The organism is Pseudomonas sp. NPDC077649 (assembly GCF_044542855.1).
GTDB lineage: Bacteria > Pseudomonadota > Gammaproteobacteria > Pseudomonadales > Pseudomonadaceae > Aquipseudomonas.
Window position 1 is genome coordinate 224889 of sequence record NZ_JBITVF010000003.1, and the last position, 52429, is coordinate 277317.

At 64.5% G+C, this 52429-nt stretch carries 63 protein-coding genes, 1 tRNA gene and 1 pseudogene (2 of these 65 only partly in view); 36 read left to right on the top strand and 29 right to left on the bottom strand.

What is annotated here, in order from left to right; translation table 11 throughout:
- The 5 genes from ACIGFL_RS11315 to sdhC all read right to left on the bottom strand — a co-directional run.
- Positions 1-1538, bottom strand: partial view of a 2-oxoglutarate dehydrogenase E1 component gene (locus ACIGFL_RS11315; protein ID WP_397497246.1) — the 5' portion only. It extends 1294 nt beyond the left edge of the window; only the first 1538 of its 2832 coding nucleotides appear in the window; its start codon is at positions 1536-1538; the stop codon falls past the left edge of the window.
- Between the two features lie 248 nt (positions 1539-1786).
- Complete coding sequence (locus tag ACIGFL_RS11320) at positions 1787-2494, bottom strand: succinate dehydrogenase iron-sulfur subunit (protein WP_021442752.1); 708 nt, start codon at positions 2492-2494, stop codon at positions 1787-1789.
- Between the two features lie 11 nt (positions 2495-2505).
- Positions 2506-4278: a succinate dehydrogenase flavoprotein subunit gene (gene sdhA, locus ACIGFL_RS11325; protein WP_021442751.1), complete on the bottom strand. Its 1773-nt coding sequence runs from the start codon at positions 4276-4278 to the stop codon at positions 2506-2508.
- Between the two features lie 3 nt (positions 4279-4281).
- Positions 4282-4650, bottom strand: a complete 369-nt coding sequence (gene sdhD, locus ACIGFL_RS11330; protein WP_024308045.1) for a succinate dehydrogenase, hydrophobic membrane anchor protein — start codon at positions 4648-4650, stop codon at positions 4282-4284.
- Positions 4644-5030: a succinate dehydrogenase, cytochrome b556 subunit gene (sdhC, locus tag ACIGFL_RS11335; RefSeq protein ID WP_177342876.1), complete on the bottom strand. Its 387-nt coding sequence runs from the start codon at positions 5028-5030 to the stop codon at positions 4644-4646. Before sdhC ends, sdhD begins: the two co-directional genes overlap by 7 nt.
- 349 nt (positions 5031-5379) lie before the next feature.
- Between sdhC and gltA the strand changes: the two genes are divergently transcribed.
- The gene (gene gltA / locus ACIGFL_RS11340) at positions 5380-6660 is read left to right on the top strand and encodes a citrate synthase (protein ID WP_397497247.1); all 1281 of its coding nucleotides are present in this window, start codon (positions 5380-5382) and stop codon (positions 6658-6660) included.
- Positions 6661-6775: 115 nt separating this feature from the next.
- Here the strand turns inward: gltA and ACIGFL_RS11345 are convergent, their stop codons facing one another.
- From ACIGFL_RS11345 to ACIGFL_RS11355, 3 genes are all read right to left on the bottom strand, one after another.
- Positions 6776-7393: an START domain-containing protein gene (locus ACIGFL_RS11345; protein ID WP_397497248.1), complete on the bottom strand. Its 618-nt coding sequence runs from the start codon at positions 7391-7393 to the stop codon at positions 6776-6778.
- A gap of 15 nt (positions 7394-7408) precedes the next feature.
- A complete protein-coding gene (locus tag ACIGFL_RS11350) occupies positions 7409-7666 on the bottom strand; it encodes a YkgJ family cysteine cluster protein (protein WP_031303652.1) in 258 nt (85 codons plus the stop codon).
- Between the two features lie 74 nt (positions 7667-7740).
- Positions 7741-8613 carry an NAD(P)-dependent oxidoreductase gene (locus ACIGFL_RS11355; RefSeq protein WP_397497249.1) on the bottom strand — a complete coding sequence of 291 codons (873 nt, stop codon included), beginning with the start codon at positions 8611-8613 and terminating at the stop codon, positions 7741-7743.
- 96 nt (positions 8614-8709) lie between these two features.
- Here ACIGFL_RS11355 and ACIGFL_RS11360 point away from each other — a divergent pair, with 96 nt between their 5' ends.
- The 3 genes from ACIGFL_RS11360 (at position 8710) to rhtA (ending at position 10594) form a co-directional block, all read left to right on the top strand.
- A complete protein-coding gene (locus tag ACIGFL_RS11360) occupies positions 8710-9258 on the top strand; it encodes an exonuclease domain-containing protein (RefSeq protein ID WP_397497250.1) in 549 nt (182 codons plus the stop codon).
- A 64-nt stretch (positions 9259-9322) separates the two neighbouring features.
- The gene (locus ACIGFL_RS11365) at positions 9323-9604 is read left to right on the top strand and encodes a pyrimidine/purine nucleoside phosphorylase (protein ID WP_397497251.1); all 282 of its coding nucleotides are present in this window, start codon (positions 9323-9325) and stop codon (positions 9602-9604) included.
- A gap of 138 nt (positions 9605-9742) precedes the next feature.
- A complete protein-coding gene (gene rhtA, locus ACIGFL_RS11370) occupies positions 9743-10594 on the top strand; it encodes a threonine/homoserine exporter RhtA (RefSeq protein WP_397497252.1) in 852 nt (283 codons plus the stop codon).
- Here rhtA and ACIGFL_RS11375 read toward each other — a convergent pair.
- From ACIGFL_RS11375 to ACIGFL_RS11390, 4 genes are all read right to left on the bottom strand, one after another.
- Positions 10591-12357 (bottom strand): ABC transporter transmembrane domain-containing protein, encoded by a 1767-nt coding sequence (locus ACIGFL_RS11375; protein ID WP_397497253.1) that lies wholly within the window; start codon positions 12355-12357, stop codon positions 10591-10593. The two genes, rhtA and ACIGFL_RS11375, sit on opposite strands and share 4 nt — an antisense overlap.
- Positions 12358-12425: 68 nt before the next feature.
- Positions 12426-12860 carry a thiol-disulfide oxidoreductase DCC family protein gene (locus tag ACIGFL_RS11380; protein WP_397497254.1) on the bottom strand — a complete coding sequence of 145 codons (435 nt, stop codon included), beginning with the start codon at positions 12858-12860 and terminating at the stop codon, positions 12426-12428.
- Positions 12857-13447 (bottom strand): DUF1287 domain-containing protein, encoded by a 591-nt coding sequence (locus ACIGFL_RS11385; RefSeq protein ID WP_397497255.1) that lies wholly within the window; start codon positions 13445-13447, stop codon positions 12857-12859. Before ACIGFL_RS11385 ends, ACIGFL_RS11380 begins: the two co-directional genes overlap by 4 nt.
- Positions 13448-13456: 9 nt before the next feature.
- Positions 13457-14572 carry an ATP-NAD kinase family protein gene (locus ACIGFL_RS11390; RefSeq protein ID WP_397497256.1) on the bottom strand — a complete coding sequence of 372 codons (1116 nt, stop codon included), beginning with the start codon at positions 14570-14572 and terminating at the stop codon, positions 13457-13459.
- A gap of 147 nt (positions 14573-14719) precedes the next feature.
- On the opposite strand from ACIGFL_RS11390, the gene ACIGFL_RS11395 reads away from it, so the two are divergent.
- The gene (locus ACIGFL_RS11395) at positions 14720-14899 is read left to right on the top strand and encodes a PA1571 family protein (protein ID WP_397497257.1); all 180 of its coding nucleotides are present in this window, start codon (positions 14720-14722) and stop codon (positions 14897-14899) included.
- Positions 14900-14920: 21 nt separating this feature from the next.
- Here ACIGFL_RS11395 and msrB read toward each other — a convergent pair whose 3' ends face one another.
- Complete coding sequence (gene msrB, locus ACIGFL_RS11400) at positions 14921-15343, bottom strand: peptide-methionine (R)-S-oxide reductase MsrB (protein ID WP_397497258.1); 423 nt, start codon at positions 15341-15343, stop codon at positions 14921-14923.
- 279 nt (positions 15344-15622) lie between these two features.
- Between msrB and ACIGFL_RS11405 the strand changes: the two genes are divergently transcribed.
- From ACIGFL_RS11405 to htpX, 3 genes are all read left to right on the top strand, one after another.
- Positions 15623-16834 (top strand): pyridoxal phosphate-dependent aminotransferase, encoded by a 1212-nt coding sequence (locus ACIGFL_RS11405; RefSeq protein ID WP_397497259.1) that lies wholly within the window; start codon positions 15623-15625, stop codon positions 16832-16834.
- A 6-nt stretch (positions 16835-16840) separates the two neighbouring features.
- A complete protein-coding gene (locus tag ACIGFL_RS11410; RefSeq protein ID WP_397497260.1) occupies positions 16841-17293 on the top strand; it encodes a hypothetical protein in 453 nt (150 codons plus the stop codon).
- Between the two features lie 89 nt (positions 17294-17382).
- Positions 17383-18255 carry a protease HtpX gene (gene htpX / locus ACIGFL_RS11415; protein ID WP_021442895.1) on the top strand — a complete coding sequence of 291 codons (873 nt, stop codon included), beginning with the start codon at positions 17383-17385 and terminating at the stop codon, positions 18253-18255.
- Between the two features lie 91 nt (positions 18256-18346).
- Here htpX and ACIGFL_RS11420 read toward each other — a convergent pair whose 3' ends face one another.
- Positions 18347-19006, bottom strand: coding sequence for a thiopurine S-methyltransferase (locus ACIGFL_RS11420; RefSeq protein ID WP_397497261.1), 660 nt, complete (start codon positions 19004-19006; stop codon positions 18347-18349).
- Between the two features lie 103 nt (positions 19007-19109).
- Here ACIGFL_RS11420 and ACIGFL_RS11425 point away from each other — a divergent pair, with 103 nt between their 5' ends.
- Positions 19110-19877 carry a DODA-type extradiol aromatic ring-opening family dioxygenase gene (locus ACIGFL_RS11425; protein ID WP_397497262.1) on the top strand — a complete coding sequence of 256 codons (768 nt, stop codon included), beginning with the start codon at positions 19110-19112 and terminating at the stop codon, positions 19875-19877.
- Positions 19878-20026: 149 nt separating this feature from the next.
- Here ACIGFL_RS11425 and ACIGFL_RS11430 read toward each other — a convergent pair whose 3' ends face one another.
- Positions 20027-21742 carry a DEAD/DEAH box helicase gene (locus ACIGFL_RS11430; protein WP_177342902.1) on the bottom strand — a complete coding sequence of 572 codons (1716 nt, stop codon included), beginning with the start codon at positions 21740-21742 and terminating at the stop codon, positions 20027-20029.
- A gap of 326 nt (positions 21743-22068) precedes the next feature.
- On the opposite strand from ACIGFL_RS11430, the gene ACIGFL_RS11435 reads away from it, so the two are divergent.
- Complete coding sequence (locus ACIGFL_RS11435; RefSeq protein WP_397497263.1) at positions 22069-22860, top strand: crotonase/enoyl-CoA hydratase family protein; 792 nt, start codon at positions 22069-22071, stop codon at positions 22858-22860.
- Between the two features lie 116 nt (positions 22861-22976).
- Here the strand turns inward: ACIGFL_RS11435 and ACIGFL_RS11440 are convergent, their stop codons facing one another.
- Complete coding sequence (locus ACIGFL_RS11440) at positions 22977-23756, bottom strand: spermidine synthase (RefSeq protein ID WP_021444507.1); 780 nt, start codon at positions 23754-23756, stop codon at positions 22977-22979.
- 137 nt (positions 23757-23893) lie between these two features.
- Here ACIGFL_RS11440 and ACIGFL_RS11445 point away from each other — a divergent pair, with 137 nt between their 5' ends.
- The 6 genes from ACIGFL_RS11445 (at position 23894) to ACIGFL_RS11470 (ending at position 30924) form a co-directional block, all read left to right on the top strand.
- Positions 23894-25222 (top strand): flavin-containing monooxygenase, encoded by a 1329-nt coding sequence (locus tag ACIGFL_RS11445; protein WP_397497264.1) that lies wholly within the window; start codon positions 23894-23896, stop codon positions 25220-25222.
- 2 nt (positions 25223-25224) lie between these two features.
- Positions 25225-26151, top strand: a complete 927-nt coding sequence (locus tag ACIGFL_RS11450; protein ID WP_397497265.1) for a bile acid:sodium symporter family protein — start codon at positions 25225-25227, stop codon at positions 26149-26151.
- Positions 26151-26933 carry an SDR family NAD(P)-dependent oxidoreductase gene (locus tag ACIGFL_RS11455; RefSeq protein WP_397497266.1) on the top strand — a complete coding sequence of 261 codons (783 nt, stop codon included), beginning with the start codon at positions 26151-26153 and terminating at the stop codon, positions 26931-26933. Before ACIGFL_RS11450 ends, ACIGFL_RS11455 begins: the two co-directional genes overlap by 1 nt.
- A complete protein-coding gene (locus tag ACIGFL_RS11460) occupies positions 26933-27673 on the top strand; it encodes a sulfite exporter TauE/SafE family protein (protein ID WP_397497267.1) in 741 nt (246 codons plus the stop codon). The genes ACIGFL_RS11455 and ACIGFL_RS11460 overlap by 1 nt, the downstream gene beginning before the upstream one ends.
- Positions 27670-29457: an amidohydrolase family protein gene (locus tag ACIGFL_RS11465; protein WP_397497268.1), complete on the top strand. Its 1788-nt coding sequence runs from the start codon at positions 27670-27672 to the stop codon at positions 29455-29457. Before ACIGFL_RS11460 ends, ACIGFL_RS11465 begins: the two co-directional genes overlap by 4 nt.
- A gap of 120 nt (positions 29458-29577) precedes the next feature.
- Entirely contained in the window at positions 29578-30924 is a 1347-nt protein-coding gene (locus ACIGFL_RS11470; protein ID WP_397497269.1) for a class II 3-deoxy-7-phosphoheptulonate synthase, read from the top strand.
- A gap of 277 nt (positions 30925-31201) precedes the next feature.
- On the opposite strand, the gene ACIGFL_RS11475 is transcribed toward ACIGFL_RS11470, so the two are convergent.
- The 3 genes from ACIGFL_RS11475 to ACIGFL_RS11485 all read right to left on the bottom strand — a co-directional run bounded on the left by ACIGFL_RS11475 (position 31202) and on the right by ACIGFL_RS11485 (position 33414).
- Positions 31202-32413, bottom strand: coding sequence for a winged helix-turn-helix domain-containing protein (locus ACIGFL_RS11475; protein ID WP_397497270.1), 1212 nt, complete (start codon positions 32411-32413; stop codon positions 31202-31204).
- 32 nt (positions 32414-32445) lie between these two features.
- Positions 32446-32928, bottom strand: a complete 483-nt coding sequence (locus ACIGFL_RS11480; protein ID WP_397497271.1) for a DUF3291 domain-containing protein — start codon at positions 32926-32928, stop codon at positions 32446-32448.
- Positions 32929-33180: 252 nt separating this feature from the next.
- A complete protein-coding gene (locus ACIGFL_RS11485; protein WP_122107716.1) occupies positions 33181-33414 on the bottom strand; it encodes a DUF1127 domain-containing protein in 234 nt (77 codons plus the stop codon).
- A 97-nt stretch (positions 33415-33511) separates the two neighbouring features.
- On the opposite strand from ACIGFL_RS11485, the gene ACIGFL_RS11490 reads away from it, so the two are divergent.
- Entirely contained in the window at positions 33512-34366 is an 855-nt protein-coding gene (locus ACIGFL_RS11490) for a LysR substrate-binding domain-containing protein (protein WP_397497272.1), read from the top strand.
- A 30-nt stretch (positions 34367-34396) separates the two neighbouring features.
- Here ACIGFL_RS11490 and ACIGFL_RS11495 read toward each other — a convergent pair whose 3' ends face one another.
- Positions 34397-35149, bottom strand: coding sequence for a sulfite exporter TauE/SafE family protein (locus ACIGFL_RS11495; RefSeq protein ID WP_397497273.1), 753 nt, complete (start codon positions 35147-35149; stop codon positions 34397-34399).
- A 100-nt stretch (positions 35150-35249) separates the two neighbouring features.
- On the opposite strand from ACIGFL_RS11495, the gene ACIGFL_RS11500 reads away from it, so the two are divergent.
- Positions 35250-36212, top strand: coding sequence for a LysR family transcriptional regulator (locus tag ACIGFL_RS11500; protein WP_122107714.1), 963 nt, complete (start codon positions 35250-35252; stop codon positions 36210-36212).
- A 119-nt stretch (positions 36213-36331) separates the two neighbouring features.
- Here ACIGFL_RS11500 and efp read toward each other — a convergent pair whose 3' ends face one another.
- From efp to ACIGFL_RS11515, 3 genes are all read right to left on the bottom strand, one after another.
- Positions 36332-36907 (bottom strand): elongation factor P, encoded by a 576-nt coding sequence (efp, locus tag ACIGFL_RS11505; protein ID WP_031303472.1) that lies wholly within the window; start codon positions 36905-36907, stop codon positions 36332-36334.
- 34 nt (positions 36908-36941) lie between these two features.
- Positions 36942-38084, bottom strand: coding sequence for an elongation factor P maturation arginine rhamnosyltransferase EarP (gene earP, locus ACIGFL_RS11510; RefSeq protein WP_397497274.1), 1143 nt, complete (start codon positions 38082-38084; stop codon positions 36942-36944).
- Positions 38085-38191: 107 nt separating this feature from the next.
- On the bottom strand, positions 38192-38398 hold the full coding sequence (locus ACIGFL_RS11515; protein WP_122107712.1) for a hypothetical protein: 207 nt from the start codon (positions 38396-38398) through the stop codon (positions 38192-38194).
- A gap of 799 nt (positions 38399-39197) precedes the next feature.
- On the opposite strand from ACIGFL_RS11515, the gene ACIGFL_RS11520 reads away from it, so the two are divergent.
- Entirely contained in the window at positions 39198-39434 is a 237-nt protein-coding gene (locus tag ACIGFL_RS11520) for a type II toxin-antitoxin system ParD family antitoxin (RefSeq protein WP_397497275.1), read from the top strand.
- The gene (locus tag ACIGFL_RS11525) at positions 39431-39751 is read left to right on the top strand and encodes a type II toxin-antitoxin system RelE/ParE family toxin (protein ID WP_397497276.1); all 321 of its coding nucleotides are present in this window, start codon (positions 39431-39433) and stop codon (positions 39749-39751) included. The genes ACIGFL_RS11520 and ACIGFL_RS11525 overlap by 4 nt, the downstream gene beginning before the upstream one ends.
- A 9-nt stretch (positions 39752-39760) precedes the next feature.
- On the opposite strand, the gene ACIGFL_RS11530 is transcribed toward ACIGFL_RS11525, so the two are convergent.
- From ACIGFL_RS11530 to ACIGFL_RS11545, 4 genes are all read right to left on the bottom strand, one after another.
- Positions 39761-40489, bottom strand: a complete 729-nt coding sequence (locus ACIGFL_RS11530) for a hypothetical protein (RefSeq protein ID WP_397497277.1) — start codon at positions 40487-40489, stop codon at positions 39761-39763.
- A 19-nt stretch (positions 40490-40508) separates the two neighbouring features.
- Positions 40509-41279: a hypothetical protein gene (locus tag ACIGFL_RS11535; RefSeq protein ID WP_397497278.1), complete on the bottom strand. Its 771-nt coding sequence runs from the start codon at positions 41277-41279 to the stop codon at positions 40509-40511.
- Positions 41280-41322: 43 nt separating this feature from the next.
- Positions 41323-42417 (bottom strand): hypothetical protein, encoded by a 1095-nt coding sequence (locus tag ACIGFL_RS11540; RefSeq protein WP_397497279.1) that lies wholly within the window; start codon positions 42415-42417, stop codon positions 41323-41325.
- Positions 42418-42480: 63 nt separating this feature from the next.
- Entirely contained in the window at positions 42481-42756 is a 276-nt protein-coding gene (locus tag ACIGFL_RS11545) for a helix-turn-helix transcriptional regulator (RefSeq protein WP_071557459.1), read from the bottom strand.
- 127 nt (positions 42757-42883) lie between these two features.
- Here ACIGFL_RS11545 and ACIGFL_RS11550 point away from each other — a divergent pair, with 127 nt between their 5' ends.
- The 16 genes and pseudogenes from ACIGFL_RS11550 to ACIGFL_RS11625 all read left to right on the top strand — a co-directional run bounded on the left by ACIGFL_RS11550 (position 42884) and on the right by ACIGFL_RS11625 (position 51933).
- Positions 42884-43099, top strand: a complete 216-nt coding sequence (locus ACIGFL_RS11550) for a DNA-binding protein (protein ID WP_397497280.1) — start codon at positions 42884-42886, stop codon at positions 43097-43099.
- Positions 43096-43245: a hypothetical protein gene (locus ACIGFL_RS11555; RefSeq protein ID WP_397497281.1), complete on the top strand. Its 150-nt coding sequence runs from the start codon at positions 43096-43098 to the stop codon at positions 43243-43245. Before ACIGFL_RS11550 ends, ACIGFL_RS11555 begins: the two co-directional genes overlap by 4 nt.
- A pseudogene (locus ACIGFL_RS11560) lies at positions 43242-43364 on the top strand (Arc family DNA-binding protein); the annotation flags it as partial. The gene ACIGFL_RS11555 and the pseudogene ACIGFL_RS11560, both read left to right, overlap by 4 nt.
- Positions 43365-43485: 121 nt before the next feature.
- Positions 43486-43785: a DUF5447 family protein gene (locus ACIGFL_RS11565; protein WP_397497512.1), complete on the top strand. Its 300-nt coding sequence runs from the start codon at positions 43486-43488 to the stop codon at positions 43783-43785.
- Positions 43786-43789: 4 nt separating this feature from the next.
- Positions 43790-44113 carry a hypothetical protein gene (locus ACIGFL_RS11570; protein WP_397497282.1) on the top strand — a complete coding sequence of 108 codons (324 nt, stop codon included), beginning with the start codon at positions 43790-43792 and terminating at the stop codon, positions 44111-44113.
- Between the two features lie 362 nt (positions 44114-44475).
- The gene (locus ACIGFL_RS11575; RefSeq protein WP_397497283.1) at positions 44476-44844 is read left to right on the top strand and encodes a hypothetical protein; all 369 of its coding nucleotides are present in this window, start codon (positions 44476-44478) and stop codon (positions 44842-44844) included.
- Between the two features lie 15 nt (positions 44845-44859).
- Positions 44860-45039 (top strand): hypothetical protein, encoded by a 180-nt coding sequence (locus ACIGFL_RS11580; RefSeq protein ID WP_397497284.1) that lies wholly within the window; start codon positions 44860-44862, stop codon positions 45037-45039.
- Positions 45040-45051: 12 nt separating this feature from the next.
- Positions 45052-45300, top strand: a complete 249-nt coding sequence (locus tag ACIGFL_RS11585) for a hypothetical protein (RefSeq protein ID WP_397497285.1) — start codon at positions 45052-45054, stop codon at positions 45298-45300.
- A 5-nt stretch (positions 45301-45305) separates the two neighbouring features.
- Complete coding sequence (locus ACIGFL_RS11590; RefSeq protein WP_397497286.1) at positions 45306-45566, top strand: capsid protein; 261 nt, start codon at positions 45306-45308, stop codon at positions 45564-45566.
- 148 nt (positions 45567-45714) lie between these two features.
- Positions 45715-47316 carry a hypothetical protein gene (locus tag ACIGFL_RS11595; RefSeq protein ID WP_397497287.1) on the top strand — a complete coding sequence of 534 codons (1602 nt, stop codon included), beginning with the start codon at positions 45715-45717 and terminating at the stop codon, positions 47314-47316.
- Positions 47317-47321: 5 nt separating this feature from the next.
- A complete protein-coding gene (locus ACIGFL_RS11600; RefSeq protein WP_397497288.1) occupies positions 47322-47681 on the top strand; it encodes a DUF2523 family protein in 360 nt (119 codons plus the stop codon).
- A gap of 2 nt (positions 47682-47683) precedes the next feature.
- A complete protein-coding gene (locus ACIGFL_RS11605; protein ID WP_397497289.1) occupies positions 47684-48982 on the top strand; it encodes a zonular occludens toxin domain-containing protein in 1299 nt (432 codons plus the stop codon).
- A gap of 126 nt (positions 48983-49108) precedes the next feature.
- Positions 49109-50386 (top strand): hypothetical protein, encoded by a 1278-nt coding sequence (locus tag ACIGFL_RS11610; RefSeq protein WP_397497290.1) that lies wholly within the window; start codon positions 49109-49111, stop codon positions 50384-50386.
- Positions 50386-51378 (top strand): tyrosine-type recombinase/integrase, encoded by a 993-nt coding sequence (locus tag ACIGFL_RS11615; protein ID WP_397497291.1) that lies wholly within the window; start codon positions 50386-50388, stop codon positions 51376-51378. Before ACIGFL_RS11610 ends, ACIGFL_RS11615 begins: the two co-directional genes overlap by 1 nt.
- A 52-nt stretch (positions 51379-51430) precedes the next feature.
- Positions 51431-51673 (top strand): type II toxin-antitoxin system Phd/YefM family antitoxin, encoded by a 243-nt coding sequence (locus tag ACIGFL_RS11620; RefSeq protein WP_021444922.1) that lies wholly within the window; start codon positions 51431-51433, stop codon positions 51671-51673.
- Positions 51670-51933 (top strand): Txe/YoeB family addiction module toxin, encoded by a 264-nt coding sequence (locus ACIGFL_RS11625; protein WP_021444923.1) that lies wholly within the window; start codon positions 51670-51672, stop codon positions 51931-51933. The genes ACIGFL_RS11620 and ACIGFL_RS11625 overlap by 4 nt, the downstream gene beginning before the upstream one ends.
- Before the next feature lie 96 nt (positions 51934-52029).
- On the opposite strand, the gene ACIGFL_RS11630 is transcribed toward ACIGFL_RS11625, so the two are convergent.
- Positions 52030-52119: transfer RNA gene (locus ACIGFL_RS11630), tRNA-Ser, on the bottom strand.
- A 94-nt stretch (positions 52120-52213) separates the two neighbouring features.
- Positions 52214-52429, bottom strand: the 3' portion of a protein-coding gene (locus ACIGFL_RS11635) for a hypothetical protein (RefSeq protein ID WP_021444924.1). It continues 3 nt past the right edge of the window; 216 of the gene's 219 nt are visible here — the last part of the coding sequence; its start codon lies off the right edge, out of view; its stop codon occupies positions 52214-52216.

Genomic DNA, 52429 nt, shown 5'->3' on the forward strand with positions numbered 1-52429 from the left:
TCGATCTTGGCCTGCACCTCGTCGCTGCTCTGCACGCCGGCGGCAACCAGGGCGTCGGCGTAGAGCTCGCGGGTGGTGCGCTGCTTGGCGATCTGCTGGTACATCAGCGGCTGGGTGCCGTTCGGCTCGTCGGCCTCGTTGTGGCCACGACGACGGTAGCAGACCAGGTCGATGACCACGTCGCGCTTGTACTGCATGCGGTAGTCGACGGCCAGCTGGGTGACGAACAGCACGGCTTCCGGATCGTCGCCGTTCACGTGGAAGATCGGCGCCTGGATCATCTTCGCCACGTCGGTGGCGTATTCGGTCGAGCGCGAGTCTTCCGGACGGCTGGTGGTGAAGCCGACCTGGTTGTTGATCACGATGTGGATGGTGCCGCCCGTCTTGTAGCCACGGGTCTGCGACATCTGGAAGGTTTCCATGACCACGCCCTGACCGGCGAAGGCCGCGTCGCCGTGGATGGAGATCGGCAGCACCTTGTCGCCAGCGGCGTCGTTGCGACGATCCTGACGGGCACGCACCGAGCCCTCGACCACCGGGGAGACGATCTCCAGGTGCGAGGGGTTGAACGCCAGCGCCAGGTGCACTTCACCGCCGGCGGTCATGACGTTGGAGGAGAAGCCCTGGTGGTACTTCACGTCGCCGGAAGACAGCCCCTCGGTCTTCTTGCCCTCGAACTCGTCGAACAGGTCGCGCGGGTTCTTGCCGAAGGTGTTGACCAGCACGTTGAGGCGGCCGCGGTGGGCCATGCCGATGACGATTTCCTTGGTGCCGTAGGAACCCGAGCGCTGGATGATCTCGTCCAGCATGGGGATCAGGCTTTCGCCGCCTTCCAGGCCGAAACGCTTGGTGCCCGGGTATTTGGTGCCCAGGTATTTTTCCAGGCCTTCGGCAGCGGTGACGCGCTCGAGCACGTGTGCCCGCACCTCGGCGGAGAACTGCGGACGACCGCGCACGCTTTCCAGGCGCTGGGCGAACCAGTGGCGCTGACCGGAGTCGACGATGTGCATGAACTCGGCGCCGATGGTGCGACAATATGTCTGCTGCAGCGCATCGCGAATTTCGCGTAGCGTTGCTTCTTCCTTGCCGATGTACAGTTCGCCGGTGCGGAAGGTGGTGTCCAGATCGGCGTCGGTCAGACCGTAGTGGTTGATCGACAGGTCGGACGGCGCAGTGCGCACCCACAGCCCCAGCGGATCGAGCTGGGCGGCCTGATGGCCACGCACGCGATAGGCCTGGATCAGACGCAGCACTTCCACCTGCTTCTTCTCGTGCTCGCTGCTCACGGTTCCCGCGGAAACCGGCTGGGCACGACGCGAATTCTTGGCGAGCAGGACGAAGTGGTCGCGAATGGTCGAATGCGACACGTCCATTGCAGCGCTGCCGTCGGTCGGCAACTTCTGGAAGTAAGTGCGCCACTCTTCTGGCACAGCGTTGGGATCGTGCAGGTAGAGCTCGTAGAGCTCTTCCACGTAGGCAGCGTTGCCACCGGATAGGTGGGCACTGTCCCACATGCGCTGCATCACGCTTTCTTGCATGCTTGGTCACCCTCGGTAAGGGGACACCACCGGCGTGGACACCGCATGGTCGTACCCGAGCCCTGGTGCTGCGACTCGGATAAAGCCACTTCGGTTCCCGCAGATAGTCCGGGTACCAGCCCGGATGCCCCTGCTGGTCGTCATATTTTTCGAGTAGGAACCGCGGCTTTGTGGGCTGCGGTTCTGGCTTTACTGCGAGACCGACCGAAGCCGGGCTCGCAGGTGTTACGGGTACAGCAACTTGCGAATCAGGTACCGCTCTGCAGCAGCATGTTGCGTACGTGACCGATGGCCTTGGTCGGGTTCAGACCCTTGGGGCACACGTTCACGCAGTTCATGATGCCGCGGCAGCGGAACACGCTGAACGGATCGTCCAGCGAGGCCAGACGCTCGGCGGTCTTGGTGTCGCGGCTGTCGGCCAGGAAGCGATAGGCCTGCAGCAGCGCGGCCGGACCGAGGAACTTGTCCGGGTTCCACCAGAACGACGGGCAGCTGGTCGAGCAGCAGGCGCACAGGATGCACTCGTACAGGCCATCCAGCTTCTCGCGCTCTTCCGGACTCTGCAGACGCTCGATGGCCGGAGCCGGGGTATCGTTCTGCAGGAACGGCTGCACCTTCTCGTACTGCTTGTAGAAGATGCTCATGTCGACGACCAGGTCACGAATGACCGGCAGACCCGGCAGCGGACGAATCACCAGTTTGCCGCCTTTCAGCCCCGCCGCGGACAGCGGGGTGATGCAGGCCAGGCCGTTCTTGCCGTTGATGTTCATGCCGTCGGAACCGCATACGCCTTCACGGCAGGAGCGACGGTAGGAGAAGCCTTCGTCCTGCTCCTTGATCAGCGCCAGCACGTCGAGAACCATGACGTCCTTGCCGCCGGTGTCGACCTGGAAGTCCTGCATGAACGGAGCGGCGTCTTTCTCCGGGTTGTAGCGATAAACACTGACTTGCAACATATCAGTCACCCTTAATAAGTCCGAACCTTGGGTTCAAATGCCGGAACGGTCTTCGGCGCGAAGTTGACCGCACGCTTGGCCACGCGCTTCTCACCCGGGAAGTACAGGGAGTGGCACAGCCAGTTCTGGTCATCGCGCTCCTCGAAGTCTTCGCGAGCGTGGGCGCCACGGGACTCTTTGCGAGCCTCGGCCGCCACCGCGGTCGCTTCGGCGACTTCGAGCAGGTTTTGCAGTTCCAGCGCTTCGATACGCGCAGTGTTGAACGCCTGGCTCTTGTCCGCGATCTTGACGTTCGCGATGCGCTCACGCAGGTCGGCCAGTTGTTGGATGCCCTTCTGCATGTATTCGCCGGTACGGAATACACCGAAGTAGTTCTGCATGCACTGTTGCAGCTCTTTGCGCAGCGGGGCGACGTCTTCGCCGGTGCTGCGCTGGTTGACGCCGGACAGGCGCGCCAGCGACTGCTCGATGTCGGTCTCGCTGGCACCGCGGACTTCCACGCCTTCTTTCAGCGCTTTTTCCAGGTGCAGGCCGGCAGCACGGCCGAATACCACCAGATCGAGCAGCGAGTTGCCGCCCAGACGGTTGGCACCGTGCACCGATACGCAGGCCACTTCGCCCACGGCGAACAGACCTTCGATGATCTTGTCGTTGCCGTTGGCGTCCTGGGTGATGGCCTGGCCATGGATGTTGGTGGCCACGCCGCCCATCATGTAGTGGCAGGTCGGAATCACCGGAACCGGCGCGACCACCGGATCGACGTGAGCGAAGGTCTTGGACAGTTCGCAGATGCCCGGCAGGCGGCTGTGCAGCACTTCTTCGCCGAGGTGATCGAGCTTGAGCAGTACGTGGTCCTTGTCCGGGCCACAGCCGTTGCCGGCGATCACTTCCTTGACCATGGAACGGGCGACCACGTCGCGACCGGCCAGGTCCTTGGCGTTCGGCGCATAGCGCTCCATGAAACGCTCGCCATGGGCGTTGATCAGGTAACCACCCTCGCCACGGCAGCCTTCGGTGACCAGTACACCGGCGCCGGCGATGCCGGTCGGGTGGAACTGCCACATCTCGATGTCCTGCACCGGCACGCCGGCACGCAGGGCCATGCCCACGCCGTCGCCGGTGTTGATCAGGGCGTTGGTGGTGGAGGCGTAGATACGACCGGCACCGCCGGTGGCCAGGACCACGGCCTTGGAGCGGATGTAGACGGTTTCGCCGGTCTCGATGCAGATGGCGATGATGCCGACGATGGCGCCGTCCTGGTTCTTCACCAGGTCGACGGCGTACCACTCGTTGAGGAACGAGGTGCCGGCCTTCAGGTTGGCCTGGTACAGGGTGTGCAGCAGGGCGTGACCGGTACGGTCGGCCGCGGCGCAGGTACGGGCTGCCTGGGTCGGATTGTCCGGACCCTTGGACTGACCACCGAACGGACGCTGGTAGATGCGGCCCTGCTCGGTACGGGAGAACGGCAGGCCCATGTGCTCGAGCTCGAACACCGCTTCCGGACCGACGGAGCACATGTATTCGATAGCGTCCTGGTCACCGATGTAGTCGGAACCCTTGACGGTATCGTACATGTGCCAGCGCCAATCATCGTTCGGGTCGGCCGAAGCGATGGCGCAGGTGATGCCACCCTGAGCGGAAACGGTGTGCGAACGAGTCGGGAACACTTTGGTGACCACGGCAGTCTTGTGACCGCCCTGGGCCAGTTGCAGCGCAGCACGCATGCCGGCGCCGCCGCCACCCACGATGATGGCGTCATAGGAGAGAGTACGGATGCTAGCCATGAATCAGAAACCCCACAGAATCTGCACGCCCCAGACGAACATCGCGAACATGGCGATGCCGCACACGGCCTGGAACAGGAAACGCACACCGGTCGCCCACTTGCCCAGCGCCATCGGCGTCAGGTAGTCGGTGGAGATGGTCCACATGCCGACCCAGGCGTGCACGCTCAGTGCAACCAGGGCTAGCAGGCTGAAGATGCGCATTGCGGTATGCGAGAACAGGCCGTGCCATTCGGCGTAGCCCATGCCCGGATTGCAGATCACATAGCCCAGCAGAAACAGCGTGTAAGCCGCGAGAACGACCGCAGACACGCGTTGCGCCATCCAGTCATAGAGGCCCGAACGCGAGAAATTCGTGACATTAGTTACCATATCCACACCCCCAGCAGCACGATCACGACCGCCGAGACGGCGATGACGATTTGCGAGCCCAGCTTGCCGCCTTCCAGCGTCTCGCCGATGCCCATGTCCATGATCAAGTGGCGTACACCGGCCACCAGGTGGTACAGCAGAGCGGACAGCAGACCCCAGATCACGAACTTGGCCAGCGGGCTGGCCAGACATTCTTTCACCTGGGCGAAGCCCTCTTCGGAGGTCAGCGACTTGTCGAGGCCGAACAGCAGGATGGCGATACCGACAAAGAGGATGACACCGGAGATGCGGTGCAGAATGGACGTGTAAGCGGTGATTGGGAGCTTGATAGTCCTAAGGTCTAGGTTTACAGGTCGTTGGCTATTCACGGCTTTTATCACACTGAGAGCCCCTAACTATCAGGGCAAAGTTGTTGGGAAGTGCACTGGTCAGGTACCCATCACCCAAGGAGTGACGACCGCCATGATATGGCCGCAAAGCCCCTGGCGGTCGGGCGCAGAGTATAGACAGTTAGCAGACTAATGACAATGCAATGGCCTACCCCAAAAAGCGCATTGCAGGCGCTGAACAAATGGCGTAAATAGCGGCCTTTTTTCGCGGAAAAACCCGCCGAAACCCTTCTGCCGCCTGGGTTTTCGCAAATTGACTTTCGGATTTATCCCACTATAGTGGTGCGGGCCCTGCGTGGGGGGCTGTCTGATGATTTCAAGCATAACTAGGAGGCCACATATGGCTGACAAAAAAGCGCAGTTGATCATCGAGGGCAATGCCCCCGTCGAACTGCCCGTTCTGACCGGCACCATGGGTCCCGATGTAATCGATGTGCGGAGCCTGACCGCCACGGGTCGGTTCACCTTTGATCCTGGCTTTATGTCGACCGCCTCTTGCGAGTCGAAGATCACCTACATCGACGGCGACAAGGGCATCCTGCTGCACCGCGGCTACCCCATCGAGCAACTCGCCGAGCAATCCGACTACCTGGAAACCTGCTACCTGCTGCTCAATGGCGAACTGCCGAGCAAGGAAGAGAAGGCCAAGTTCGTCAGCACCATCAAGAACCACACCATGGTTCACGAGCAGCTGAAGACCTTCTTCAACGGTTTCCGCCGCGATGCCCACCCGATGGCCATCATGTGCGGCGTGGTCGGCGCCCTGTCCGCCTTCTATCACGACTCGCTGGACATCAATAACCCGCAGCACCGCGAAGTCTCGGCCATGCGCCTGGTGGCCAAGATGCCGACCATCGCCGCCATGACCTACAAGTACTCCATGGGCCAGCCCATGATGTACCCGCGTAACGACCTGAACTACGCGGAAAACTTCCTGCACATGATGTTCAACACCCCGTGCGAGATCAAACCGATCAGCCCGGTGCTGGCCAAGGCGATGGACAAGATCTTCATCCTCCACGCCGACCACGAGCAGAACGCCTCCACCTCCACCGTACGCCTGGCCGGCTCTTCCGGCGCCAACCCCTTCGCCTGTATCGCCGCCGGCATCGCCGCGCTGTGGGGCCCGGCGCACGGCGGCGCCAACGAGGCGGTGCTGAGCATGCTGGACGAGATCGGCAGCGTCGAGAACATCGACAAGTTCATCGCCAAGGCCAAGGACAAGAACGACCCGTTCAAGCTGATGGGCTTCGGCCACCGCGTGTACAAGAACTTCGACCCGCGCGCCAAGGTGATGAAGCAGACCTGCGACGAAGTGCTGGCCGAGCTGGGCATCAACGACCCGCAGCTGGAACTGGCGATGAAGCTCGACGAGATCGCGCGCAACGATCCGTACTTCAAGGAACGCAACCTCTACCCGAACGTCGACTTCTACTCGGGCATCATCCTCAAGGCCATCGGCATCCCGACTTCCATGTTCACCGTGATCTTCGCCCTGGCGCGTACCGTCGGCTGGATCTCGCACTGGAAGGAAATGCTCTCCAGCCCGTACAAGATCGGCCGTCCGCGCCAGCTGTACACCGGCTACGAGCAGCGCGACCTGCCGAGCGGCCGCGACTGATCGCCAGCGCGACGCAAAAAAGGCTGCCCGATGGCAGCCTTTTTATTGGCTCGCAGTACATGCGGCGATCTTTCTCCACCAGGGCATTTTTATCCGCGAACTTCGCGGATACACCCTACTTCAGCCCAGAACCCTCGACCAGCGCCTTGAGCGCTTTCAGCGTCTGCAGCGGTGCATCGACGACGAAGCTGCTGGCCAGCCAGGACGGCACGCTGCCGCCCGGCTCGGTATGCGCCTGGTAGACCACCTCCACCCGACCCTCGCCCAGCGGCCGCAAGCGCCAGATGCCCTCCAGCTTGCGCACCCGCACATAGCCGCGCTGCTCCGGCAAGCGCGTCGGCGCCGCCGTGAGCCGACGGGTGACGCTGCCGTCGGCGCCGACCTCGGTGGCGACCTGCAGCACCGAATCGCGCGGCGTCACCGGCCAGGGCGTGGCGTAACGGCTGTAGATCCAGCTCAGCGCGCCTTCGCTGCCGAGCAGGCGCTGCTCGCTGCAGGCGTAGATCCAGGCGCAGGAGGCGGCGACGTCCTCCTGCAGGGCGAGCAGGGTCGGCATATCCGTGCGCAGGGTGACCACGCCGCGATAGGCCTGGTAGCGCGAACCCGACACCTCGGCCAGGTACACGCGCACACCGCCCTCCTCCCGGGCCAACCGCCATTGCAGCTCCGCGGCCGGCGCGCTCGCGACCAACAGCAGCAGGCCCAGCAGAGCGCCTCGCACGCCTCCTTTCATCGACACTCCCAGCGTTCAGGGCACCGCCGTGGCCTGTTCCAGCCACCCCAGCAGACGGATGGCGGCCTCGCGGCTATCGCCGCAGACCTGTTCGTCGGCGCTGAAGCCGACGCACACCGCCGGCCGCTCCGGGCGTCCGAACAGGGCACAGAGATGCTCGGCGGACAGATGGATGCAACGCACGCCGGCCGGCTTGCCCTGGGGCATTCCGGGAATCGGCGAGCTGATGGAAGGCGCGATGCAACAGGCACCGCAGCCTGCACGACAGTCCATGACAAACCTCGACATGCGGATAGAACGGCGGCGATGCTAATTTCGCGCGCGCCGCCAGTCGAGGCCTTTTGCGATCAGCGGCCGCGCTGCAAGCGCGCCAGCAGGCTGGACGTATCCCAGCGCCCGCCGCCCATGGCCTGCACCTCGGCGTAGAACTGGTCGACCAGTGCGGTCACCGGCAACTGCGCGCCATTGCGCCGCGCCTCGTCGAGCAGAATCGACAGGTCCTTGCGCATCCAGTCCACGGCGAAGCCGAAGTCGAATTCGCCGGCCAGCATGGTCTTGTGGCGATTTTCCAGCTGCCAGGACTGCGCCGCGCCCTTGCTGATCACCTCCATCGCGCCGTGCGCGTCGAGACCGGCGCGCTGGGCGAAATGCAGCGCCTCGGACAGCCCCTGCACCAGGCCGGCGATGCAGATCTGGTTGACCATCTTGGTCAGCTGGCCGCTGCCGGCAGCGCCCATCAGACGGATCATCCGCGCGTAGCTCTGGATCACCGGCTCGGCGCTGGCATAGGCCTCGGCCTCGCCGCCGACCATCACCGTCAGCACGCCGTTGACCGCGCCGGCCTGGCCGCCGGACACCGGCGCATCGAGAAAGCCCAGGCCGCGCTCGGCGGCGAGCGCCGCCAGCTCGCGGGCGACATCGGCCGACGCCGTGGTGTGATCGACCAGGATGGCGCCCGGCGCCATGCCGGCGAAGGCGCCCTGCTCGCCCAGCACCACACCGCGCAGGTCATCGTCGTTGCCCACGCAGCACATCACCAGCTCGGCGCCCTGGGCCGCCTCGCGCGGCGTCGGCGCGCTGCTACCGGCGTATTCGGCCATCCATTGTTCGGCCTTGCCCGGCGAGCGGTTGTACACCGTCACCTGATGGCCGTTGCGGGCCAGGTGCCCGGCCATCGGATAGCCCATCACCCCCAAGCCGATAAACGCGACCTTCGCCATAGCTACCTCCTCCAGACATAGACGGCAGAGCCTAACACGGGGTTTGCCCTGGCCGGAAAGCCCTTCCATACTGCCTGCGCACGCAAGGGAGGGCCTATGGGACATTGGTTGATCATCGACCTGGAAGCCACCACCGACGAGGGCGGCTGGCCAGTAGAGGAAATGGAAATCATCGAGATCGGCGCCAGCCTGGTCGGCGCCGACGGTCATGAGCGCGATCACTTCCAGCGTTTCGTCAAACCGCAACGACGCCCCTGCCTGACCGCCTTCTGCCGCGAGCTGACCCATATCAGCCAGGACGAGGTCGACGCCGCGGCGCCCCTGCCGCAGGTCTGGGCGCAGTTCGAGCGCTGGCTCGGCCAACACGCGCCGCGGCTGGTGGGCTGGAGCAGCTGGGGCGACTACGACCGCCGCCAGCTGGAGCAGGAATGGCGCCGGCACCAGCTCGCCAGCCTGCTCGCCGCGGTGCCGCACCTGAACCTCAAGCAGGCCTTCGCCAAGGCCCGTCAGCTGCCGCGGCCGATCGGCCTGCACAGCGCCCTGCAACTGGCCGGCCTGCAGTTCCAAGGGGCGCAGCATCGCGCGCTGACCGACGCGCGCAACACCGCTCGCCTGTTGCCGCTGGTGCTGCCGCTCAAAGACTGATGACGAAGAAAAGGCGCTTGGGCATACTGGCGGCCCCTTTTTAAACCCTCCCGAGGAATCGCAGATGTTCAAGGTCAACGAGTACTTCGACGGCACCGTCAAATCCATCGGTTTCGCCATGGCCGAAGGTCCTGCCACCATCGGCGTGATGGCCCCGGGCGAGTACGAATTCGGCACCAGCCAGCTGGAAGTGATGCACGTGGTCGCCGGCGCCCTGACCGTGAAGCTGCCGGGCAGCGACAGCTGGAGCACCTTCGAGGCCGGCAGCAACTTCACCGTACCGGCCAACAGCAAGTTCCAGCTGAAGGTGGCAGTGGACACCGCCTACCTCTGCGAATACCTCTAAGCTGCCGCAGCGCCTCGAAGAACCGGCCCTCGCGGCCGGTTTTTTCTTGCTCCCGCAGAAGTTCGGAACCCTCGGTGCGCACGGCGCACCTACGCTCAGATGCACCTGAAAGCCGATTAGCCCGCCAAGGACCGCCCCATGCCCCGTACCGCCCTTCTCGCACCTATCGGCCTGCTGCTGGTGGCGATGATCTCGATCCAGAGCGGTGCCTCGCTGGCCAAGAGCCTGTTCCCGCTGGTCGGCGCCGAGGGCTCCACGGCGCTGCGTCTGGTGCTCGGCGCGATCATCCTGTCGCTGGTGATGCAGCCCTGGCGCACCCGCCCGAACCTGGCCGCCTACCGCCCGCTGCTGGCTTACGGCCTGGCCCTGGGCGGGATGAACCTGCTGTTCTACATGTCGCTGCAGAGCATTCCGCTGGGCGTCGCCGTGGCCCTGGAGTTCACCGGGCCACTGGGCCTGGCGCTGCTGTCGTCGCGGCGCTTGCTGGATTTCGCCTGGATCGTCCTGGCGGTCTTCGGCCTGTGGCTGCTGCTGCCCAGCGATCTGGCGCAGACCCAGCTCGACCCGCTGGGCATGGCCCTGGCCCTCGGCGCCGGGCTGTGCTGGGCGCTGTATATCGTCTTCGGGCAGAAGGCCGGCGCCGCCCACGGCCGCCAGACCGTGGCCCTGGGCACCTGGGTCGCCGCCCTGCTGGTGCTGCCCATCGGCCTGTGGCAGGCCGGCGGCAGCCTGTTCTCGGTGGATCTGCTGCCCATCGCCCTGGGCGTGGCGGTGCTGTCCTCGGCGCTGCCCTACAGCCTGGAGATGGTCGCCCTGACCCGCCTGCCGGCGCGCACCTTCAGCATCCTGATGAGCCTGGAGCCGGCCATCGCCGCGCTTTCCGGGCTGCTGTTCCTCAGCGAGCAACTGAGCTGGAACCAGTGGCTGGCGATTGGCGCCATCATCCTCGCCTCGGCCGGCGCGGCCGCGACGATCAAACCCAAGGGCTAGCCGGCCTCACCGAACTGCAACTCGGCCAGGCGCGCATAGAGCGGGCTGCCGGCCAGCAGTTGCGCGTGGCTGCCGATGGCCGCCAGGCGCCCCTGCTCGATCACCGCGATGCGTTCGGCCTGCTTCACCGTGGCCAGGCGGTGCGCGATCACCAGGGTGGTGCGCCCGGCCATCAGGCGCGGCAGGGCCTGCTGGATCAGGTGCTCGCTCTCGGCGTCCAGCGCGCTGGTGGCCTCGTCGAGCAGCAGGATCGGCGCATCGGCGAGCAAGGCGCGAGCGATGGCCAGGCGCTGGCGCTGACCGCCGGAAAGCCCCAGGCCGGCGTCGCCCAGGTGGGTCTGGTAGCCCTGCGGCAGGCGCTGAATGAACTCGTGGGCATGCGCCGCGCGCGCAGCCGCTTCCACCTCGGCCTGGCTGGCATCGAGGCGGCCGTAGCGGATGTTGTCCTCCACCGTGCCGTAGAACAGCGCCGGATTCTGCGACACCAGGGCGAAGCAGGCACGCAGCTCGCGCGGGTCGAGCCGCTCGATCGGCACGCCGTCGATCAGGATGCGCCCGGCCTGCGGGTCGAAGAAGCGCAGCAGCAGGTCGAACAGGGTCGACTTGCCGGCGCCGGACGGCCCGACCAGCGCCAGGGTCTCGCCAGCGCGCACCTGCAGGCTGATGCCATCGACCGCGTAGTGCTCCGGACGCCCCGGATAGGCGAAGCGCAGATGCTGCAGCTCGATCTCGCCGCGCACCGGCTGCGCCAAATGCTGCAGCCCCTGTTGCGGCGCAGCGATCTCGTTGCGCGCGCGCAGCAGTTCGGCGATGCGTTCGGCCGCACCGGCGGCGCGCTGCAGCTCGCCGATCACCTCGCTCAGGGTGCCGAACGAGGAGCCGACGATCAGGCTGTAGAACACGAAGGCCGCCAGCTCGCCGCCGGAAATGCGCCCGGCGATCACGTCCATGCCGCCGACCCAGAGCATTACCCCGACGGCGCCGAGCACCAGCACGATGACCAGGGTGATCAGCCAGGCGCGCTGGGCGATGCGCTTGCGCGCCACCGCGAACGCCGCCTCGGCGGACAGGCCGAAGCGGCGTTTGTCCTCGTCCTGGTGGTTGTAGGCCTGTACCGTCTTGATCTGCCCCAGCACCTCGCCGACGTAGCTGCCGACGTCGGCCACGCGGTCCTGCGACAGGCGCGACAGCGCGCGCACGCGACGGCCGAAGATCAGGATCGGCGCCACCACCAGCGGCAGCGCCGCCAGCACGATGCCGCTGAGCTTGGGGTTGGTCACCACCAGCAGCACGCTGCCGCCGACCAGCATGATCAGGTTGCGCAGCGCCATCGACAGCGACGAGCCGATCACCGATTGCAGCAAGGTGGTGTCGGCGGTCAGGCGCGACTGGATCTCCGAGCTGCGGTTGCTCTCATAGAAGCCCGGGTGCAGCTCGATCAGGTGATCGAACACGCGCCGGCGAATATCGGCCACCACCCGTTCGCCCAGCCAGGACACCAGGTAGAAGCGCGTGTAGGTGCCCAGCGCCAGGGCCAGCACCAGGACGAAGAACAGCCCCAGCGACTGGCGCAACGCCGCCGGCGACTGGGTGGCCAGGCCCTGATCCACCAGCAGCTTGATGCCCTGGCCCATGGACAGGGTGATCGCCGCGGTGAACAGCAGCGCCAGCAAGGCGCCCAGCACCCGCCCGCGATAGGGCGCGATAAAGCGCCAGGCCAGGCGCAAGGCGCCGCGCTGACGGGAGGAAAGCAGCGATGTCATGGGGTTTCGGGTCGCCTCAGCAATAGATAGAAACCAGCGCCAGCCAGGCCATCCGCACCAGCGGCCGCTCAGTCATGCAGAAAGCGCTCGGCGTGGTCGGCGCTGGGCAGCAGGCATACGTCATGCCGCCCGAACAGGCGGTAGCGGTTCAGCGCGATGCGGTCGTAGCACCAGTCGCGCAGCGGTCGCGGGATCAGCCGCAACCCGGCCAGCCCCCGCCAGGGCCAGGGCAATTGGGCGAGGATGCCCAGCACGGCGTCGGAACGCAGCAGCAGGCGACCATTTTCGATCAGCGCCATGCTGTCGAAACGCTCGCTGGGCAACCCGTACCAGGCCAGCAATGCCTGCCCCTGGGCGGACTGCGCCGAGGCCAGGCGAAATTGCCGCGCACGGTCGTGGCGGATGAGGAATTTCGCCCAGCCGTTGCACAGCTTGCAGACGCCGTCGAACAGCACGACGCGCTCACCAGCGACGAGACCGGGCGGCAGTACAGGTTCAGTCATGGTGCGGCACTCGCCTGTCGAGCGAGCGGGCGGTAGTGGCCGGTGATGCGGAAGGCGAAGAGGATGTCTTCCTCCTGAGCGCCACGGCCGATGTTGTGCAGGATCAGCGGCGTCCCCGTGAGAGCCTGGCGATCGCTGACGATGCCGATATGGGTGAGGCCGCGCCCCAGATCCCAGGTGACGATATCGCCAGCCCGGTAGGTGGAAGCGTCCTGACTGACCGGCAACGACCAACCCTGGCGCTTGAACCAGGTCATCAGGTTGGGCACGCGGCGGTGGTCGATATTGGCGTCGGGACGGCTCAGCCCCCAGCTCTTCGGATAGACGGCGAAATTGCCGCGCATGTCGCGGTGCACCGCCTCCTGCAGATCCAGCCCCTGCTGGCGCAGCGCGCGGATCACCACGTCGGTGCACACCCCGGTCGCCATGGGCACATCGCCGCCCGGATAGTTCAACTGGCGGTAAGCCGGGTCATAGCTCAGGGTCACGCCGACCTGCTGGCGCGCATCCAGCACCAACCTGTCAGCCTCGATGGCCTGCGCGGCCAGCGCCAGCGCCCAGGCCGACAGTAGAACCAGCATGCGCATCGCGATCTCCTATCGAGCCAAGGGATACAGCAGTTCTTCCTTATACCCGGCCCAGACCCGCACGGCATCGGGAAAGGCGTCGTCCAGGGTCACCTCGCCGCTGTCCACCAGCAGCGGGCGGCCTTCCAGCGTGGCCAACTTGCGCTTGGTGGCCACCACGCGCAGGCGCTCCAGGCCGATGGCGCGCAGCACGCGCGGGCTGATCTGCTGGTTGCCGCGGCCGAGGATATGGCCCTGGCCGCCGATGGCGGTGACCAGCAGATAGGCCGGATGTCCGTCGACCAGGGCCAGCAGCTCGGCCTCGTTGACGTCACGGGCGATCACCCGGCCGTCTTCGATCACATCGACGCCCAGCAGCGTGGTGTCCAGCCCCAGGTTCTGCGCCAGGCCGTGCAGGGTCGAGCCGGGGCCGAACACATAGCGCACGCCCGGCTCCCACTGCGCCTCCAGCCAGGCGGCGAGATCGGCCAGCACCAGCTCCTCGGACTCCACCCCGCCCTGCTTGACCGCCTGCACATAACCGCCCTCCTGCGGCACGCACAGTTCGCCGTACCAGCGCGCGGTGACCCGGCCCTCGCGCAGGGCATTTTCGTCGATATCGCGCACCTCGCCGCTGGTCAGGCGCACCAGACCACCCTCGACCAGGCGCGCGGTCAGCTCGCCGGCGGCACGCGGGCTGATGGCGTAGACGCCGGACTGGATCTTCACCCCGGCCGGAATGCCCAGCACCGGTTGCCCTTGCCTGACCGCGGCGCAGACGTCCCGCGCCGTGCCATCGCCACCGGCGAACAGGATCAACGCCACCCCCGCGTCCTGCAGCTGCCGCACGGCGCGGCGGGTGTCTGCGGCGGTGGTGGCGCCTGCGCCCAACTTGCCCAGCAGGCGATGGGCGAAGCCCAGCTGCGCCAATAGATCGCCGCCCATGGCGCCCGGGTAGCTGACGAACTCGATGCGTTCGCGCAATCCCAGCAACTGCTCCAACGCGGTGCGGGTGCGCTGCGCCGCCTTCGGCTCGATACCCAGGGCCAGCGCCTGTCCGGCCACGCCGTCGCTGCCCTTGAGCGCCGCCGGGCCGCCGAGGCCGGCCAGCGGATTGATGATCAGACCTATATGGAAACGCGACATGAATTCCTCGTTCGAGACAGGCTGGCACGCCGCCTGCAATACGACCTTTGCTATGTGTTTTGTGACGGAGCAGCGCCGTCGCAATTGTCACCGCGCCTTCATCTAGCCGCTCTAGACTGGCGCGCATCACTGATGAGGAGACAGGCCATGAGCTTGCACGACACTGCCGCCCAACGCCCCGCCACCCCGGTCAAGCATCCGCAGATGCCGGTGGGCGGTTTTATCATCGATGGCCAGGGCCGCGAAGTGCCGATCACCGAAGGCATGATCCAGCAGGCCTGCGCCGAGCTGGAAAAGGCTCAGCAGCAGCCCCGGCGGCAGGGCTGAGGCGACCAGGCGCCTGGCAGATCAGGCGCCTGGCGCTCCCCCCCCCCCCCAAGCGCGCGGCAGCAGTTTCAGCGACAGCGAATTGATGCAGTAGCGCAACCCGGTCGGCCGCGGCCCGTCGGGGAACACGTGGCCGAGATGGGCGTCGCACTTGGCGCATTTCACCTCGATGCGGTGCATGCCATGGCTGAAGTCGTCGAGCCGGGCGATCGCCTCGTCGCTGACCGGCTGGAAGTAGCTCGGCCAGCCGCTGCCGGAGTCGTACTTGGCGTCGGAGTCGAACAGCGCCTCGCCGCAGCAGGCGCAGTGATAGATCCCCGGCGTCTTGCTGTCGTGATACTCGCCGGTAAAGGGCCGCTCCGTGCCGCCCAGGCGACAGACATGAAACTGCTCCTGCGACAGTTCCTCGCGCCAGGCCTCCAGGGGTTTGTCGAGTTTGTCCACGGGCAAGGTTCCTCCTCGATAAAAGCCAGGCGATGCGTGACAGCGCTGGCCTTGGTTGTACGCGGGGCGCGTTGAGTTCGCGGCGGAAGCCGCTGCTACCTGGCCGCGACCTGGGCGCATCCTCGCTTAAAAAAGCCGGACTGGCACCTTTGCCGCGCTCAGGCCGCCACGTATGATTCGACGCCAGTCTGTCACCCGCGTTACAGGCTGCCAAGATTCTCCGTCGCGAGACTTTTGCAGCGTGCTTCGGCGGGTTATCCATCGCTCGGGATCCCTTACATGCAGGTCAGCAAATCGAACAAGCTCGCCAACGTCTGCTACGACATCCGCGGGCCGGTGCTCAAGCACGCCAAACGTCTGGAAGAGGAAGGCCAGCGCATCCTCAAGCTGAATATCGGCAACCCGGCGCCGTTCGGTTTCGAGGCGCCGGAGGAAATCCTCCAGGACGTCATCCGCAACCTGCCAACCGCACAGGGCTACAGCGACTCCAAGGGCCTGTTCAGCGCGCGCAAGGCGGTGATGCAGTACTACCAGCAGAAGCAGGTGGAAGGCGTCGGCATCGAGGACATCTATCTCGGCAACGGCGTCTCCGAGCTGATCGTGATGGCCATGCAGGCGCTGCTCAACAACGGCGACGAGGTGCTGATCCCGGCGCCCGACTACCCGCTGTGGACCGCCGCGGTGGCGCTGTCCGGCGGCAAGCCGGTGCACTACCTGTGCGACGAGCAGGCCGGCTGGTTCCCCGATGTCGCCGACATGCGCGCCAAGATCACCCCCAACACCAAGGCCCTGGTGCTGATCAACCCGAACAACCCCACCGGCGCGGTGTATTCGCGCGAGGTGCTGCTGGATATCGTCGAGCTGGCGCGCCAGCACAATCTGGTGCTGTTCTCCGACGAGATCTACGACAAGATCCTCTACGACGAGGCCGTGCACATCAGCACCGCCTCGCTGGCGCCGGACGTGCTGTGCCTGACCTTCAACGGCCTGTCCAAGAGCTACCGGGTGGCGGGTTTCCGTTCCGGCTGGGTGGCCATTTCCGGGCCCAAGCACAAGGCACAGAGCTATATCGAGGGCCTGGACATCCTGGCCAATATGCGCCTGTGCGCCAACGTGCCGAGCCAGCATGCGATCCAGACCGCGCTCGGCGGCTACCAGAGCATCAACGACCTGGTGCTGCCCAACGGCCGCCTGCTCGAGCAGCGCAACCGCGCCTGGGAACTGCTCAACGACATTCCCGGGGTCAGCTGCGTCAAGCCGATGGGCGCGCTGTACGCCTTCCCGCGGATCGATCCCAAGGTCTGCCCGATCCACAACGACGAGAAGTTCGTCCTCGACCTGCTGCTGTCGGAGAAACTCTTGATCGTCCAGGGCACCGCCTTCAACTGGCCCTGGCCGGATCACTTCCGCGTGGTCACCTTACCAAGGGTCGACGACCTGGAGCAGGCCATCGGCCGCATCGGCAACTTCCTCAAGGGCTACCGCCAGTAGGCCGGCATGGATCTGCAGATCGACGACTTCTATAAGGACGCCGCCGGCGGCCTGCTGCTGCTCTATCAGGCCTTCCCGCGCAAGCTGGCGCTGTACGTCGAGGACCTGATCGGCCGCGAGGAGCCCGACGAGTTCGGCCTGCCGAGCAAGCGCCACCAGGCCTGCCTCGGCGCCCTGCTGTGGCTGGCCGAGGAAGGCTATCTGCGCTTCGAGTCGACCATCGCCTACGACGCGCTGGACCAGGCGGTGCTGACCGAGAAGGGTTTCCTGCGCCTGTCGCGGGCCATTCCCCACGCCGTGGGCGAGGGCCAGGCGCTACCGCCCAGCGTGCGCCGGGTGCATGCTACCCTGGCCTTCCAACTGCGCGAGGCGCTGGCCCAGCAACACGGCGAACGTACCGCGCGCCTGACCCGCCTGCTGTTCGAGAGCAACCTGCAGGGTTCAGGCGACATAGTTTGAAATAGTCGCTGGTTGAAACCCTGGGGGGCGCGCCCTTATATAGCCCGCATTACTCGTACGTCTTTCCCCGTGAGGAGTCCGTTCACACCATGATGCGCATTATGTTGTTCCTGGCCACCAACCTGGCGGTGCTGATCATCGCCAGCATCACCCTCAAACTGCTGGGGGTCGATCGCTTCACCGGCCAGAACCATGGCAGCCTGCTGATCTTCTGCGCCGTGTTCGGTTTCGCCGGCTCGCTGGTGTCGCTGTTCATCTCCAAGTGGATGGCGAAGATGAGCACCGGCACCCAGATCATCACCCAGCCGCGTACCCGCCACGAACAGTGGCTGCTGCAGACCGTCGAGGAGCTGTCGCGCGAAGCCGGGATCAAGATGCCGGAAGTCGGTATCTTCCCCGCCTACGAGTCCAATGCCTTCGCCACCGGCTGGAACAAGAACGACGCGCTGGTCGCCGTCAGCCAGGGCCTGCTCGAGCGCTTCTCCCCGGATGAAGTGCGCGCGGTGCTGGCCCACGAGATCGGCCACGTGGCCAACGGCGACATGGTCACCCTGGCGCTGATCCAGGGCGTGGTGAACACCTTCGTGATGTTCTTCGCGCGCATCTTCGGCAACTTCGTCGACAAGGCCATCCTCAAGAACGAGGACGGCCATGGCATCGGCTACTTCGTCGCGACCATCTTCGCCGAGCTGGTACTGGGCATCCTGGCCAGCATCATCGTCATGTGGTTCTCGCGCAAACGCGAGTTCAAGGCCGACGAAGCCGGCGCCCGCCTGGCCGGCACCGGCGCCATGATCGCCGCGCTGCAGCGCCTGCGCGCCGAACAGGGCGTGCCGGTGAACATGCCGGACAGCCTGACCGCCTTCGGCATCAACGGCGGCCTGAAGAACGGCCTGGCCGGCCTGCTGATGAGCCACCCGCCGCTGGAAGATCGCATCGAGGCGCTGCGCCGCCTGGGTTGATCGCAAGCAACAAAGAAAAGGCGACCTGCGGGTCGCCTTTTTTGCTTCATAGGGCCGCGTGCAGCATCCCTGGCGGCGCGCGTGGCGCAGCCTACACAAGCTTCTCCAGCCGATAGACCACCTCGTCCAGCGCCTTGAGTTCGTGACGGATGAACTTCCAGTTGCCCGCCAGCACGTCCTCGCGCTGCAACTCTTGCACCTGCCAGGCGGCGGCGAAGTGCCGTTGCACCTCGTCGTCGCCGACGGCGAAGGGCGGCCCGTCCATCTGGCTCTGGGCGTAATCCAGGGTGATCAGCAGGCCGCGGCAACCGCGCGGCAAAATCGCCGTCAGGTGCGCCGCATAGCGCTCGCGCATCTGCGGCGGCAGGGCGATCAGCGCGGCGCGATCGAACAGCGCCTGGCAATCGGCGACGTCCTCGGCGCGCAGGGCGAAGAAATCGCCGCACCACAGCTCCAGCGCGCCGGCGCGGTAGAGCTTGAACGCCCCGTGCCGGACGACCTCGGCCTGCAGGCCCTGCTCGGCGAAGAAGTCCTGCACGGCCTTTTCCGCCAGCTCCACGCCCAGCACGCGATAGCCCTGGCCGGCCAGCCAGGCCAAGTCCAGGCTCTTGCCGCACAGCGGCACCAGCACTCGCGCGCCCACAGGCACCGCCAGCGCCGGCCAGTGCCGTTGCAGGTAGGGATTGACCTGATCCAGGTGAAAACCGATCTGATCGCGCGCCCAGCGCTCCTGCCAAAAACTTTCGTGCACGCAAAACCTCCAGGTAAATCGATGATAAGGCTCAAGAATTTATGCTGGTATCGGATAGGTCCAACCACCAAGATGGCAGCATCCTACTCCAGGAGTTAGCACCATGCTGCCTTCGCTGTTCATCTCCCACGGCTCCCCCATGCTCGCCCTCGAACCGGGCGCCAGCGGCCCGGCCCTGGCCCGCCTGGCGGCCGAGTTGCCGCGCCCGCGCGCCGTGCTGGTGGTCTCGGCGCACTGGGAAAGCGATCGCCTGCAACTGACCAGTGCCGAACGCCCGCAAACCTGGCACGACTTCGGCGGCTTTCCGCCCGCCCTGTATGCCGTGCAGTACCCGTCCCCCGGCGCGCCTGCGCTGGCGGCAGAGATTGCCCAGCGCCTGAGCGATGCCGGCTTGCCCGCCGCGCTCGACCCGCAGCGCCCCTTCGATCACGGCGCCTGGGTGCCGCTGTCGTTGCTGTACCCGGCCGCCGATATCCCCGTGCTGCAACTGTCGCTACCCAGCCAGCTCGGCCCCGAGCTGCAGACCCGCGTCGGCCGCGCCCTGGCCGGTTTGCGCGCCGAAGGCGTGCTGCTGATCGGCTCCGGCAGCATCACCCACAACCTCAGCGAGCTCGACTGGCGCGCCGGCCCCGGGGTGGTCACCCCCTGGGCCAGGGAGTTTCGCGACTGGATGGTGGCCCAACTCGAAGCCGACGACGAAGACGCCCTGCACCGCTACCGCCAGCTGGCGCCGCACGCCGCGCGCAACCACCCCACGGACGAGCACCTGCTGCCGCTGTTCTTCGCCCGCGGCGCCGGCGGCGCCTTCAAGCTGGAGCACGCCGGCTTCACCTACGGGGCGCTGGGCATGGATATCTACCGCTTCGGCTGAACCGGCGCACAGGGCCTTGCCCGGGTATCGGCGCGCTCAACCCGGGCTACGCGCCTGGCAAGCCCATCGGCCCCGGACTGCATCCGGCTACAGGCCAGAAACGAAAAAGCCCCGCACTTGGCGGGGCTTTTTCGTTTATCGCTGCGCGATCAATCCTCGCGGTAGCGGCGCAGCTTCAGGGCCTTGCCGGCAACGCGGGTGTCCTTGAGCTTGCCGAGCAGGCGATCGAGGCCGTCTTCCGGCAGCTCGACCAGGCTGAAGGTCTCGCGGATCTGGATACGGCCGATGGCTTCGCGAGCCAGGCCGCCCTCGTTGAGGATGGCGCCGAGCAGGTTCTTCGCGGCGATACCGTCGCGCGTGCCCAGCGCGGTACGGCAGCGCACGCGACCTTCGGTCAACGGCAGCGGCGCGCGACGTTCGCGGTACTCACCGCGCTCAGTGCTGCGCTCGCCATCACGCTCACGACGCTCGCGCGGCGCACCACCGGCGCCCGGCACCAGCGGCTGCTCGCGCTCGACGCTGGCCAGATCCAGGGCCTGGCCGTTGGTCGCCTTGCGCAACAGGGCGGCGGCCAGGGCGCGCGGGCTGCAGCCGATTTCGGCGGTCAGGCGGTCGAGCAGCTCGCCATGACTGGCTTCGGCATCGGCCACCAGCGGCGCCAGGCTGCTGGTGAGCTTCTTGATCCGCGCATCCAGCACCTGCTGGGCGTTCGGCAGCTTGACTTCGCCGACCTTCTGCCCGGTGACGCGCTCGATCACCTGCAACATGCGGCGCTCGCGCGGGGTCACCAGCAGCAGCGCGCGACCGGTACGGCCGGCACGACCGGTCCGGCCGATACGGTGCACGTAGGATTCCGGGTCATAGGGCATGTCGACGTTCATCACGTGAGTGATGCGCGGCACGTCGAGGCCGCGGGCGGCCACGTCGGTGGCGATGACGATATCCAGGCGGCCGTCCTTGAGCGAGTCGATCACCCGCTCACGCTGGTTCTGGGCGATGTCACCGTTCAGCGCGGCGGCCTTGTAGCCCTTGGCTTCCAGCGCGGCGGCGAGGTCCAGGGTGGCCTGCTTGGTACGCACGAAACCGATCAGCGCATCGAACTCCTCGACCTCCAGCAGGCGCAGTACGGCGGCGTGCTTCTGGTCGGCGTGGACCATCAGGTGCGCCTGCTCGATGGCAGTCACGGTCTGGGTCTTGGAGGCGATCTTGATGTGCTGCGGGTTACGCAGGTGCTTCTCGGCGATGGCGCGGATCGAGTGCGGCAGGGTCGCGGAGAACAGCACGCTCTGGCGGCTTTCCGGCATGGCTTCGAAGATCACTTCGAGGTCGTCCATGAAGCCCAGCTTGAGCATCTCGTCAGCCTCGTCGAGCACCAGGTACTGGATGGTCGACAGCACTTTCTCGTCGCGACGCAGGTGGTCGACCAGACGGCCCGGGGTGGCCACGATGACCTGCGCGCCCTGGCGGATGGCCTTGAGCTGCGGGCCCATGGGTGCGCCGCCGTAAACGGCGACCACGTTCAGGCCGGGCATCTGCTTGGAGTAGGTTTCGAAGGCGGTGGCCACCTGCAGGGCCAGCTCGCGGGTCGGGGCGAGGATCAGCACCTGCGGCTCGCGCTTGGCCGGGTCGACCTTCGACAGCAGCGGGAGGGCGAAGGCGGCGGTCTTGCCGGTGCCGGTCTGCGCCTGGCCGATCATGTCGTGGCCGGCGAGGATCACCGGAATCGCCTGCGCCTGGATCGGCGAGGGCTCTTCGTAACCGACGGCGGTCAGAGCGGCGAGAATATTGGGGTGAAGTCCGAGCGCGGCGAAGCCGCCGATTTCCTGGGTCATGGGTCTGCCTCTAGTGCATCCGCAAAGACCCATGTTCCAAAGCTGCGCATGCCGTGTAAGACCTTGTGGGTCACCCTGGCAGCCTGGTTCGGCGGGGATTTGCGAAGACGTGATGAAAAGTGAATCGTCAAGGATAGTCCGCTGCGGGACTGGCTGCCGAAGTCGGGCTTCGGGCGAATTGCGCTACCTGAACGTGGCCAGAGAATTGGCCGGCGCGCACTATACCGGAAATTCCTGACGCGGGTGGCGGTTTTTGCAGTTTTCCCGGCCGTGCGCTGCCAAACGGTCGCCGCCATGGACAAGCGCGCGGCGGCCGGCTATATCCCTGCGACCTCCTCCACGAGCCAAGGATCATCCTCATGACCTCCTCCGACCGCGGCCGCGTCAGCCGCGAAAAACGCGGCCACATCCTGCTGCTCGGCCTCGACCGGGTGGCCAAGCGCAATGCCTTCGACCTCGACATGCTCGACGACCTGTGCCTGGCCTACGGCGAGTTCGAGCGCGACGACGAGGCGCGCGTGGCGCTGGTGTTCGCCCATGGCGAGCACTTCACCGCCGGTCTCGACCTGGCCAAGGTGGCCGCCCAGTTCGCCGCCGGCTGGCAGATTCCCGCGGGCGGCTGCGACCCCTGGGGCGTGTTCGGCGGACCGCGGGTGAGCAAGCCGGTGCTGCTCGCGGTGCAGGGCTACTGCTACACCATCGGCATCGAGCTGATGCTGGCCGCGGACATCAACCTGTGCGCCAGCAACACCCGCTTCGCCCAGATGGAGGTGCAGCGCGGCATCTTCCCCTTCGGCGGCGCCACCCTGCGCCTGCACCAGCAGGCCGGCTGGGGCAACGCCATGCGCTGGCTGCTCACCGGCGACGAGTTCGACGCTCACGAGGCCTATCGCCTGGGGCTGGTGCAGGAGGTGCTGGCCAGCGAGGAACTGCTGCCCAAAGCGTTGCGCCTGGCCGAACGCATCGCCGCGCAGGCGCCGCTGGGCGTGCGCGCCACCCTGGCCTCGGCGCGCCAGGCGGTGCGCGAGGGCGAAGCCGCGGCGGCGGCCGCGCTGCACGGCACGGTCAAGCAGCTGATGGCGAGCGAGGACGCCGCCGAGGGCGTGCGCGCCATGCTCGAACGGCGCCCGGGGAATTTTCAGGGGCGCTGAGCGGAACCAGTCGATGCATGACGGCCTGCAAGCCAGGCTTGCGTAGGGTGGATCGCGCGTCATCGATCCACCGCTTCTGGTGGCTGCAGACAGCGACATCCACCCTGCCCTGCGCCTCAGGTGGCCGGGCGCAACGCCTCGATCAAGGGCTGCAGCGAGTAGCCCAGGCGCGGCGCCAGCTCGCCGGCGCGCGCCTGCAGGCGGCCGCGATCCAGTTGCTGATCGAGGTCGGCGGGGATCAGCAGCACCACGTTGCCCTCCTTCACCGGGCATTCCCAGTAATGGCGGTGGTAGAGCCCGCGCAGCAGCGCGGCGCCGAGCGGCTTGCCGTCGTTGCCGGCCCACTGGTTGATGATCAGCCAGCCACCGGGGTTGAGCTTTTCCCGGCAGCGTTCGAGAAAGCGCCAGGCCAGGTGGCCGGCGCCCGGGCCCTGGTCGGTGTACAGATCGAGGAAGATCAGGTCGGCGGTCTCGGCGCTGCCCAGCAGCTCGGTGGCGTCGCCGATGCGGATGGTCAGCCGCGGGTCGTCGTCCAGGCCGAGAAACTCCATGGCCAGGCGCGGCACGTCCGGGCGCAGCTCGATGGCCTCGACATCCTCCAAGGCTAGAAACTTGAGGCAGGCCTGGGTCAGGTTGCCGGCGCCCAGACCGAGAAACAGCGCGGTCTCCGGCGCATCGTGGCACAACGCGCCGAGCAGCATGGCGCGGGTGTAGTCGTACTCCAGCCAGCTCGGGTCGCCGGCGAACACGCAGCTCTGCTCGATGGCCTCGCCGAACTCGAGGAAGCGGTAGGCGCCGATCTGCACCACGCGGATCACCCCGAAGGCATCGCGCACCTCGGCCAGCAGCACCTCGTCCTGCATCTGCAACTCGTCGCTCGGCGGCAATCCCGGCATGGCTCTCCCTCCAGCAGTGACATCCCGCACCAGAAGCGACGGGGCAAAGGCGCCGATTGTCATTGAAGCGGCCGCCCCCGGTCACGCGATAATTCCAGCACTTGCGCTGCTCACTCATAACAATAACGAGGTTCGCCATGTACGCCATCATCGGCGCCGGTCCCATGGGCCTGTGCACGGCCCGGCAATTGAAGAAGCACGGCATCGACTTCGTCGGTTTCGAGCTGCACAGCGATGTCGGCGGCCTGTGGGACATCGACAACCCGCACAGCACCATGTACCACTCGGCCCACCTGATTTCCTCCAAGGGCACCACCGAGTTCAGCGAATTCCCCATGCGCGCCGAGGTGGCGCCCTACCCGCACCACAGCGAGATGCGCCGCTATTTCCGCGACTACGCGCGGCAGTTCGGCCTGTACCCGCACTACCAGTTCGACACCCGAGTGGTGCAGCTGCAGCGCCTGGACCAAGGCTGGCAGCTGATCAGCGAGCGCCATGGCGAGCGCCGCGAATGGCGCTTCGACGGCGTGCTGATCGCCAATGGCACCTTGCATACGCCGAACCTGGCGGCGCTGCCGGGCGAGTTCAGCGGCGAGCTGCTGCATTCTTCCGCCTACAAGAGCGCCGAGCTCTTCGCCGGCAAGCGCGTGCTGGTGGTCGGCTGCGGCAATTCGGCCTGCGACATCGCGGTGGATGCCGTGCACCGCGCCGCCTCGGTGGACCTGTCGGTGCGCCGCGGCTACTACTTCCTGCCCAAGTTCATTCTCGGCAAGCCCACCGACACCTTCGGCGGCGCGATCAAGCTGCCGCGCCGGCTCAAGCAGCTGGTCGACGGCCTGCTGGTGCGCGCCCTGGTCGGCAAGCCGTCGCAGTACGGCCTGCCGGATCCGGACTACCGCCTGTACGAGTCGCACCCGGTGATGAACTCGCTGGTGCTGCACCACCTCGGCCACGGCGATATCCGCGCCCGCGGCGATATCGTCGCGGTGGACGGCCACAGCGTGCGCTTCGCCAACGGCGAACAGGGCGAGTACGACCTGATCCTGATGGCCACCGGCTACAAGCTCGACTATCCCTTTATCGAACGCGGCGAGCTGAACTGGCCGCAGGGCGCCGGCGCGCCGCAGCTGTACCTCAACGTCTTCCACCCCGAGCGCGACGACCTGTTCATGCTCGGCATGGTCGAGGCCTCCGGTCTCGGCTGGCAGGGCCGCGACGAGCAGGCCGAGCTGGTGGCCCTGTACATCCGCCAGCTGCAGGCCGGCAGTCCGGCGGCCGAAGCCTTGCGCCGGCTCAAGCGCGAACGCGCCGGGCAGCGCCTGGACGGCGGCTACCGGTACCTGGATCTGGAGCGCATGGCCTACTACGTGCACAAGGACAGCTATCGTCAGCGCATCGCCACCCACAGCGCGGCGCTGCGCCGCGAGCTGGCCGCCGGCGCCGTGCCGGCCGCCCAGGGAGCCTGAACGTGGAAGCCGTCACTATCGCCTTCGACCCCAGCAGCCTGGTGCTGATCAACCTGATCGTCGCCCTGATGATGTTCGGCGTGTCGCTCGACCTGCGCGCCGAGGACTTCCGCCGCATCGCCCGCGCGCCCAAGGCGCCGCTGATCGGCCTGCTGGCGCAGTTCGTGCTGCTGCCGGCGCTGACCTGCCTGGCCTGCTGGGCGCTGCGCATCCAGCCGGAGCTGGCCCTGGGCATGGCGCTGATCGCCGCCTGCCCCGGCGGCAGCTTCTCCAACATCATGACCTGGATGGCGCGCGGCAGCGTCGCCGTGTCGGTAAGCATGACCGCGGTGTCCAGCCTCGCCGCCAGCCTGCTGACGCCGCTGAACTTCGCCCTGTACGCCTGGCTCAACCCCTACACCCGGCCGCTGCTGACGCAGATCGCCCTCGACCCGCTCGGCCTGCTCCTGCTGGTGCTGCTGGTGCTGGGTCTGCCATTGGTGGCCGGCATGTGGGTCGGCCGGCGCTTTCCGCAGCTGACCCTCAAGGTGGAAAAACCGCTGCGCCTGTTCGCCCTGCTGGTGATGCTCGGTTTCGTCGCCCTGGCCTTCAGCCGCAACCTGGAGCAGTTCGCCACGCACTTCCACCTGTTCTTCTGGCTGGTGGTGGCGCACAACGCCCTGGCCCTGAGCATCGGCTACCTCAGCGCGCGGCTGAGCGGCCTGGCGGCCGCCGAACGCCGCGCCATCACCCTGGAGGTGGGCATCCAGAACTCGGCGCTGGGCCTGGTGATCATCTTCACCTTCTTCCCCCAGGCCGGCGGCATGCTGCTGATCGCCGCCTTCTGGGGCTGCTGGCACCTGGTCTCGGGCCTGGCCCTGGCCTGGTTCTGGTCGCGCCGCCCGCCGCCGCCACTCACAGCCCCGCTGATCGCTCTCGGAGAAAAATGATGCGAGTCGTCCTGATCACCGGCGCCGCCAGCGGCCTCGGCTGGCAACTGGCGCGCGCCTGCCACGCCCACGGCGACGCCCTGCTGCTCACCGATATCGACGCGAGCGGCCTGGCCGCGCGCGCCAGGGAACTGGGCCAAGCGCGCGTGCTCGGCGTGGCCGGCGATATCACCGATCCGGCGCTGCACCAGCAGCTGCTGGCGACTTGCCGCGCGCGCTTCGGCCGCCTCGACGTGCTGCTCAACAACGCCGGCATCACCCACCGTTCGCCCACCGTGTGCACCGCCCCGGCGGTGCTGCGCAAGGTCATGGCGGTGGACTACCACGCGCCGCTGGAGCTGACCCTCGCCGCCCTGCCGCTGCTGCGCCAGAGCCGCGGCCAGGTCGTCGCCATCGGTTCCATGGCCGGCTGGATGCCGGTGCTCGGCCGCGCCGGCTACTGCGCGGCGAAAAGCGCCCTGGGCCAGGCCTTCGAGGTGCTGCGTGCGGAGATCGGCCGCGACGGCATCGGCCTGCTGATGGTCTACCCGAGCTTTCTCGACACCCCCATCGAGCGCAACGCCCTGGGCGGCGACGGCCAGCCGGCCGGCCATGCGCGCTCGACTGTAGGCCGCATTCGCGGCGCCGACTGGATGGCCGGGGAAATCCTCAAGGCCCTGGCCGCGCGCCGCGAGCGCCTGTTTCCGGATCGCGGCAGCTGGCTGGCCAGCCTGCTCTGGCGCGTCGCCCCGGCCCTCTACTACCGGCAGATGAGCCGGCGCTTCGCCGGGGAGCTGGGTTGATGGCCTTCGCCCCCTACGCCCTCGGCGCCTTTATCCTGCTGGCCTACACCCTGGAGGCAGTCACCGGTTTCGGCAGCATAGTGATCGCCCTGTCGCTGGGTGCGTTGCTGCTGCCCATCGACCAGCTGCTGCCGGTGCTGGTGCCGCTGAACATCGGCATGACCGGCTACCTGGTGTGGCGCCACCGCGCGCAGATCGACCGCCCGCTGCTGCTCGGCACCATACTGCCGGGCATGCTCGCCGGCACAGCGCTGGGCTACCTGCTGCTGCCCTATCTCGACGCGGCGCTGCTCAAGCGCGGCTTCGGCCTGCTGATCCTGTGGTTCGCCGGGCGCGAACTGTGGCGCCTGCGCCATGCCGCGGCGCTACCGCTGCGCCCGGCCTGGCTGACCCGCCTGCTCACCCTCGGCGCCGGCCTCAGCCACGGTCTGTTCGCCTCCGGCGGGCCGCTGCTGGTCTACGGCCTGGCCGGCACGGCGCTGGACAAGGCACGCTTTCGCGCCACCCTGGTGACGGTCTGGTTCAGCCTCAACAGCCTGCTGACCGCCGCCTTCCTGCTCGACGGCCGCCTGCAGCCGGCCCTGCCCCAGGTGCTCGCCTACGCCCCGCTGCTGCTGCTCGGCCTATGGCTGGGCGAACGCCTGCACCGGCGCTTCGACGAGCGCCATTTCCGCCTCGTCATCTACTGCCTGCTGTTGGTCACCGGCGTTCTGCTGCTGGCCCCCTGGAGCCTCGCATGAGTTTCGACATCGTCATCAACAACGGCCTGTATTTCGACGGTAGCGGCGCCCCCGGCGCGCTGCGCCATATCGGCATCAAGCATGGCCGCATCGACACCCTCAGCCTCAGCCCGCTGGATGAGCGCGGCGCCGAGGTGATCGACGCCGCCGGCAAGTGGGTCACCCCGGGCTTTCTGGAAATCCACTCGCACTACGACGCCGAAGTGATCGCCGCGCCGGCGCTCAAGGAGTCGGTGCGCCACGGCGTGACCAGCGTGACCATCGGCTCCTGCTCGATCAGCATGGTGCTGGCCGACGCCGAGGACTGCTCGGACCTGTTCACCCGCGTCGAGGCGGTGCCGCGCGAATACGTGCTGCCGATCCTCAAGGAGAAGAAGAGCTGGCGCGACGCCGCCGGCTACCGCGCCTTCTACGACCAGCATGCACTGGGCCCGAACGTCAGCTCCTTCCTCGGCCACTCCGAGCTGCGCGTAGCGGTAATGGGCCTCACGCGCGCCACCAGCAAGGTGGCGCCGAGCGAGGCCGAGCTGCAGCGCATGGAGCAGTTGCTGGAGGAGGCGCTGGACGCCGGCTGCATCGGCCTGTCGGTGATGACCACGCGCCTGGACAAGATGGATGGCGAGCGCGCCTGGTCCAGCCCGCTGCCCTCGACTTTCGCCAGCTGGAAGGAGTTCTCGCGCCTGTTCGCCATCCTCCGCCGCCGCGGCGCGGTGCTGCAGGGCGCGCCGAACGCGGTGACCAAGGTCAATGTGTTCGCCTTCCTCTGGCAGGCCCACGGCTGGTTCAGACAGCCGCTCAAGTGCACCATGCTCACGGCGCTGGACCTCAAGTCGCAGCCGCTGCTGCACCGCTTCACCCGCCTCTCCGGCTGGCTGGCGAACAAGGTGCTGCGCGGCCACTTCCGCTGGCAGACCCTGCCCGCGCCCTTCACCCTGCGCCTGGAAGGGCTCAACGTGAACGCCTTCGAGGAGTTCGGCGCCGGCGAGATCCTGCGCAACATCAAGGACCCGGACGAGCTCTACGCCAAGGTCAAGGAACCGGCGTTCCGCGCCCTGTTCAAGCAGCAGGTCAAGGCGGTGCTGACCAAGGGCCTGTGGCACCGCGACTTCTCCGACTGCTGGGTGACCGAGTGCCCGGACGCCTCCCTGGTCGGCAAGAACTTCAAGCAACTGGGCGAGGCGCGTGGCCTGGACGCGGTGGACGCCTACTTCGAGCTGGCCTGCCAGTACCGTGAAGCGCTGAAGTGGAGCACCTGCTACGGCAACGATCGCGAGCCGATCATGCGCAAGCTGCTGGCCAGCCCCTGGACCCATCCCGGGTTTGCCGACTCCGGCGCGCACCTGCGTTCCATCGCCCAGTACAACTTCCCGCTGCGCTTTCTCAAGTACGTGCGCGATGCGCAGCTGGCCGGCACGCCCTTCATGGAACTGGGCCAGGCGGTGCGCCGTTGCAGCGGCGAGCTGGCCGACTTTATCGGCGTGGACGCCGGCTATATCCGCGTCGGCGACCGCGCCGACCTGGTGATCATCAACCCCGAGGGGCTCACCGAGGAGCTGGACGCCATCGCCGAGGCGCCGATGGAAGTGCTCGGCCTGACGCGGCTGGTCAAGCGCAACGATGCGGCGGTGGAGGCCACCCTGATCAATGGCCGCATCGCCTACCGCCGCGGCCTGGAATACCCCGAGGAGCTGGGCAAGACGCAGGATTACGGGCGCTTCCTGCCGGGCCGCGAGGTGCTGCCGCGCCGCCAGCCGGCGGCGGACCTGCAGCCGACCACCGCCTAGGCTGCGCGCGCACCGCACCCGGCCCTCGGTGCGCACGGCCTGGCGGGCCCACACACCCTACGGCCAGCGGGCTTATCGGTTACCATGCAGGTCTGTCCGATTAGCCGATAGAGACGCCGCATGTCGCACGCCTGGAGCCCCGCAAGCTGGAGAGCCAAACCCATCCAGCAGCAACCCGAATACCCCGACGCCGCCCACCTCGACCGGGTCGAGCAGACCCTGGCCGGCTACCCGCCGCTGGTGTTCGCCGGCGAGGCGCGCGAGCTGCGCCGGCAGTTCGCCGAGGTCACCCAGGGCCGCGCCTTCCTCCTGCAGGGCGGCGACTGCGCCGAAAGCTTCGCCGAGTTTTCCGCAGCGAAGATTCGCGATACCTTCAAGGTGCTGCTGCAGATGGCCATCGTCATGACCTTCGCCGCCGGCTGCCCGGTGGTGAAAGTCGGGCGCATGGCCGGCCAGTTCGCCAAGCCGCGCTCCTCCGGCAGCGAGACCATCGACGGCGTCACCCTGCCGGCCTACCGCGGCGATATCGTCAACGCCATCGAGTTCGACGCCGCCAGCCGCGTGCCGGATCCGGAGCGCCTGCTGCAGGCCTACCACCAGGCCACCGCCAGCCTCAACCTGCTGCGCGCCTTCGCCCAGGGCGGCTTCGCCGACCTGCACCAGGTGCACCAGTGGAACCTGGACTTCATCGCCAACTCGGCCCTCTCCGAGAAGTACCACCAGTTGGCCAACCGCATCGACGAGACCCTGGCCTTCATGCGCGCGGTCGGCATGGACAGCGCGCCGCAGCTGCGCGAAGCCAGCTTCTTCACCGCCCACGAGGCGCTGCTGCTGAACTACGAGCAGGCCTTCGTGCGCCAGGACAGCCTCACCGGGCGCTGGTACGACTGTTCGGCGCACATGCTGTGGATCGGCGACCGCACCCGCCAGCTGGACGGTGCCCACGTCGAGTTCATGCGCGGCATCGAGAACCCCATCGGGGTCAAGGTCGGCCCGAGCATGGACCCGGACGAGTTGATCCGCCTGATCGACGTGCTCAACCCGGACAACGACCCGGGCCGCCTCAACCTGATCGTGCGCATGGGCGCCGACAAGGTCGAGCAGCACTTCCCGCGCCTGCTGCGCAAGGTGCAGGGCGAAGGCCGCCAGGTGCTGTGGAGCTCCGACCCGATGCACGGCAACACCATCAAGGCCTCGAGCGGCTACAAGACCCGCGACTTCGCGCAGATCCTCGCCGAGGTCAAACAGTTCTTCGCCGTGCACCAGGCCGAAGGCAGCCACGCCGGCGGCATCCATATCGAGATGACCGGGCAGAACGTCACCGAATGCATCGGCGGCGCCCGCCCGGTCACCGAGGACAGCCTGTCGGACCGTTACCACACCCACTGCGACCCGCGGATGAACGCCGACCAGTCGCTGGAACTGGCCTTTATGATCGCCGAGACGCTCAAGCAGGTGCGCCGCTAGGGAAGTGCCTGCCCTAGGACCTGTTGATGTTTCAGCATAAGAAATTGATTCATAAAGGAAAGTTGTTATTTTCGGTACCGTCATGGGGCAGCTGAGCCAGGGGCTGGTCGGATACCCTAGGGTGGGTTAGCCGCTTATCACCTCTACCGGCCGATTCGCTGTACCTGGCGCGGCGTAACCCACCATCGGCGCAACGCGAGCCATCGCCTGGTGGGTTACGCGGCGCGCCGCTCTCATCCGCGCCTGCAAGATTGGCGCTCAGCGCCGCTAACCCACCCTACGGTTTCGCCAGTAGCGGCCGCAAGCGCTGCGCCGGCTGCGAGCGGCAGTGCAGCGCCACCCCGTCCAGCCCCAGCCACTGCGCCAGCGCTCGCAGCGCGCCGGCCAGCGCCGGCAGCGCGTCCTCGCTCGGCGACGCCGCCTCCAGATGCACGGCATGCACCGCCAGGCGACCCTGCGCCCGTTCGCTGCGCAGGTCGACGCGGGCCAGCAGGCGCTCCTGGTACAGGAACGGCAGCACGTAGTAGCCGTGCACGCGCTTGTGCGCCGGGGTGTAGATTTCCAGGCGGTAGCGAAAGCCGAACAGGCGCTCGGTGCGCTCGCGGGCCCAGATCAGCGAGTCGAACGGCGACAGCCGCGCGCTGACCTCGATCCTGCGCGGGATGCTCGGCTCGCCGAGGCAGTAGCCCGGCGCCTTCCAGCCCTCGACGCGCAGCGGCCGCAGCGCGCCGGCCTCGACCAGCTCGGCCAGACGCGCCTTGCAGTCGGCGGCGTCGAGCCGGTAGTAGTCGCGCAGATCCGGTTCCGTGGCCAGTCCCAGCGCCGCGGCCGAGCGCAGCAGCAGGCGGCGCTGCGCCTCGGCCTCGTCCGGCTCAGCCTGCGCGAGGATGGCGGCGGGAATCACCCGCTCGGGCAGGTCGTACAGGCGCTCGAAACCGCGGCGTCCGGCCACCGTCACTTCGCCTGCGGCGAACAGCCATTCCAGCGCGTGCTTCTCCTCGCTCCAGTCCCACCAGGGGCCGGCGCGCTGCTGGCGGCTCGACAGGCTGCCGGCGCCCAGCGCGCCCTGCTCGCGCACCGCCTGCAGCACCCGAGCGATCACCTCGCCGCGTTGTGCGCCGAATTCCGCCAATTGCCGGTAGATGCCGCGTCCCTGCGCCGCGCGGCGCATGCGCCAGCGCAGCAGGGGATGGATCTCCAGCGGCAACAGCGAGGCCTCGTGGCCCCAGTACTCGAACAGCGCGCGCTGACGCGGCTTGCCCCAGGCCAACTGGTCGAGCAGCTCGGGCGCGTAGTGGCCGAGACGGGAAAAGGCCGGCAGGTAGTGCGAGCGCACCAGCGCGTTGACCGAATCGAGCTGCAGCACGCCGAGGCGCTCGACCTGGCTCAGCAACTGACGCCGGCCGACGGCGCCGCGCGGGGTACGACCGAAGCCCTGGGCAGCCAGTACCAGGCGCCGGGCTTCGGCGAGGGAAAGTGAATCGGGCATGGGGCCGTCCCTGGTGTGGCGATGCGCCCAGACTAGTCGCGCGCCAGCTCCAGTGGCAACGACGGCTGCGCGTCGGGCGCCAGGAAGCGCTGGCGAAAGCTGAAGGCCGCAGGCGTCGGCCCCTCGCGGCGCAGGCGCTGCAGACGTTCGGCCGCCTCCTCGAGGCTCGGCCGCTGTCCGGCCGCCACCCACCAGAGCACCAGATGCGCCTGCGCCACCGGCTCGAACCATTCGCGGCGGCGCTTGAGCATCTCGGTGTGGGCCGATTTGTAGACGTAGTCGCTCAGGCTCTCGACGTCGCGCCAGAGCGACAGATTGACCAGCACGTCCTCACCGAACGGGCGCAACGCGGTGGCGTCGCCACCCTCGTCCGCGAGGCGCCAGACGAAGCCCGGCGAGGCCTCGGCCAGGGCGTTGATGCGCTGTAGATTGGCGACGAAATCGGCCAGCGGCGGCGAATCCAGCGGCGCCGCCAGGTTGGCGATATTCAGCTGGGCCAGGTGGTAACCGGGCATGGGCACTCCTTGTCTATCCATTGCATGATGCGGGTATCGGGCCGCGCTGCCGGGCCGGCGAGCCCCACAGCGCCAGGGCCTCAGAACCGCTTCAAAGTCTGCTGCGCGTCGGCACTGCTGCGTTAAAAACAGGCTCGGGCTGCTCATTTACAGCTCGTAAAGTCGAGCGCGACTCCGACCGGCCCTCGCCTGTTTTGGCGGGGCCGCCATCGGTATTGCATTGCTCTAGCTCGCGAGCCTTTGAACAGGCTCTCAGCGCTTGAGCGGATCGTCCCAGAACGGCCGCTCGCTCTCCTGCAGCGCATCGGCGCGGCTCAGGCCGATGTCCTTGAGCGCGGCATCGTCGAGCATGCCCAGACGGCGGCGCTGCTCGGCCAGCTGCCACCAGCGGCGCAACTGACGCGCCATCGACAGCAAGCGGGCGCCCAGGCGCGGAGCGGCGAAGTGCAGCGGCTGAGCGACGGCATAACCTTTTTGACCTTTCATCTCTTTGCCCTCCCTGTGGGGTTGGCGCCAGTCTCGCGCCGGGCTTAAGATCAATCCAACGAATGTTTCTTATGCACTGCATCTGGGAGATTGATGGATGGCCCTGTACCCCAGCATCGACAGCGAACTGCTGCGCACCTTCGTCGCCATCGTCGACCAGGGCGGCTTCACCCGCGCCGCCGAGGCGGTCAACCGCACCCAATCGGCGGTGAGCATGCAGATGAAGCGCCTCGAGGAAGACGTGATGCAGCGCCCGCTGTTCCAGCGCGACGGCCGCCAGGTCAGCCTGACCGCCGAGGGCCAGCTGCTGCTCGGTTACGCCCGACGCATCCTCAAGCTACACGGCGAGCTGCTGACCACCCTGCGCGAGCCGCACATGGTCGGCACCGTGCGCATCGGCACGCCGGACGACTACGTGATGCGCTTCATGCCCGGCATCCTCTCGCGCTTCGCCCAGGCCTACCCCATGGTGCAGGTCGAGCTGCACTGCGAACCCTCGTTCCAGCTGCTGCAGCGCCAGGACCTGGACCTGACCATCGTCACCCGCGAACCGGGCAAGGAAATCGGCCAGTTGCTGCGCCAGGAGCGCATCGTCTGGGCCGAGGCCCAAGGCTTCAGCCCGCATGAGCAGGAGCCGCTGCCGCTGGCGATGTTCAACTCGCAATGCTTCTGCCGCTCTTGGGCGTGCAATGCGCTGGACGCCATGGAGCGCGAGTACCGCATCGCCTACACCAGCCCCAGCCTGTCGGCGATCATGGCGGTGGTCAGCGCCGGCCTGGCGATCACCGCGCAGCTGCAGAGCCTGATCACCCCGGACATGCGCATCATCGGCGAGGCCGAGGGGCTGCCGACCATGCCCTCGGCGAGCATCGTGCTGCTGCGCAACGAGGCCAGCCAGTCGCCGGTCACCGAGTGCCTGGCCAAACATATAGTCGAGGGCTTTCGCCTGTAGCCGGAGGCAGTCCCGCAGCGCCCGCCGCCGCTACTCCAGGGCCAGCAGCGCCGCACAGACCAGCAGAAAACCGCAGAACAGGCTGCGCAGCAGGCGCTCCGGCAACGCGTGGGCCATGCGCACGCCCCAGCTGATGCTGAGCAGCCCGCCCACCGCCAGGGGCACGCCCATCCACCAGTTGACGTGCTGGTGCAGCGCGTAGGTCAGCAGGGTCACCCCGGTGCTGGGCAAGGCCAGCGACAGCGACAATCCCTGGGCCACCACCTGGCTGGTACCGAACAGGCTGGTCAGCACCGGCGTGGCCACCACCGCACCACCGACGCCGAACAACCCGCCCATGGCGCCGGAGACTCCGCCCAGCGCGCCGAACCAGCCCCAGGGATGACGCAGCTCGGCGCTGGCCGGCGCCTGGCGCATCGACATGCGCAGCAGGTTGTAGGCGGCCAGGGCCAGCAGGAAGCCGACGAAGGCCCAGCGCATGGTGCGCGCCTCCAGCCCCACCGCGTAGAGCGAAGCCAGCCAGGCGCAGAGCAGGCTGGAGCCGCCGAGCAGCAGCGCGTGGCGCGGATCGATGCGGTTGCGCTGGTGGTAGCGCCACAGCGCCAGCATCACGTTGGGCACCACCATCACCAGGGCTGTGCCCTGGGCCAGTTGCTGATCCAGGCCGAACAGCACGCCGAGCACCGGAATGGCGATCAGCCCGCCGCCGATGCCGAACAGCCCGCCCAGGGTGCCCAGACTCAGGCCCAGCAACAGATTCAGCGATAGATCGAGCAGATTCATGGCACCTCCAGGCAATGGGCGCATGCTAATCAGGGGCGGCTGGCGCGGAAACGCATAGCCGCGCACAATGGCTGCGCTTATCACGCACAACAGAGTCGCCATGAACCCCGATGCCCTGACCGACCAGCTGCAACTCTTTCTCGACGTGCTGGAGGCCGGCAGCTTCTCCGCCGCCGCGCGCCGCCACCCGCTGACGCCCTCGGCGGTGGCGCGGCGCATCGACGCCCTGGAGCGCGGCCTCGGCAGCAGCCTGTTCAGCCGCAGCACCCACGCGGTACGCGTCACTCCGGCCGGCCTGGCCTTCGCCGAACGCGCCCGGCGCATCCTCGCCGAACTGCACCTGGCGCGCGCCGAGGCGGTGTCGCTGAGCAGCGCGCCGGAGGGGCTGATCCGCATCGACGCGCCCTCGCCCTTCGGCCGCCGCCACCTGGCCCCGGCCATCGCCGAGTTTCTCGGCGCCAACCCCGGGCTGGACGTGCAGCTGCGCCTGATCGACAGCTTCACCGACCTGCACGGCGAACACCTCGGCGAAGTGGACATAGTCGTGCGCATCGGCCCGCTGCCGGACAGCCGCCTGGTCGCCACGCCGCTGGCCTCGATGACCCGCATCCTCTGCGCCAGCCCGGACTACCTGCGCCGCCGCGGCATTCCGCGCAGCCCGTTGGAGCTGGAGCAGCACGACGGCCTCGACTGGGACAGCCTGGCGCCGCCCTACGCCTGGCGCTTCGAGGCGGACGGCAAGCTGCAGCTGTGCAAGCCCAAACGCCTGCGCCTGACCACCAACAACGCCGAAACCCTGCTGTTCAGCGCCCTCGCCGGCCTGGGCATCGCCCACCTGCCGACCTGGCTGAGCAGCGAGCACCTGCAGCGCGGCGAACTGCTGCCGCTGTTCTGCGAGACCGGCCTGCCGCCGGCAGAGCCGGTGAGCATCTACGCCCTGCGCCTGGAACGCGAAGCCAGCCCGCGCACGCGCCTGCTGCTGAGCTTTCTCAAGCAGCGCTTCGGCTTCCCACCGCCCTGGGACCAGGCCCTGCAGGCCGGCCTGGCGACGCCGCAGCAATAGCACGGGAAACCGTGGGAGGAGCTTTGGCCACGACAAAGCCGGAGCCTTGCCGGCGGCAGAGCCCGAATTCCGGGCACAAAAAACCCGGCGCAAGGCCGGGTTTTGTCTGACGCGCAGGCTTAGGCTTGCGGCGCCTGGGTGCGGCCCTTGTAGGAACCGTCACGGGTGTCGATCTCGATCCAGTCGTCGATGCCGACGAACTCGGCGACCTTGATCTCGGTGCCGTTGCGCAGCTTGGCCGGCTTCATCACCTTGCCGGAGGTGTCGCCACGAGCGGCGTTCTCGGTGTACACCACCTGACGCACGATGGTGGTCGGCAGGTCGACGGAGATTACCTTGCCTTCGAAGAACACGGCTTCGCAGACGTCGGTCATGCCTTCTTCGATGAACGGCAGGACGCTTTCCAGATCTTCGGCGCGCAGTTCGTAGGAGTTGTACTCCGGGTCCATGAACACGTAGTCCTCACCGCTGATGTAGGACAGGGTCACTTCCTTGCGCTCGAGGATCACCGGCTCCATCTTGTCGTCGGCCTTGTACACGGTCTCGGTCTTGGAGCCGTTGAGCAGGTTCTTCAGCTTCATCTTGACGATGGCGCTGTTACGGCCGGACTTGGTGAACTCGGCCTTCTGGATCAGCCACGGCTGGCCGTCGATCAGGGCCACGCTGTTGGGCTTCATTTCTTGTGCGGTTTTCATACGAATATCCGAAATATGCGGGAGGTACAGAAATCTAGGCCGCGTATGATAGCCAATTTCGGTAAAACTGTTCCAGCGCCGTGGCAAGGTCCGGCCGAGCGGCCTGCTCAACGCACCAGCGCTCGGCGTGCGCCGCCAGCTCCGGCCAGACCGGCAACAGCCTGTCCCAGGCCTCGCCCATGCCCTTGCCGGCGTTCCAGGCGCGGCACAATTCGCCCAGGGCGGCGGCCGCCGCGGGCGACAGTTCGGCGCCGTACAGCGCCAGAAAAGCTTCCAGCTTCTCCCAGTGGGCGCCCTCCTCCTGCTGATAGATGTGCCAGAGTAGTGGTCGCCCGGCCCACTGCGCGCGGACGAAGGAATCCTCGCCGCGCACCGCATTGAGGTCGCAGCACCAGAGCAAGCGGTCGTAGTCGTCCTGCGCCATGAACGGCAACACCTGGATCTGCAGGCTGCCGCGCTGCCGGCGGTCGCCGGGGACCAGCCTGTCCTCGCCGAGCCAGACCTGCAGGTCGCCGAGGATCTTGCCCTGCGGCACCAGCAGCTGACTGGCCTGGCGCTCGTCCGCCAGCGCCTGCAGCCAGTCCGCCAGCCCCGGGTTCTCGTAGGCGAACAGCGAGATCAGCCGCGCGCCGGCCTGGCGCGTCACGCCGAGACGCTGGAGAAAGACCTGCTGCGCCGCCGCATCAGCCTGGAAGGCGCGCCGCCGCGCCAGCAGATCGCCCTCGCACAGCAGGCCGCCGGTGCCAGCGACGAAGCCGGGGAAGAAGAAGAATTTCTGCAAGCCGCCCGGCTGCGGCGACGGCAAGCCATGGCAGCCGGCCACCCAGTCCTCGGCGCTGAGGTATTCCAGGTTCAGCCACAGCCGCCGCGCCCCGCTGGCGGCCATCGCCTCTATATAGGCGGGCGGCAGGTGGCAGGCGAAGGCCTCGATCACCACCTCGGCCGGCTCCACCGCGGGCCAGGGCGCACTCCAGTGACACAGCTCGACGCCGGCCAGCTGCTGGCGGGCGGCCGTGGTGCTGGCCTCGGGGCACAGGCGCGCGAAGGCGGCCAGCTCGTCCACCCACAGGCGCACCGCATGGCCGTGCTCGGCGGCCAGCTGACGCGCCAGACGCCAGGTCACCCCGATATCGCCGTAGTTATCCACCACGCTGCAGAAAATGTCCCACTTCGCCACGCATGCGCCCCTCGGAAAAAGGCCGCCAGTGTACCTCGCGAACAAGAAAAAGCCCGCCAGAGGCGGGCCAAGGGGAGCGCGGGAGCACGCGCAGGAAAACCATGGAATCAGGCCAGCAGCGCGGCGCCCTCGTCGCGCGCGGCAGTGCTCAGCAGCCACACCGCCTGGCAGGCCAGCGCGGCCTCGCGCGAGGCGAAGGGGCCGGCCTTGGGCTGGCCGTCGACCATCAGCAGCCAGCACGCCATATGGCCGTCGGACCTGAGTTCGGCGGGTACGGCGCTGCCGACCAGGGACACCACATCGATACGGGACATAACGACCTCCAACTGAATCTGCGTTGAGTCCACCTTAGGCGCCTGGCCGGCCGCGCGGAAATCAGTGCTTTCGATAGTCACCATGGTTATTGCCAATGGATCGCGGCCGGCCGCTCAGATGTCCGCTTGATAGAGAGCCAGCACGACGGGCGCATCCGCGGCCAGGGCGTAGGGGGCGCCGGCCATCAGCATGGCCAGAGTCAACGGGCTGAGTTTGAAGCACGGCTGCCTGGGCGTATCTCTCCGCAAAAGAGAAAGGACCGCCCAGCAGATGCAACGAACGCCGGGAACCTCGACAGCGCTCCGCTGCCGCCAGCCGGAATCGCAGTTCATGATATTTACTGTTATTTGCCAGTTAAGCGTATTTACAAACCATACAAATTGCCCCGCGTCACACGCACCACTCTGGCACGCGGATAGACGGCGGAGTACTGGAAATAGAGAGACTGCGGCGCCCTGGACTTGACCGGTCTCGGGAGCGCTCGCGATGCGCAGGCCAGCACGCCCGAAGCCACTAGCGAGCGGCGCCTGCCGAGCGCAGGCGCCGTGCAGATCGGCCAGGCGAAAACGAAAAAGCCCAGCGCAAGGCTGGGCTTTTTGAAAGTGGCGGTGAAGAAGAGATTCGAACCCGTTTCGGTAGCGTGTCAATTAGTGCCAAACCCGCTCAATACGGGGCTTTCCGCTCCCCGCACCTGTCCGATTCGTCGCTATACGACCCTATGATTTCGACACTTTTTCGACACCAGCGCCCAAACCCGCGCTACAATCCTTGGCAAAATTTGGCAAAGAGGCATGCCCAATGAGCACTATGAATATCTCCCTGCCGGACGCCCTCAAAAGCTTTGTCGATGAGCAAGTGAACCAGCGCGGTTACGGCACCAGCAGTGAATACGTCCGCGAATTGATTCGCAAGGATCAGGATCGCCAACGTCTCCGTGGCTTACTGCTTGCCGGTGCTGCATCCACTCCCGCCGCCCCTGCCGATGCTGACTACTTCGAATCACTCCGTGCCCGTGTGCGGAACGCTCAAGGATGAAGCAAAAGCCCATCATCCCGCGTGAGCTAGCAAACCGAGACGTAGACAGCGCTATTGCCTACTACCTCGAAGAACAAGCCGAGAAAGCCGCACTAGGCTTTATTGACGCCCTGGAGCGAGCCTATAAGCAGATCAGCCGCCACCCCGCCTCCGGCTCAGCACGCTATGCCCATGAACTAGACCTGCCCGGCCTACGCTCCTGGCCGCTCCACCGCTACCCTTACCTTGTGTTCTACGTCGAGCAAGACAGCCATATTGATGTTTGGCGCGTACTGCATTCTGCAAAGGATCTACCTGTCTGGCTGTCTCACCTCTAAGCCTCAAATTTAATCGATCTTACTTCTAGCCCTCATAAGCGAGATCTGTTCATCTAATTGTTCTATAGCTTTTTCGATTGCAGGCTCTAGCAAACCAAGGGCCGTTTTCACTTCACCCGCCAAATCACGCACGGCCTGTGAAGTTATTCCCATATTAATAATCTCGGCGTGCTCTAGAGCCTTCATTGAATAGTGCTCAGCTCTCACACTTTCTTCAGCTCTGTCACCAGCCATAGACAATAAATCCTTATCTATGGCCTGCACGTATTCCGACGCAACTTTAAAGCACTGCTCTGCCTCATAATTATTCAGCCTGACATTTTCAACCAAACCTCTAGCCCTACTATAAATTCTAACTATCTTTTCGGCGACCCCGGGATCAATAGTAGAAAGCTCCCCCAGCAAGCTTTCGTAAACAACAAAATTTGACCCACTCAATGGGAGTATCGAAAAATTCGGCGTTCCTTTTTCTTCGGCTAGAATTTCTTGACCATATTCCGAGTAAAACACATCCCACGCAGCAGTTATTTCTATCCTTATTAAGACCAATGCTCTTTTGGCATTCTCCAGTTGCAACACGCGCCCTCGTTCAAACTCCAGACGATGTGATTCCCTTGCGCCTCTTAGCGTGAAATAACCTCCCACAAGCGCACCTAACGCACCCACAAAAAGCTCTTTTAATGGAACCATCCCGAACAAACATACAAAACTTTCAATCCATTCTTTATTCATTGACATGCCCATCCACTTTCAATAGTCACCCCATCGGGTTAAAGCTACTAGCCGCAGAACAATAGCGCGTCTTCATTCGACCACTATAATCTTTACGGTCATTGTCATAACGGGCACGCCAGGTTCTGCACTCTTCGTGGAAGTGCTGTTTTGCTGCCTTGCGGCATTCGCGGTAGTCGATTGATCCGCGCCGGTGATTGGCGCATACGCTCGTGCCGTCGATGTAGTTATTCACGGATAGCCATTCCGCTAGGTAGTTCGTGCCGCCGTTCCAACTCTTGATCCACTTGGACGTATGCTCACGACTTACCTGCTTGGCTTGGCGCTGCTGGGTCTGCTGGGGTGCTTGGGCTATACGATGGGTTGCAGGCGGTGTGTAGGTGCTGGCCGGCTGCTTAGGGGTGTAGTTGCTGTCGCTGAATACGTTCTTCGAACTGGCAACCGCCCTCTCTATCTCTTTATCAGTCCACTGGATCGATGCGTGCGACTGAGGCTGAGTGGCGGACTGGTGCGCAACCTGTTGCGCGGGCGGATCAATGGGAATGGAGGGCAGCCTTATAGGCCCTTCCAGCTCGCTGTAGGGTTGTGGCGCTGGTTGTTGGCTAAACAGCGGTTTGCCGTCTACGCGGATGGCCTGCTTGAGCTGGTCAATGTCAATAATGATTGGCTTGGCAAACAACGAGATCACGCCCCACGTAATCGCGGAGCACACGCCCAGGATTGCCACCATCCGCCATGGGCTGGGCTTTTTCTTACTGCGTAGATAATCTGGTGCATCGTCCCAGTCAGATTTCATGCCGCCTCCATGCGCTGTTAAGCCTAGTAAACGGAAAAGCTATTTATTTTCTTTTCATGTACTCAGATAATATTGATGTCACTCCATCAAGAGCAGCGCTATTAGTAGCAGCATCTACTTTCTTTTGCTCAAGCGATACCGTGGACTGCCCTTTTTCCAAGATAAAATTTCTCTCCGTTGAAGAAAGTTGATTTATAACCGCCAGCATGCCTTCCTTATACTCACCTTCAGCAGCCACATAAAGCCCAAGATATTTACTTTCAACATTAGTCATTTCATTTTGGAAAAACTTAATCTCATCAAGACTTTGCTTGTACAAGCGCAAAAAGAAGTACGCAAAAACCTCTATCACGACAACCAAAGATATTCTAGGAAGGAAGTGGGAAGTAATCTCCATAGCATCTTTAAAGATAGGCGCCTGAAGAACCGAGTAACCCAAAACCAAAACCCCAAAAATGGTAGTAAATATACCCAGCAAGAGATTAACATTTCCTCTTTTTGATTGATTCTGAATCTCAACCTCAAGCCTAGCAATTGTTTTTGCGAAAACATCTTCACGCTGCTTGAATTTCAGACTCTCTCTAACCCTTAGAATCAAACCATTAAAGTAATCCTCAAAAACATCACTCTCCAATCTTTTCTTCAGATCATCCAGTATTTGCTTTCTTTCTTCCTCACTGAAAATCTCCCCGCCCCCCGCACCTCCTTGGAGCTTTTCAAGAATGGAGTCATATCTCCTTTCAATTGCGGCTAGCCGCCGTTCATAGCTCCCTAATAACTTGTCTGTTCTTTGGCCAGTTCCAACCGCCTCGTTCCGGGAAATCTCACCCGGCCTCAAATAAGAGAAAAACAAATTCGCCACATAAGCAGAGATAGCCACTCCAATCGCGACACCTAACACTCCTTTACCTATGGGCTTGTCGAAAGCCTCACCACCTATAACAAAGCTCATATCAGATGGAGTAAGTATTAAAAACAAAGACAGAGCAAGTGCCGCCAACGTTGCTAGAAAAAGTATTCCGGACGCATATCCTTTACGCTTTCCAAGACTAGAGTAGTACTTATAATCCTTCTCTGCTTCGGCAGCTATACGCTCCTCCTCTGAAACATTTTCTTTTAGATATATCTTTTTAAGCATAAGTCTCCCCAGACCCTTTTTATTAACGCATGTACCAGCGCCTAGCTACTTCCGTTGTAATCGCTATCCCGCGTTTTGATTGGGCAAGTTTGAATTGGCCTGATCGTATTCGGGGCTTGTCTGCCCTGCTTCTGGCGCTACCTCGCCACTGACCACCCACAAGGCATATTGAGGAAAGAGCTTAACGATAGCTTCAATCTCCTCAGCCTTGATTTCTCGCTTTCTCGCGGTGTTTTTCAGGTTGTTCCAGGTGTAGCGACTGATGCCAGTTCGCTCCTCTAGCTCAGGAAGCCGAATCCCTGAGCTTTTCAAAATCGTTATAACGCGCTCTTTAATCATAGCCACTTGATCTATAGGTGATATATCCAATATGGATCAACAATGGCATTATCCGTTTCGACATGATCCATTTTGGATAACGCAGTGCTGAATAACTGGCATTGACACGAATAGTGACGGAACGAGCATGGAACTGGAAGAGCTGGAACCTTCGAAGCTGGTAGGCCCGCAGCAGGATGTGGAAACCGTCGAATCCTGGGCGGAACGCAACGGCCTGACCTACGGCACCGCGCGTGCCTGGGCAATGAAAGGCGTTCTCCCCACCGTAAAGCTAGGCAAGCGCCGCATGGTCAACAGTGCCCTGCTCCGCACCTGGCTGCTGGAACAGGAGTGGACGGCATGAATCCTCCTTTCTATACGCAAGCCGCCTTCGCCGCCCTGGCGGGTGTTCCCGTCGAACAGGTCGCGTACTGGATCAGAACCGGCACCGTCGAGAGCGTGAAGCTCGGCAAAACCCGCGTGGTGCTGTTTACGGGGGTGAGCCAATGAGCCGCACTGACCCGCAATTCAAGCTGCGCATGCCGCCAGCCCTCCGCGCCCAGGCAGAGCAAGCCGCCCAACAGGCGAACCGCTCCCTGAACGCCGAAATCGTCACCCGCCTGCAAGCCAGCTTCGCCAAAGCCAAGCCAGAGGTGTCGGCCAATGACCAACACGAGTCAGTACCTGCTGTCACACCCCAGGGAGTGCGGCTGTCCGGGCTGCTTTGCCCGCAATCCCCAGGGCAAGTACATGGCGTTCGTGCGACACCCGCACCCCGAGAACTGCGACTGCTCTGTGTGCTACGTCAATCGAAACTGGGCGACGCTCCCAACATCGTCGAACTCGGATACCTGCCGATCCACACAATGCACCGACTGCCGCCCCGCGCAATGGTCCAAGGTAAATGGTCGGACCCACGTTACGCCGGCCTATACCTGCGAGAAACACAAGCCATCGAGCCGACCGCCGAAGTATTGGAGCGTTGTGCACGACACCGGCAAACCCACGCCCTTCGTGCCCCTGCGCGAACCGTTCGAACTGGTGGGGTGAGCGCATGAGCATCACGGAGGCATTACTGCAGCTCGAAGCCCTGCTAGAAGCGCTCATGGGGTTTCTCGCCCAGGTTCTCTATCTCGTCTACGTGCTGATCGGTTGCCTGATCCTCATAGCACTGATCTGCGCCCCGTTTTTGGTTGGCTATGTCATCTACATGGACCGCAAAGAGGCCAAGGCCAAGCGTCGCGCCCCCAGCGATCCGGCCAACGCTGCCGCTGCTGAACAGGTCAAGGGCCGCGCTCCCGGCTCGTCGGATCACGCTTCACCGATCCGGCGAACGGAAGCACGGGCGGAGCGCACCCTTGAACACCCACCACCCTAAATAGCCTTCGCTCGTGAGTGTGGGGCAGCTCCACCGCCCCGCGCTCCCGAGCCCTCGGCGGCAAGAGTGGGATGACAAGGGCAAAGCCCTTGGTGTTCTCCAGATTCATGAATCAAATTGAAGTATCGGAATAATTGAAAGTGTCATTGCAGCACTATTTAGCTCAATAAGCAGCGGCACACGTTAATTATTCAAGAGTGTTTTTTAGCTTTTCAGTAGCGTATAACTAGGCACACAGAAACCCGTTGCAAGCCGCGCAATCCCTGGCATTGGCGAACTTAACAAGTTCCTCTGCCTGGGCTAACTCGGCCTGCAAAAAGGCAAAACCGCGCAATAACGCGCAACTAAGCGAGGAAACACAAATGGCACGTTCGACTATGGAAGTTGCATTTCTGGGTACTCAGATGACCCAGGTGGATGACACCAAATACGCCAAGGTCTTCTACGGCGACGAACCGGACGGCAAGACCGAACACGGCCTGTCCATCATCGGCATGGCCATCGCAGAAGACGCCGCCGACGAAGTCTTTGCAGCCGGCGCCCAGTTCGCCCCGCTGGAGCTGGTGCGCATCACCTTCGACGTCGCTCGCGGCGGCCAGAACAAGGGCAAGAATCTCGCCCTGCACATCGAAGCGGTGAACCCCAAGCCGCAGACCAAGCCCGCTTCGCAGCCGGCCGCCCAACAACAGCCCAAGCCCACCGGCACCCAGCCGGAACCGGCCAAGGCCTAACGGGAGGGCGCCGCCGTGCTGATCGTTGATCGCGTGAAGTGTGACTGCTGCGGGCAGCCCATGGGCCAGCTCTACAGCCAACCCGCTCCACATTCCGACCTGCTCCCCGATCTGCGCCAGGCGCCCGCCTACGCCCTCTGCCCTGATTGTCTCGATGCCGCCGAGGTCGTCCGCGACCCGAGCTTGGCCGAGTGACAGGGGGCTGGAATGTCGGTCGTTGCCGTTCAGGTCTGCATGCAATGGGTCACCAACCCCGACAACTCGTTGTCGTGCACGCAGCTTGGCTGGCAACAGGCCTTCCTGATTCCTCCCGAGGCCGCTGGCTATGTGGACATCTTGGTCTCAGGGGGATTTTCGCCAGAAGCCTTCGCCATTGGTTTTGGCGGAACGCTGATGGCGTTCGCAATCGGCCTTTCCGGTGGATTGGTCGCATCTGTCCTACGACGCATGAGGTAACAACCATGAACCAACTGAAAACCCAGCTGCAAAACGGCGCTACCGCTTTCGGTCGTGTCCGCTCCTTCGCCCGCAACGCCTGCATCGGCACTGTGGTGTCCGTCGCCACCGTCCCGGCCTTCGCGGCTGTGGTGGATACCGCCGCCATTCAGACGCAGATCGCTGACGGTCAGGCTGACGCCAGCACCATCGCCGGTTACATCGCCCTGGCGCTGGCCGTCCTGGCCTGCGTCGGCGTGGTGTTCAGCATGCTGCGCAAAGCCTAAGGGCCCGCGCCAATGCTCTGGTCAGTGATGCTTGGCGCATTCATCGCCGGTGCCTTCATCACCGGCTTTCGAATCGGCGAGTTCTTCTGACTGGTCTGCCGATGCAACAAACCCCGCTTCGGCGGGGTTTTCTTATCCGGATACCGCCATGAGCTACCAATTCTTCGTCCTGATACTCACCGTCCTGGCGCTGTATCTCGTTTTTTTGGCAGGGTTACACATGACTCGTCGGCTCTTGTTTATTTCCCTTGGGCTGTTTGTTTTTTCCTCTTACTCATTTGCTGCCTCCTGGGTCACTGATACTTATCCCACTATTCAAAGGTCCACCCCCGACGCAGCTTGCGCCTATCTTTTCAACAACTCGCCCTACCGTTCTGGCGGTTATTCTCTCGTCCCTGAAAGTAACTATTTTCGTTGCCGCTATAAGTTTTCGACCTATCCTGGTGGCCCTCTTTACGACCGTAACGACAAGACCTACTCAAATACGCCGCCAAGTTGTCCAGATGGCATTGATCCATTGACGGGCGCTTGTAAGGTACCTCAGGCACCCAACGGTGAAGTCTGCGGCCCCAAGGGGACTACGGGATTACCCCAGATTAAAAACAGTGCCGGTGAGTGTGTAGATTTTGTTTTCGCCGATAAGCCGTCGCAGTGCAAATACGCCGAAAACAATGTGCGGGAAGTCACCACGACGGTTCAGTTCGATTCCAACGGCGTCCCCAGTGGCCCGCCGACTCTCGATGTTCAAGGGTGTGTAGCTGTTCCGGTAGGCCCCAGCCCCTACAAGAGCTGCAAGCAATCGGCACCGCGAAAGGCATGCTCAAACGGCGTGTGCGTCGAGATGCAAAGCACCGCGGCGCAATGCTCAGTGGCCGTACAGTTCACGGGCGAAGCCGGTGATGGCGAGTTCGGCTTTACTGGCGATCCCTCTGGCGGCCAAGGCCCTTGCGACCCTGACGTCGACTGCACGCCCGAAACGCCGCCAGTCGTTACCGATAGCCAACCCTGCTCCTATTACGCCGATGGCGAGGGCATGGTCAGCTGCCAATCCTTCGACTACAAGGGCGTCCCTGGCGAGAGCACCAATTGCGGGTCTTTCAACGGCGCTGACTGGAACTGCAACTACAAGAAGGTGCCCAGCTCCAACGGCGTGCAGATCGACACCAAGGTTGAGAGCAAACCCAACCCCGACGGCACCACCACAACAACCAAAACGGATGTACGCACCGAGGTTAAGTGCAGCGGTGCCGGCTCCTGCTCGTCCACCACCACCAAGACAACCAACGTCACCATCAAAGATGGCAACGGCAACACCGTGTCCTCTGAAACCGCCTGCAAAGGCTCCAAGTGCGGCACCGGCTCTGCGGGTGATGGCAGCGGTACCGGCGAAGGCACGTGCATCGTTGATTGTGAAGAGTCCGAAGGACCGGCCGGCCCCTCTCGTAGCCTCGAGCAAGGCGAGCCGGGGAGTTTCGCCGAAGGCCTGAGCGAATGGGACCAGCGCATTGCCGATGCCCGCGCCGAACTGGACCAGAAGCTCGGCGAATACAGCGCCCTGTTCAGGGGCGTGTTTGACCTCAACCTCAACGACAGCAGCGGTTCGCTGCCCTGTCAGGTCTTTTCCATCAGCACCGGCGGCGCAACCCTGCGCATCTGCCCGGCTGACTACTCCGACCAGCTCTCCTACCTGCGTTATGTCCTGCTCCTGGCTGCCGCCGCCCTGGCCGCCGTCATCGTGCTTAGAGGGTAAACACCATGCTCGATTGGCTCGCCGGCTTTCTCGACCAGATCCTCGCCTTCTTCCAGTTCATCTGGGACTTCCTCAGTTCCGGCATCTACGACTTCGTCAAAGACGGCTTGGTCCTGCTGACCAAGGCCGCCATCTACTCGTGGATAAAGGTGCAGATGCTGGCCCTGGAAGTGGCCTATCAAGCGGCCCAAGAGGTCATGCAAGACATTGGCTTGGCCGAGGCCGTCCGCCAACGATGGGGCGCCCTGCCGGCCGAGGTCGTCGATGCGCTGAACTTCTTTGGCATACCCCAGGCGCTGAACATCATCTTCTCCGCGCTCTCGACCCGCCTCGCCCTCAAGTTTGTTCCGTTCATAGGGCGCTAACCATGTCGATCAAAATCCATCACGGCCCCAACGGCTCTTACAAGACCTCCGGCGCGATTCAAGACGACGCCGTACCGGCCCTGAAAGAAGGCCGGTTGATCATCACCAACGTGCGCGGCTTCACCCTGGAGCGGGTGCTGCAAGTCATGCCCGACCTTCCCGAAAGCGTCGACATCATCAACCTCGACCTGGAACAACAGGCCGACATGGAGCGTATGCGCACGTGGTTCCAGTGGGCACCCCGAGGCGCGTTCATCATCTTCGACGAAACCCAGCTGGTATTCCCCAAGGCATGGCGCGAGCGCGACCTTGAGCGCTTCGACTTTCCAGGCGGCTCCGAAGCCGCCCAAGCCGCAGACCGGCCCATGAACTGGCTCGACGGCTGGACCCGCCACCGCCATTGGAACTGGGACGTGGTGCTGACCACCCCGAACATCAGCTACATCCGCGACGACATCCGCATGACCTGCGAGATGGCCTACAAGCATTCCAACCTTGCCGTGATCGGTATCAAAGGCCGCTACAAGGAGGCCCAGCATGACGCCCAGCTCAACCGGCCACCCGCCGAAGGCACCATCATTGAATACAAGCGAATCAAGCCCGACACCTTCCGGCTCTACCAATCCACCGCCACCGGAAAAGCTCAAGACACCAAGGCCGGAAAGAGCCTGCTCAAGTCGCCTAAGCTACTTTTTCTACTGGCATTTATTGCCTGTCTGTTTGTCGCTCTACTATCTCTTGGCACACCTAAGTTCGGCGCTCCTAGCAGCGCTCAAGCCCCTGCGAGCGCTCCTGTTCCAGCTGCTGCGCCCGGCGTGGCGAGTCCTGCGCTTCCTGCTGATACGCCTCCTGCTCCTGCTGGCGATGATCTGGTTAATCAGCCGCCTGATGTCCTGGCTGGTCAGCTGAATCACCCTTACGCCCCTCGCACCTTTGCCGTCCGTGCCGTGATGGTCGCCACCGTCGATGGCCAGCCCCGCGAGCTGGGGCAGTTCGACGTCATCGACAGCGAGGGACGGGTGTTGCGCCAGTCCCTGAGTGACCTGCGCAGCCTGGGCTATCTGGTGCGCATTCATGGCCCCTGCGTCGTGCATATCAGCCACCCCATGGGCTATGCCGCTACCGCCCTATGCCCGGGCAGTCCCCCGCAGCGAGACACCTCTGGCAACCGACAAGAGCTCAATGGTGTGTCTGCGGCATCTGCAAGCGGTTCCCCAACGGCCGGCCAGCCTGTGAGCACGCTTAGCGTTCCGGTGAGTGTCGTTCCGAACGGCGAGTACGCGGCCAGGCCGTGGCGGTGAGCGCGCCGCGAGCGAGCGGTTCAGTTCAGAGGGAGCGAGCGGCGCGCACGCCGCTGACGTCCCTGTAGCACGTCAGATAAACCAAGAAGAACAGTTTCAATTCGTCACTATATGGAGCGGTAGAAGATGGCCGTTAAAGACCAAATCCGGGTAGACCGAGAGTTCAACGAATCGCCAGCCGGGCGACTGTTCTTCGACCATCAAACGGCTCGGATAACCGACCTATCCAACGTCCGCATCCTGCACTGCGGCGTCGATACCGTCCGCCAGCTTTACCGGGGACTGATCCGCCCGGAAATCATGTGCCTATTTGACAAGCCCGGCACCCTGGTGGATTTCGCCGGCCAGCGCTGGCATTCGGGTCGCGTCGGCAAGGACTCGGGCTATCAGTACAAGCTGCAGAACGCCGACCTCGGCGTCATCCTGCTAATCAAGAACTTCAACGCCAAGCTCGAAAACATCGGCCCCCACCTGAAAATCGAGGTGTCACCGCATGCCATCGACGCCTTCTCGCCTGAGCGCCTGCAAGAGCGTTTGGACTACTACGCCAGCCACGTCCTGACCAACGTCGAGCGCAACCAGTGCGCCGTCCACCTCGCGCTAGACCTGCAGGGCTGGACGCCCCCGGCCGACCTCAATGCACGGATGCATTGCCGCGCACGTGCGGCCCGCGACATTTCCGGCATCAAGGAAATCCAGTGGACGCTGGAGTCCGCCACCTACGGCAAGGGCCAATCCTTCCTGTTTGGCTCGGCCGGTAGCGTCCAGCTCGGTATCTACAACAAGACCCTACAGGCGCGCTCCGCTGACAAGCTCGACTATTGGGAAGGCGCCTGGCGTCGTCGGGACAGCTTCGACGAAGGCGACCTGGACAACTACAACCCGGAACAGGACGTGTGGCGCGTCGAGCTGCGTTATCACCACTCCGTGATCCAACAATTCGCCTCGGGCTCGGTCGATCTGCACACAGGCCAGTTCATCGAAACCGACAGCTATGCCGCCTTCGCCCCGCACCTCGACGGCCTGTGGCGCTACGGTCTGCGCCAGTTCAAGCTACTGGCCCGCCCCGGCTACTTCGAACCGATCTGGACGCTGATCCGCGATGACGTGCGCGTCGATCTGCCGGTGGATTCCCTGGTCGATGACACCGAGTACCGGCGCAGCTACAAGACCTCGCGGGGATTCTCCGGCAAGAACGTGGAACTGTTCCTGGGAAACTTCGTCAGCCTGCTGGCACGGGAGCGAGTGGGCGCTAGGCGAGCATTTCACCGGCTCAAGGATTGGGAGTGCTGGCCGGTGATCCGCGACCACTATGCCGCCAAGGGCATGGATGAAGATGGCCTGTACAAGCACATCAAGGGCATCCTTGAAGAACGGCATGTGCGTTGGGGGCGTGCTGTCTGATGGCGATTGAACAACTGCCCGATGGCCGCTGGAAGGTGGACGTAGAGCCCATCAAGGGCAAGCGCTTCCGCAAGACCTTCAAGACCAAGGGTGAGGCACAGCGCTTCGAAGCCACCTGCCGGGCCAAATGTGTCGAGTCCCCTGCCTGGACGCCCAAGCCGAAAGATCGTCGCCGCCTCTCCGAACTCTGCACGCGCTATCACGAACTGCACGGCCATGCCCTGGCTGATGGTGCCGCGATCCTGCGCACCCTGCAGAACCTGGCCAAAGACCTGGGCAACCCTGTTGCCGCCAATCTCACCGGCAATGCCTTCTGCGAAACGCGAAGCGCGCTGCTCCATGCCGGCATCCAGGGCAAGACGCTAAACAACCGGCTCGGCTACCTCAAAGCCTTATTCAACGAGCTGCACCGCCTGGGCGATATCGACTACCCCAACCCGCTGGCCAAGGTTCGTCCGCTGCGCCTGCAGGAGCGCCCGATTTCCTTCTTGTCTACCTGCCAGATAAAGGAGCTGCTCGATGCCCTGGACGACCGCACGACAAGCCCCGGAATTGGCCTGGTCGCTCGGGTCTGCCTTTCTACGGGTGCCCGCTGGGGAGAAGCCCAGGCCCTGACGCCGGAACGGGTGCGAAACGGCATGGTGACCTTTGCCAATACCAAGTCGAAGCGAACTCGGTCGATTCCGATCGATAGGGAATTGGAAAAGGCTCTGCAGATCTACTTCAAGCGGCACGGCCTGTTCACCAACTGCATGCTGACGTTTAGCCGGGTGCTGGAGAAAACCTCGATCAAACTACCAGCCGGCCAAGCCACCCACGTGCTGCGGCACACCTTCGCCAGTCACTTCGTTATGCGGGGCGGGAACATCCTGACGCTTCAGAAGATCCTGGGGCATACGTCGCTGGCTATGACCATGCGTTATGCGCACCTGTCGCCGGACCACCTGCAGGACGCATTACGGCTCAATCCACTAACCGACGAGGGACATTAACATGTCGTACGTTTTAGCGTACGCTTGCGGCACTACCCAGGAGAACCACTCCATGCAAACTCTTACTGCAAGCGAAGCACGCACCAACCTGTATCGGCTGATGGATCAGTCGGCCGAGTCTCACCAGCCCATTCTGATCTCCGGCAAGCGGACTAACTCCGTCCTGCTCTCGGCCGAGGATTGGGAAGCGATTCAGGAGACCCTGTACCTGCTCTCCGTGCCTGGCATGCGCGAATCCATCAAGGAAGGCATGGCCGAACCGGTAGACGAATGCGCTAAGGAACTGGACTGGTGACCTGGCAGCTCGTCTACACAAAGCAAGCACAGAAAGACGCTCAGAAGCTCGCTGCAGCGGGCTTGAAGGACAAGGCAAAAGCGCTGCTGGAAGTGGTACGGGAAAACCCCTTCCAGAACCCACCGCCTTACGAAAAGCTGGTTGGTGACCTGGCCGGCGCCTACTCCCGGCGCATCAACATTCAGCATCGCCTGGTCTATCAGGTGCTGCAGGATGAACAGACCGTCAAAGTGCTCCGGCTCTGGTCGCACTACGAGTAAATCGGGCTTTCGACACTTCTTCGACACCTGCCGAAAGCCAGAAAGCAAAAAGCCCCGAAAACTTGTTAGCTTTCAGGGCTTTAGGTATTGCGAAAGTGGCGGTGAAGAAGAGATTCGAACTCTTGATACGGTTTCCCGTATACACACTTTCCAGGCGTGCTCCTTCAACCACTCGGACACTTCACCGGATCTCGACGTTTTTGCGTGTAGCCCGTCGAGGCGCGCTAATTTAGTCGAATGTTTTCCCGATGGCAAATTTTTTTTCAGAAGATTCATGCGCTTAAGAGCAGGACGGGTCTTCGCCGCGGCGCTCGCCGAGCAGCTCGTCGAAGCGCATGTGGCCGAACAGCAGAAAACCCAGGGAGATGAACAGGCCGACGGCGAACAGGGCCAGCACGCCGAGCGGGTTGTGCAGCTGCGGGCGCTCGCCGATCAGCACCGAGACCAGAAGCAGGACGAGCGCCGCGGCGACGCAGAGGATGGACGACAACAGATT

What these genes read in the sequence shown, in the direction of transcription:
- ACIGFL_RS11435 (WP_397497263.1), top strand. Translation starts at nt 22,069, where the DNA reads ATGACCTCCTCCGACCGCGGCCGCGTCAGCCGCGAAAAACGCGGCCAC.
- sdhD (WP_024308045.1), bottom strand. Translation starts at nt 4,650, where the DNA reads ATGGTAACTAATGTCACGAATTTCTCGCGTTCGGGCCTCTATGACTGG.
- ACIGFL_RS11595 (WP_397497287.1), top strand. Translation starts at nt 45,715, where the DNA reads ATGAGCTACCAATTCTTCGTCCTGATACTCACCGTCCTGGCGCTGTAT.
- ACIGFL_RS11350 (WP_031303652.1), bottom strand. Translation starts at nt 7,666, where the DNA reads ATGGACTGTCGTGCAGGCTGCGGTGCCTGTTGCATCGCGCCTTCCATC.
- ACIGFL_RS11545 (WP_071557459.1), bottom strand. Translation starts at nt 42,756, where the DNA reads ATGATTAAAGAGCGCGTTATAACGATTTTGAAAAGCTCAGGGATTCGG.
- ACIGFL_RS11500 (WP_122107714.1), top strand. Translation starts at nt 35,250, where the DNA reads ATGAACCCCGATGCCCTGACCGACCAGCTGCAACTCTTTCTCGACGTG.
- ACIGFL_RS11565 (WP_397497512.1), top strand. Translation starts at nt 43,486, where the DNA reads ATGGCGTTCGTGCGACACCCGCACCCCGAGAACTGCGACTGCTCTGTG.
- ACIGFL_RS11475 (WP_397497270.1), bottom strand. Translation starts at nt 32,413, where the DNA reads ATGCCCGATTCACTTTCCCTCGCCGAAGCCCGGCGCCTGGTACTGGCT.
- gltA (WP_397497247.1), top strand. Translation starts at nt 5,380, where the DNA reads ATGGCTGACAAAAAAGCGCAGTTGATCATCGAGGGCAATGCCCCCGTC.
- ACIGFL_RS11395 (WP_397497257.1), top strand. Translation starts at nt 14,720, where the DNA reads ATGAGCTTGCACGACACTGCCGCCCAACGCCCCGCCACCCCGGTCAAG.
- ACIGFL_RS11600 (WP_397497288.1), top strand. Translation starts at nt 47,322, where the DNA reads ATGCTCGATTGGCTCGCCGGCTTTCTCGACCAGATCCTCGCCTTCTTC.
- ACIGFL_RS11425 (WP_397497262.1), top strand. Translation starts at nt 19,110, where the DNA reads ATGCTGCCTTCGCTGTTCATCTCCCACGGCTCCCCCATGCTCGCCCTC.
- ACIGFL_RS11495 (WP_397497273.1), bottom strand. Translation starts at nt 35,149, where the DNA reads ATGAATCTGCTCGATCTATCGCTGAATCTGTTGCTGGGCCTGAGTCTG.
- ACIGFL_RS11575 (WP_397497283.1), top strand. Translation starts at nt 44,476, where the DNA reads ATGGCACGTTCGACTATGGAAGTTGCATTTCTGGGTACTCAGATGACC.
- ACIGFL_RS11590 (WP_397497286.1), top strand. Translation starts at nt 45,306, where the DNA reads ATGAACCAACTGAAAACCCAGCTGCAAAACGGCGCTACCGCTTTCGGT.
- ACIGFL_RS11465 (WP_397497268.1), top strand. Translation starts at nt 27,670, where the DNA reads ATGAGTTTCGACATCGTCATCAACAACGGCCTGTATTTCGACGGTAGC.
- ACIGFL_RS11525 (WP_397497276.1), top strand. Translation starts at nt 39,431, where the DNA reads ATGAAGCAAAAGCCCATCATCCCGCGTGAGCTAGCAAACCGAGACGTA.
- ACIGFL_RS11485 (WP_122107716.1), bottom strand. Translation starts at nt 33,414, where the DNA reads ATGAAAGGTCAAAAAGGTTATGCCGTCGCTCAGCCGCTGCACTTCGCC.
- ACIGFL_RS11555 (WP_397497281.1), top strand. Translation starts at nt 43,096, where the DNA reads ATGAATCCTCCTTTCTATACGCAAGCCGCCTTCGCCGCCCTGGCGGGT.
- ACIGFL_RS11320 (WP_021442752.1), bottom strand. Translation starts at nt 2,494, where the DNA reads ATGTTGCAAGTCAGTGTTTATCGCTACAACCCGGAGAAAGACGCCGCT.
- ACIGFL_RS11430 (WP_177342902.1), bottom strand. Translation starts at nt 21,742, where the DNA reads ATGGGTCTTTGCGGATGCACTAGAGGCAGACCCATGACCCAGGAAATC.
- ACIGFL_RS11550 (WP_397497280.1), top strand. Translation starts at nt 42,884, where the DNA reads ATGGAACTGGAAGAGCTGGAACCTTCGAAGCTGGTAGGCCCGCAGCAG.
- ACIGFL_RS11620 (WP_021444922.1), top strand. Translation starts at nt 51,431, where the DNA reads ATGCAAACTCTTACTGCAAGCGAAGCACGCACCAACCTGTATCGGCTG.
- ACIGFL_RS11455 (WP_397497266.1), top strand. Translation starts at nt 26,151, where the DNA reads ATGCGAGTCGTCCTGATCACCGGCGCCGCCAGCGGCCTCGGCTGGCAA.
- ACIGFL_RS11375 (WP_397497253.1), bottom strand. Translation starts at nt 12,357, where the DNA reads ATGACATCGCTGCTTTCCTCCCGTCAGCGCGGCGCCTTGCGCCTGGCC.
- htpX (WP_021442895.1), top strand. Translation starts at nt 17,383, where the DNA reads ATGATGCGCATTATGTTGTTCCTGGCCACCAACCTGGCGGTGCTGATC.
- ACIGFL_RS11345 (WP_397497248.1), bottom strand. Translation starts at nt 7,393, where the DNA reads ATGAAAGGAGGCGTGCGAGGCGCTCTGCTGGGCCTGCTGCTGTTGGTC.
- ACIGFL_RS11610 (WP_397497290.1), top strand. Translation starts at nt 49,109, where the DNA reads ATGGCCGTTAAAGACCAAATCCGGGTAGACCGAGAGTTCAACGAATCG.
- ACIGFL_RS11405 (WP_397497259.1), top strand. Translation starts at nt 15,623, where the DNA reads ATGCAGGTCAGCAAATCGAACAAGCTCGCCAACGTCTGCTACGACATC.
- ACIGFL_RS11460 (WP_397497267.1), top strand. Translation starts at nt 26,933, where the DNA reads ATGGCCTTCGCCCCCTACGCCCTCGGCGCCTTTATCCTGCTGGCCTAC.
- rhtA (WP_397497252.1), top strand. Translation starts at nt 9,743, where the DNA reads ATGCCCCGTACCGCCCTTCTCGCACCTATCGGCCTGCTGCTGGTGGCG.
- efp (WP_031303472.1), bottom strand. Translation starts at nt 36,907, where the DNA reads ATGAAAACCGCACAAGAAATGAAGCCCAACAGCGTGGCCCTGATCGAC.
- ACIGFL_RS11615 (WP_397497291.1), top strand. Translation starts at nt 50,386, where the DNA reads ATGGCGATTGAACAACTGCCCGATGGCCGCTGGAAGGTGGACGTAGAG.
- ACIGFL_RS11410 (WP_397497260.1), top strand. Translation starts at nt 16,841, where the DNA reads ATGGATCTGCAGATCGACGACTTCTATAAGGACGCCGCCGGCGGCCTG.
- ACIGFL_RS11605 (WP_397497289.1), top strand. Translation starts at nt 47,684, where the DNA reads ATGTCGATCAAAATCCATCACGGCCCCAACGGCTCTTACAAGACCTCC.
- ACIGFL_RS11585 (WP_397497285.1), top strand. Translation starts at nt 45,052, where the DNA reads ATGTCGGTCGTTGCCGTTCAGGTCTGCATGCAATGGGTCACCAACCCC.
- ACIGFL_RS11480 (WP_397497271.1), bottom strand. Translation starts at nt 32,928, where the DNA reads ATGCCCGGTTACCACCTGGCCCAGCTGAATATCGCCAACCTGGCGGCG.
- ACIGFL_RS11385 (WP_397497255.1), bottom strand. Translation starts at nt 13,447, where the DNA reads ATGCGCATGCTGGTTCTACTGTCGGCCTGGGCGCTGGCGCTGGCCGCG.
- ACIGFL_RS11470 (WP_397497269.1), top strand. Translation starts at nt 29,578, where the DNA reads ATGTCGCACGCCTGGAGCCCCGCAAGCTGGAGAGCCAAACCCATCCAG.
- ACIGFL_RS11520 (WP_397497275.1), top strand. Translation starts at nt 39,198, where the DNA reads ATGAGCACTATGAATATCTCCCTGCCGGACGCCCTCAAAAGCTTTGTC.
- ACIGFL_RS11490 (WP_397497272.1), top strand. Translation starts at nt 33,512, where the DNA reads ATGGCCCTGTACCCCAGCATCGACAGCGAACTGCTGCGCACCTTCGTC.
- ACIGFL_RS11440 (WP_021444507.1), bottom strand. Translation starts at nt 23,756, where the DNA reads ATGCCGGGATTGCCGCCGAGCGACGAGTTGCAGATGCAGGACGAGGTG.
- sdhA (WP_021442751.1), bottom strand. Translation starts at nt 4,278, where the DNA reads ATGGCTAGCATCCGTACTCTCTCCTATGACGCCATCATCGTGGGTGGC.
- ACIGFL_RS11360 (WP_397497250.1), top strand. Translation starts at nt 8,710, where the DNA reads ATGGGACATTGGTTGATCATCGACCTGGAAGCCACCACCGACGAGGGC.
- ACIGFL_RS11445 (WP_397497264.1), top strand. Translation starts at nt 23,894, where the DNA reads ATGTACGCCATCATCGGCGCCGGTCCCATGGGCCTGTGCACGGCCCGG.
- ACIGFL_RS11365 (WP_397497251.1), top strand. Translation starts at nt 9,323, where the DNA reads ATGTTCAAGGTCAACGAGTACTTCGACGGCACCGTCAAATCCATCGGT.
- ACIGFL_RS11570 (WP_397497282.1), top strand. Translation starts at nt 43,790, where the DNA reads ATGAGCATCACGGAGGCATTACTGCAGCTCGAAGCCCTGCTAGAAGCG.
- ACIGFL_RS11380 (WP_397497254.1), bottom strand. Translation starts at nt 12,860, where the DNA reads ATGACTGAACCTGTACTGCCGCCCGGTCTCGTCGCTGGTGAGCGCGTC.
- ACIGFL_RS11390 (WP_397497256.1), bottom strand. Translation starts at nt 14,572, where the DNA reads ATGTCGCGTTTCCATATAGGTCTGATCATCAATCCGCTGGCCGGCCTC.
- ACIGFL_RS11530 (WP_397497277.1), bottom strand. Translation starts at nt 40,489, where the DNA reads ATGTCAATGAATAAAGAATGGATTGAAAGTTTTGTATGTTTGTTCGGG.
- ACIGFL_RS11540 (WP_397497279.1), bottom strand. Translation starts at nt 42,417, where the DNA reads ATGCTTAAAAAGATATATCTAAAAGAAAATGTTTCAGAGGAGGAGCGT.
- ACIGFL_RS11515 (WP_122107712.1), bottom strand. Translation starts at nt 38,398, where the DNA reads ATGTCCCGTATCGATGTGGTGTCCCTGGTCGGCAGCGCCGTACCCGCC.
- ACIGFL_RS11355 (WP_397497249.1), bottom strand. Translation starts at nt 8,613, where the DNA reads ATGGCGAAGGTCGCGTTTATCGGCTTGGGGGTGATGGGCTATCCGATG.
- ACIGFL_RS11535 (WP_397497278.1), bottom strand. Translation starts at nt 41,279, where the DNA reads ATGAAATCTGACTGGGACGATGCACCAGATTATCTACGCAGTAAGAAA.